General features: G+C 70.2%; 56 protein-coding genes (2 of these 56 running past the window's edge). 6 read left to right on the top strand and 50 right to left on the bottom strand.

Annotated elements, in window-relative coordinates; translation table 11 throughout:
• From FLP10_RS12665 to FLP10_RS12640, 6 genes are all read right to left on the bottom strand, one after another.
• On the bottom strand, positions 1 to 491 hold the beginning of the coding sequence (locus tag FLP10_RS12665; protein ID WP_149161192.1) for a mannitol-1-phosphate 5-dehydrogenase. It extends 667 nt beyond the left edge of the window; only the first 491 of its 1158 coding nucleotides appear in the window; the start codon lies at positions 489 to 491; its stop codon lies off the left edge, out of view.
• The gene (locus FLP10_RS12660; RefSeq protein WP_149161191.1) at positions 491 to 928 is read right to left on the bottom strand and encodes a PTS mannitol transporter subunit IIA; all 438 of its coding nucleotides are present in this window, start codon (positions 926 to 928) and stop codon (positions 491 to 493) included. Before FLP10_RS12660 ends, FLP10_RS12665 begins: the two co-directional genes overlap by 1 nt.
• Positions 929 to 1029: 101 nt before the next feature.
• Positions 1030 to 2589, bottom strand: a complete 1560-nt coding sequence (locus tag FLP10_RS12655) for a PTS mannitol transporter subunit IIBC (RefSeq protein ID WP_149161190.1) — start codon at positions 2587 to 2589, stop codon at positions 1030 to 1032.
• 26 nt (positions 2590 to 2615) lie between these two features.
• Complete coding sequence (ptsP, locus tag FLP10_RS12650; RefSeq protein WP_149161189.1) at positions 2616 to 4298, bottom strand: phosphoenolpyruvate--protein phosphotransferase; 1683 nt, start codon at positions 4296 to 4298, stop codon at positions 2616 to 2618.
• Positions 4299 to 4337: 39 nt separating this feature from the next.
• A complete protein-coding gene (locus FLP10_RS12645) occupies positions 4338 to 4604 on the bottom strand; it encodes an HPr family phosphocarrier protein (protein WP_149161188.1) in 267 nt (88 codons plus the stop codon).
• Between the two features lie 85 nt (positions 4605 to 4689).
• Positions 4690 to 5001 carry a PTS sugar transporter subunit IIB gene (locus tag FLP10_RS12640; protein ID WP_149161187.1) on the bottom strand — a complete coding sequence of 104 codons (312 nt, stop codon included), beginning with the start codon at positions 4999 to 5001 and terminating at the stop codon, positions 4690 to 4692.
• Between the two features lie 171 nt (positions 5002 to 5172).
• On the opposite strand from FLP10_RS12640, the gene FLP10_RS12635 reads away from it, so the two are divergent.
• Positions 5173 to 7095, top strand: coding sequence for a BglG family transcription antiterminator (locus FLP10_RS12635; protein WP_149161186.1), 1923 nt, complete (start codon positions 5173 to 5175; stop codon positions 7093 to 7095).
• A 251-nt stretch (positions 7096 to 7346) separates the two neighbouring features.
• On the opposite strand, the gene map is transcribed toward FLP10_RS12635, so the two are convergent.
• From map to FLP10_RS12480, 31 genes are all read right to left on the bottom strand, one after another.
• Positions 7347 to 8174: a type I methionyl aminopeptidase gene (gene map, locus FLP10_RS12630; protein ID WP_149161185.1), complete on the bottom strand. Its 828-nt coding sequence runs from the start codon at positions 8172 to 8174 to the stop codon at positions 7347 to 7349.
• Between the two features lie 5 nt (positions 8175 to 8179).
• Positions 8180 to 8809 (bottom strand): adenylate kinase, encoded by a 630-nt coding sequence (locus FLP10_RS12625; protein WP_149161184.1) that lies wholly within the window; start codon positions 8807 to 8809, stop codon positions 8180 to 8182.
• Positions 8806 to 10128, bottom strand: coding sequence for a preprotein translocase subunit SecY (gene secY / locus FLP10_RS12620; RefSeq protein WP_149161183.1), 1323 nt, complete (start codon positions 10126 to 10128; stop codon positions 8806 to 8808). Before secY ends, FLP10_RS12625 begins: the two co-directional genes overlap by 4 nt.
• 115 nt (positions 10129 to 10243) lie before the next feature.
• Positions 10244 to 10912, bottom strand: a complete 669-nt coding sequence (rplO, locus tag FLP10_RS12615; RefSeq protein WP_149161182.1) for a 50S ribosomal protein L15 — start codon at positions 10910 to 10912, stop codon at positions 10244 to 10246.
• A complete protein-coding gene (gene rpmD / locus FLP10_RS12610) occupies positions 10912 to 11097 on the bottom strand; it encodes a 50S ribosomal protein L30 (protein WP_149161181.1) in 186 nt (61 codons plus the stop codon). Before rpmD ends, rplO begins: the two co-directional genes overlap by 1 nt.
• Entirely contained in the window at positions 11097 to 11792 is a 696-nt protein-coding gene (rpsE, locus tag FLP10_RS12605; RefSeq protein ID WP_210418400.1) for a 30S ribosomal protein S5, read from the bottom strand. Before rpsE ends, rpmD begins: the two co-directional genes overlap by 1 nt.
• The gene (gene rplR, locus FLP10_RS12600; RefSeq protein WP_149161179.1) at positions 11789 to 12148 is read right to left on the bottom strand and encodes a 50S ribosomal protein L18; all 360 of its coding nucleotides are present in this window, start codon (positions 12146 to 12148) and stop codon (positions 11789 to 11791) included. Before rplR ends, rpsE begins: the two co-directional genes overlap by 4 nt.
• A 2-nt stretch (positions 12149 to 12150) precedes the next feature.
• Complete coding sequence (gene rplF / locus FLP10_RS12595) at positions 12151 to 12687, bottom strand: 50S ribosomal protein L6 (RefSeq protein ID WP_149161178.1); 537 nt, start codon at positions 12685 to 12687, stop codon at positions 12151 to 12153.
• Positions 12688 to 12691: 4 nt separating this feature from the next.
• The gene (rpsH, locus tag FLP10_RS12590; protein ID WP_149161177.1) at positions 12692 to 13090 is read right to left on the bottom strand and encodes a 30S ribosomal protein S8; all 399 of its coding nucleotides are present in this window, start codon (positions 13088 to 13090) and stop codon (positions 12692 to 12694) included.
• A gap of 128 nt (positions 13091 to 13218) precedes the next feature.
• Entirely contained in the window at positions 13219 to 13806 is a 588-nt protein-coding gene (gene rplE, locus FLP10_RS12585) for a 50S ribosomal protein L5 (RefSeq protein WP_149161176.1), read from the bottom strand.
• On the bottom strand, positions 13806 to 14165 hold the full coding sequence (gene rplX / locus FLP10_RS12580) for a 50S ribosomal protein L24 (RefSeq protein ID WP_149161175.1): 360 nt from the start codon (positions 14163 to 14165) through the stop codon (positions 13806 to 13808). Before rplX ends, rplE begins: the two co-directional genes overlap by 1 nt.
• A gap of 2 nt (positions 14166 to 14167) precedes the next feature.
• Positions 14168 to 14536, bottom strand: a complete 369-nt coding sequence (gene rplN, locus FLP10_RS12575; RefSeq protein ID WP_149161174.1) for a 50S ribosomal protein L14 — start codon at positions 14534 to 14536, stop codon at positions 14168 to 14170.
• Positions 14537 to 14567: 31 nt separating this feature from the next.
• The gene (gene rpsQ / locus FLP10_RS12570; protein ID WP_149161173.1) at positions 14568 to 14873 is read right to left on the bottom strand and encodes a 30S ribosomal protein S17; all 306 of its coding nucleotides are present in this window, start codon (positions 14871 to 14873) and stop codon (positions 14568 to 14570) included.
• A gap of 2 nt (positions 14874 to 14875) precedes the next feature.
• Complete coding sequence (gene rpmC / locus FLP10_RS17850; protein ID WP_149161172.1) at positions 14876 to 15202, bottom strand: 50S ribosomal protein L29; 327 nt, start codon at positions 15200 to 15202, stop codon at positions 14876 to 14878.
• Positions 15202 to 15621, bottom strand: a complete 420-nt coding sequence (rplP, locus tag FLP10_RS12560) for a 50S ribosomal protein L16 (protein WP_149161171.1) — start codon at positions 15619 to 15621, stop codon at positions 15202 to 15204. Before rplP ends, rpmC begins: the two co-directional genes overlap by 1 nt.
• Positions 15622 to 15623: 2 nt before the next feature.
• The gene (rpsC, locus tag FLP10_RS12555) at positions 15624 to 16376 is read right to left on the bottom strand and encodes a 30S ribosomal protein S3 (protein WP_149161170.1); all 753 of its coding nucleotides are present in this window, start codon (positions 16374 to 16376) and stop codon (positions 15624 to 15626) included.
• On the bottom strand, positions 16376 to 16741 hold the full coding sequence (rplV, locus tag FLP10_RS12550) for a 50S ribosomal protein L22 (RefSeq protein WP_149161169.1): 366 nt from the start codon (positions 16739 to 16741) through the stop codon (positions 16376 to 16378). The genes rpsC and rplV overlap by 1 nt, the downstream gene beginning before the upstream one ends.
• Before the next feature lie 25 nt (positions 16742 to 16766).
• Positions 16767 to 17048 carry a 30S ribosomal protein S19 gene (rpsS, locus tag FLP10_RS12545; protein WP_149161168.1) on the bottom strand — a complete coding sequence of 94 codons (282 nt, stop codon included), beginning with the start codon at positions 17046 to 17048 and terminating at the stop codon, positions 16767 to 16769.
• A gap of 12 nt (positions 17049 to 17060) precedes the next feature.
• A complete protein-coding gene (gene rplB / locus FLP10_RS12540; protein ID WP_149161167.1) occupies positions 17061 to 17900 on the bottom strand; it encodes a 50S ribosomal protein L2 in 840 nt (279 codons plus the stop codon).
• 15 nt (positions 17901 to 17915) lie between these two features.
• Complete coding sequence (gene rplW / locus FLP10_RS12535) at positions 17916 to 18221, bottom strand: 50S ribosomal protein L23 (protein ID WP_149161166.1); 306 nt, start codon at positions 18219 to 18221, stop codon at positions 17916 to 17918.
• On the bottom strand, positions 18218 to 18892 hold the full coding sequence (gene rplD, locus FLP10_RS12530; RefSeq protein ID WP_149161165.1) for a 50S ribosomal protein L4: 675 nt from the start codon (positions 18890 to 18892) through the stop codon (positions 18218 to 18220). The genes rplW and rplD overlap by 4 nt, the downstream gene beginning before the upstream one ends.
• A 3-nt stretch (positions 18893 to 18895) precedes the next feature.
• Positions 18896 to 19552, bottom strand: a complete 657-nt coding sequence (gene rplC / locus FLP10_RS12525) for a 50S ribosomal protein L3 (RefSeq protein WP_149161164.1) — start codon at positions 19550 to 19552, stop codon at positions 18896 to 18898.
• Between the two features lie 8 nt (positions 19553 to 19560).
• The gene (rpsJ, locus tag FLP10_RS12520; RefSeq protein WP_017201594.1) at positions 19561 to 19869 is read right to left on the bottom strand and encodes a 30S ribosomal protein S10; all 309 of its coding nucleotides are present in this window, start codon (positions 19867 to 19869) and stop codon (positions 19561 to 19563) included.
• A 484-nt stretch (positions 19870 to 20353) separates the two neighbouring features.
• Positions 20354 to 26032 (bottom strand): prealbumin-like fold domain-containing protein, encoded by a 5679-nt coding sequence (locus FLP10_RS12515; protein ID WP_149161163.1) that lies wholly within the window; start codon positions 26030 to 26032, stop codon positions 20354 to 20356.
• 139 nt (positions 26033 to 26171) lie between these two features.
• Entirely contained in the window at positions 26172 to 29795 is a 3624-nt protein-coding gene (locus tag FLP10_RS12510) for a beta strand repeat-containing protein (RefSeq protein ID WP_168209194.1), read from the bottom strand.
• A 217-nt stretch (positions 29796 to 30012) separates the two neighbouring features.
• A complete protein-coding gene (gene tuf / locus FLP10_RS12505; protein WP_149161161.1) occupies positions 30013 to 31206 on the bottom strand; it encodes an elongation factor Tu in 1194 nt (397 codons plus the stop codon).
• A gap of 130 nt (positions 31207 to 31336) precedes the next feature.
• Positions 31337 to 33451 (bottom strand): elongation factor G, encoded by a 2115-nt coding sequence (gene fusA / locus FLP10_RS12500; RefSeq protein WP_149161160.1) that lies wholly within the window; start codon positions 33449 to 33451, stop codon positions 31337 to 31339.
• Positions 33452 to 33538: 87 nt separating this feature from the next.
• Positions 33539 to 34009 carry a 30S ribosomal protein S7 gene (rpsG, locus tag FLP10_RS12495; protein ID WP_149161159.1) on the bottom strand — a complete coding sequence of 157 codons (471 nt, stop codon included), beginning with the start codon at positions 34007 to 34009 and terminating at the stop codon, positions 33539 to 33541.
• Positions 34009 to 34383 carry a 30S ribosomal protein S12 gene (gene rpsL, locus FLP10_RS12490; RefSeq protein ID WP_056734914.1) on the bottom strand — a complete coding sequence of 125 codons (375 nt, stop codon included), beginning with the start codon at positions 34381 to 34383 and terminating at the stop codon, positions 34009 to 34011. Before rpsL ends, rpsG begins: the two co-directional genes overlap by 1 nt.
• Positions 34384 to 34714: 331 nt before the next feature.
• Complete coding sequence (locus FLP10_RS12485) at positions 34715 to 35377, bottom strand: spermidine/putrescine ABC transporter substrate-binding protein (RefSeq protein ID WP_149161158.1); 663 nt, start codon at positions 35375 to 35377, stop codon at positions 34715 to 34717.
• A gap of 10 nt (positions 35378 to 35387) precedes the next feature.
• Entirely contained in the window at positions 35388 to 35867 is a 480-nt protein-coding gene (locus tag FLP10_RS12480) for a DUF6121 family protein (protein WP_149161157.1), read from the bottom strand.
• 111 nt (positions 35868 to 35978) lie between these two features.
• On the opposite strand from FLP10_RS12480, the gene FLP10_RS12475 reads away from it, so the two are divergent.
• A complete protein-coding gene (locus tag FLP10_RS12475) occupies positions 35979 to 36701 on the top strand; it encodes a hypothetical protein (protein ID WP_149161156.1) in 723 nt (240 codons plus the stop codon).
• A gap of 71 nt (positions 36702 to 36772) precedes the next feature.
• Positions 36773 to 37372: a hypothetical protein gene (locus FLP10_RS12470; protein WP_149161155.1), complete on the top strand. Its 600-nt coding sequence runs from the start codon at positions 36773 to 36775 to the stop codon at positions 37370 to 37372.
• A 7-nt stretch (positions 37373 to 37379) separates the two neighbouring features.
• Here FLP10_RS12470 and FLP10_RS12465 read toward each other — a convergent pair whose 3' ends face one another.
• The 3 genes from FLP10_RS12465 to FLP10_RS12455 form a co-directional block, all read right to left on the bottom strand.
• Positions 37380 to 37727, bottom strand: coding sequence for a hypothetical protein (locus FLP10_RS12465; RefSeq protein ID WP_149161154.1), 348 nt, complete (start codon positions 37725 to 37727; stop codon positions 37380 to 37382).
• The gene (locus tag FLP10_RS12460; RefSeq protein ID WP_149161153.1) at positions 37724 to 38629 is read right to left on the bottom strand and encodes a T6SS immunity protein Tdi1 domain-containing protein; all 906 of its coding nucleotides are present in this window, start codon (positions 38627 to 38629) and stop codon (positions 37724 to 37726) included. The genes FLP10_RS12465 and FLP10_RS12460 overlap by 4 nt, the downstream gene beginning before the upstream one ends.
• Positions 38630 to 38773: 144 nt before the next feature.
• The gene (locus FLP10_RS12455; RefSeq protein WP_149161152.1) at positions 38774 to 39136 is read right to left on the bottom strand and encodes a hypothetical protein; all 363 of its coding nucleotides are present in this window, start codon (positions 39134 to 39136) and stop codon (positions 38774 to 38776) included.
• 188 nt (positions 39137 to 39324) lie between these two features.
• Between FLP10_RS12455 and FLP10_RS12450 the strand changes: the two genes are divergently transcribed.
• Complete coding sequence (locus FLP10_RS12450; protein WP_168209193.1) at positions 39325 to 39945, top strand: TNT domain-containing protein; 621 nt, start codon at positions 39325 to 39327, stop codon at positions 39943 to 39945.
• Positions 39946 to 40026: 81 nt separating this feature from the next.
• On the opposite strand, the gene FLP10_RS12445 is transcribed toward FLP10_RS12450, so the two are convergent.
• The 9 genes from FLP10_RS12445 to FLP10_RS12405 all read right to left on the bottom strand — a co-directional run bounded on the left by FLP10_RS12445 (position 40027) and on the right by FLP10_RS12405 (position 54452).
• Complete coding sequence (locus FLP10_RS12445) at positions 40027 to 40449, bottom strand: hypothetical protein (RefSeq protein WP_149161150.1); 423 nt, start codon at positions 40447 to 40449, stop codon at positions 40027 to 40029.
• On the bottom strand, positions 40442 to 40729 hold the full coding sequence (locus FLP10_RS12440; RefSeq protein ID WP_149161149.1) for a hypothetical protein: 288 nt from the start codon (positions 40727 to 40729) through the stop codon (positions 40442 to 40444). Before FLP10_RS12440 ends, FLP10_RS12445 begins: the two co-directional genes overlap by 8 nt.
• Before the next feature lie 4 nt (positions 40730 to 40733).
• Positions 40734 to 46715 carry a polymorphic toxin type 15 domain-containing protein gene (locus FLP10_RS17845; RefSeq protein ID WP_149161148.1) on the bottom strand — a complete coding sequence of 1994 codons (5982 nt, stop codon included), beginning with the start codon at positions 46713 to 46715 and terminating at the stop codon, positions 40734 to 40736.
• 10 nt (positions 46716 to 46725) lie between these two features.
• Positions 46726 to 47034 (bottom strand): hypothetical protein, encoded by a 309-nt coding sequence (locus tag FLP10_RS12430; RefSeq protein ID WP_149161147.1) that lies wholly within the window; start codon positions 47032 to 47034, stop codon positions 46726 to 46728.
• Positions 47027 to 47668 (bottom strand): WXG100 family type VII secretion target, encoded by a 642-nt coding sequence (locus tag FLP10_RS12425; RefSeq protein ID WP_149161146.1) that lies wholly within the window; start codon positions 47666 to 47668, stop codon positions 47027 to 47029. The genes FLP10_RS12430 and FLP10_RS12425 overlap by 8 nt, the downstream gene beginning before the upstream one ends.
• Positions 47669 to 47756: 88 nt before the next feature.
• Complete coding sequence (locus FLP10_RS12420) at positions 47757 to 48050, bottom strand: WXG100 family type VII secretion target (RefSeq protein ID WP_149161145.1); 294 nt, start codon at positions 48048 to 48050, stop codon at positions 47757 to 47759.
• A 134-nt stretch (positions 48051 to 48184) separates the two neighbouring features.
• Positions 48185 to 48817, bottom strand: a complete 633-nt coding sequence (locus FLP10_RS12415) for an FHA domain-containing protein (protein ID WP_149161144.1) — start codon at positions 48815 to 48817, stop codon at positions 48185 to 48187.
• Positions 48818 to 48868: 51 nt separating this feature from the next.
• Entirely contained in the window at positions 48869 to 53224 is a 4356-nt protein-coding gene (locus tag FLP10_RS12410) for a type VII secretion EssC family protein (RefSeq protein ID WP_149161143.1), read from the bottom strand.
• Positions 53225 to 53294: 70 nt separating this feature from the next.
• A complete protein-coding gene (locus tag FLP10_RS12405) occupies positions 53295 to 54452 on the bottom strand; it encodes a hypothetical protein (RefSeq protein ID WP_149161142.1) in 1158 nt (385 codons plus the stop codon).
• A 68-nt stretch (positions 54453 to 54520) separates the two neighbouring features.
• Here FLP10_RS12405 and FLP10_RS12400 point away from each other — a divergent pair, with 68 nt between their 5' ends.
• Both FLP10_RS12400 and FLP10_RS12395 read left to right on the top strand, forming a co-directional pair.
• Positions 54521 to 55078, top strand: coding sequence for a hypothetical protein (locus FLP10_RS12400; protein ID WP_149161141.1), 558 nt, complete (start codon positions 54521 to 54523; stop codon positions 55076 to 55078).
• Positions 55075 to 55833 carry a hypothetical protein gene (locus FLP10_RS12395; RefSeq protein ID WP_149161140.1) on the top strand — a complete coding sequence of 253 codons (759 nt, stop codon included), beginning with the start codon at positions 55075 to 55077 and terminating at the stop codon, positions 55831 to 55833. Before FLP10_RS12400 ends, FLP10_RS12395 begins: the two co-directional genes overlap by 4 nt.
• Positions 55834 to 55921: 88 nt before the next feature.
• Here FLP10_RS12395 and FLP10_RS12390 read toward each other — a convergent pair whose 3' ends face one another.
• A protein-coding gene (locus FLP10_RS12390; RefSeq protein WP_149161139.1) for a hypothetical protein crosses the window boundary here: on the bottom strand, positions 55922 to 56078 show its final stretch. 941 nt of this gene lie beyond the right edge of the window; only the last 157 of its 1098 coding nucleotides appear in the window; its start codon lies off the right edge, out of view; it ends in the stop codon at positions 55922 to 55924.

Genomic DNA, 56078 nt, shown 5'->3' with positions numbered 1-56078 from the left:
TGCCCCGGCACGATGCGGTCGACGGCCGTGTTCGCGAACACCGCGCGGTGCGCGAGGGTCGGCCACTCCTCGGGGTCGGTCAGTGCGGCGATCTCGTCGCGCAGCACGTCGGTCGCGTTGATCGCGTTCTCGCACGCCATGACGACGAGCGGCGGCAGTTGGTCGGTGCGCGCGCGCAGTGCCGCGAGCAGGTGCGGCGCGATGAACCGCAGCACGCGCGGGCCGACCGCGGTGGTCGCCACGTCGGCGGTGGTGAGCTCGGCGACCAGGCCCGAGGCATCCGTCGCACTGTCGATCGCGCGGAACCGGTCGACGACCCGGTCGCGGCCGCCCGGCCCGACCTCGTGCACGACGTATCGGTCGGCCGCCTGCAGCCGACCGATCAGCGCCGCGTCGACGTCGGCGAACACGACCTCGTACCCCGCGTCGTGCAACAGCAGCCCGACGAAGCCGCGGCCGATGTTGCCGGCGCCGAAGTGCACGGCCTTCATCAGCCGTTGACCTCCGACAGCAACGCGACGAGTTCATCGGCCGAGGCGGCGTCGAGCAGCTTCGCCACCTCGTCGTCGTCCGAGAAGATGATCGCGATGCGCGACAGGATCTCGAGGTGCTCGTCGCCGACGCCCGCGATGCCGACCACGAACCGCACCGGCTCGCCGCCCCAGTCGATGGGCTCGTCGTAGCGCACGAACGACAGCGCCGAGCGCACGATGGCGTCCTTCGCCTCGTTCGTGCCGTGCGGGATGGCCAGGCCGTTGCCCATGAACGTCGAGACGGTCTGCTCGCGTTCGAGCATCGCGTCGACGTAGTCGGGGCGCACCGCGCCCGCCTCGAGGAGGATGCGGCCCGCCTCGCGGATCGCAGCCGTACGGTCGGAGGCTCGTGCGACGATGCGCACGTCCCCCGGCGCCAGGATCGCCTCGGTCATGTCAGGTCCTTTCGTGAGCGGTGGTGCGGTCGAACGGGTGGTGGGATGCCCCGGGCGCTCCCCCTGCGCCCGAGGCATCCGGTCGGTGCGGGCCGAACAGGTCAGTGATCTCCTTCCGACCTGAGCAGGTCGACGACCTCGTCGTACTTCGGCGAATTCATGAAGTTGTCGACCGACATGTGCAGCGCGTCGGGGGTCTTCTGACGCGCCCGGTCGGTGAGCTGGTTCTGCGTGATCACCAGGTCGGCCGAGTCATCCAGATTCGCGATCGCCTTGTTGACGACCGTGACGCCCTCGATCCCCGCCTTCGAGATCTTGTTCCGCAGCACGCTCGCACCCATCGCCGACGACCCCATGCCCGCGTCGCATGCGAACACGATGTGCTCGATGCGCTTGCCCTCGAGCGTGGCCGCGGCGACGAGGCCCGCGTTCTCGACGTCCTCCATGCCCTCGGCGCGCAGGCCCTCGAGGTAGTCGGACTCCTTGCCCTTGGCGGCCTCGGTGCGCGAGATCGCGGCGCCGAAGGTATCGCTGCCCGCGGCGGCCGCCGCGAGGTCGCGTTTGCGCGACGCCCTCAGGATCACCGCGGCGATCACGAACGTGACCGCCGCCGACAGGATCACCGACAGGATCACCGCCACATACGAACCCGCAGCCGTCTGCGCGATCACCGCGATGATGCTGCCTGGCGCGGCCGGCGCTCGAAGCGCGCCGCCGAGCAGCATGTTCGTGGTGACGCCCGTCATGCCGCCGGCGATGAGCGCGAGGATCAGCACCGGCTTCATCAGCGCGTACGGGAAGTACACCTCGTGGATGCCGCCGAAGAACTGGATGATCGCCGCGCCGGGGGCCGAGGCACGCGCCGCGCCGATCCCGAACAGCGTGAACGCGAGCAGCAGCCCCACACCAGGACCGGGGTTCGCCTCGAGCAGGAACAGGATCGACTGGCCGCTGTCGGCGGCCTCCTGCGTGCCGAGTGGGGTGAGCACGCCGTGGTTGATGGCGTTGTTCAGGAAGAACACCTTCGCCGGCTCGATGATGATGCTCGTCAGCGGCAGCAGGTTCGTCTCGATGAGCCAGTTCACCGCGTTGCCGAGCACGGTCATGATGCCGTTGACGAGCCAGGCGATGGGGTAGAACCCGACGATCGCCATGACGAAGCCCCAGATGCCCGCCGAGAACATGTTCACGAGCATCTCGAAGCCGGCCCTGATCTTGCCGTCCCACAGCTTGTCGAGCCACTTCATCGTGTACGCCGCGAGCGGGGCCATGATCATCGCGCCGATGAACATGTGCACGTAGCCGAGCGGGTCCTCGCCCTCGGGCAGCGTCGCGTTGAACTGGTCGACGAGGTGATCGGAGCCGACGATGGCGCCCATCACCGCGATCGCTGCCACAACGCCGCCGCGCACCTGGTAGACCAGGTGCCCACCGGTGTACGCGATCAGGATCGGCAGCAGGTAGTGGATCATCGGGCCGACGAGCGTGGCCAGGTCGGCGTTGGGTGTCCACCCGACGGGAATGAAGAACGCCGTGATGATGCCCCACGCGATGAGCGCGGGGATGTTCGGCATGATCATGCCGCTGAGGAAGGTGCCGAACCGCTGGACGGCGACGCGGGCTCCCCCGGGCCGCTTCGCCGTGTCGGACGTCGTTGTCATGGCAGGTGCCTCTCGTTCGGGACGGGTCAGGGTGCGGGTTCGCGCACCCCGACGATGGCGGCGGCGGCCTCGGCGGCCGCCTGCTTGGCCTCGGCCGCTCCCTCAGCGGCCAGGGCCGCCCCGGCGATCGCGCGTGCGTCGTCGAGGCCGTACCGCGCGAGGGAGGCGCGGACGTCTGCGAGTGCCGATGGGGACATCGACAGCGTGGTGGCGCCGAGTCCCACGAGCACGACGGCGAGCAGCGGGTCGGCGGCGGCTTCGCCGCAGATGCCGACGGGCTTGCCGAGCGCGCTGCCCGCGGCGCCGACTTCGGCGATGAGCTTCAGCACGGCCGGATGCCACGGGCTCTGCAGGTTGGCGACGGTGCCGAGCAGCCGGTCGGCCGCCATCGTGTACTGGGTGAGGTCGTTGGTGCCGATGGAGGCGAAGTCGCAGGCTTCGAGCACCCGGTCGGCGATGAGCGCGGCCGACGGGGTCTCGACCATGACGCCGGCCACCGCGATGCCGAGCTCTCGTGCGAGGGCGGTGAAGTAGCGGGTCTCCTCGACGGTCGCGATCATCGGCGCCATGACCCAGACCTCGGCGTCGGTCGCGGCATCCGCAGCGGCGAGGGCGGTGAGCTGCTCGCGCAGGATGACCTCGGAACTGCGCAAGGCTCGGATGCCTCGCAGCCCGAGCGCGGGATTCTCCTCGTCGGTCGTGTTCAGGAACGACAGCGGCTTGTCGGCGCCGGCATCGAGCACGCGCACCACGACCTTCTTGCCGGCGAAGGCGGTGAGCAGCCGGGTGTACTGCGCCTGCTGCTCGGTGACGCTCGGCGCCCGGTCGGCGTCGAGGAACAGGAACTCGGTGCGGAACAGCCCGACCCCCTCCGCGCCGAGGCGCAACGCCTCGGCGGCGCCGTCGGCCGAGCCGAGGTTGGCGAGCAGTGGCACCGCGGTGCCGTCGGCGAGCGCGCCGGCTGTGACGGGCGCGGCGGCGACGCGCTCGCGCTCGGCGATGCGCTCACGCGCCTCGGCGGCCTGCACGGCGGTGGGGTCGGCGACGACGACGTCGCGTTCGGCGTCGACGATCACGGAGTCGCCGTCGGCGAGTTCGGATGCCCCGGCAGCCCCCACGACCGCGACGATCGACTTCTCGCGCGCGAGGATCGCGGTGTGCGAGGTCGGGCCGCCGTCGATCGTGACGAGCCCGAGGACCTGGTCGAGGTCGAGCGTCGCGGTGTCGGCGGGCGCGAGGTCGCGGGCGACGAGCACGAACGGATGCCCCGGATTCGGCACGCCGGGCGCGGGCACCTTCAGCAGGTCGGCGACCACCCGCTGCGATACGTCGTCGAGGTCGGCCGCACGCTCGCCCAGATATCCCCCCATGCCCGCGAGCAGCTCGCGGAACGAGGCGAACGCCTCGAACACGGCGCGCTCGGCGGTCTTGCCCTGGGCGAGCCGCTGGACGATCTCGTCGGCGAGCGCCGGATCGTTCGCCATCAGCGCCTGCGCCTCGAGCACGTCCTTCGCCTGGCCGCCGGCCAGCCCGCCGCGACGCTGCAGCTCGGCTGCGACGACCGACAGCGAGGCGCGGGCGCGCTCCTCCTCCCGGGCCGGGTCGAGGTGGCTCGGGCGGTCGACGGGCTCGGGCAGTCGCTCTGCCATCCTCACGACCGTGCCGAGCGCGACCCCCTGGCCGATGCCGGTCCCTGCGATCTCCTTCACGCTGCCCTCCCCCTCGAGTCGACGGGAAGCGGACGCAGCTCAGCCGTCGTGGTCGGTGCTGAGCAGGTTGACGAGCGAGTCGAGCACCGCCTGCTCGTCTCCGCCGTCGACCGTGAGCGTGACCTCGTCGCCGTGGTCGATGCCCTGTGCGATGACGGAGAGGATGCTCGCCGCGTTGACGGGCGACTTGCCCGCCTTGGCGATGGTGACACTCGCCCCCGATGCGACGACGGCTTCGGTGAAGAGCTTGGCCGGCCTGGCGTGCAGGCCGTGGGTCGAGCCGATCCGAACTGTGCGCTCTGCCATGATTCCGGTTCCCGTCGCTGGTGTCCGTTCCCTCGTTCACCATATCCGTCGGCGGCGCCGCGGCACAGGGTGGCGCACCCGCGGGTCACGACCCGGCTCCGGCTGTGGTGGCGAGGGCGAGGTCGAGGGCGATCGTGCCGTCGTCGACGGCGGCGCCGTCAGGCAGGATCGCGAGCGCGACGGATGCCTCGTCGGCGACCCGGCGCAGCTCGTCGAGCCGCTCGGCGAGATGGGCGCCGACGAGCAGCACGTCGCCGTCGGCGAGCACTTCCGCCAGGTGCGCCTCGCTCGTGGCCCGGGCATCGACGTCGAGCCCGCGCGCGGCGGCGAGCCGCCGGACGCGCAGCGCGACGAACGTGCTCGACGCACCGGCGCCGCAGACCACGATGATGCGCATCGTCCGCCTCCTTCGCCGGGCAGGTCGCCGTCGTCCTCGGGGCGGCGGGTGCCGCTCCGATTCCGATCCTGCGCCTGCGCGCGGCCCCGCGCCATCCCGATCCGCTTCCGGCCCCCCGGAAATCCCGCCGGATCCGCCGCGCTCCGCCGCGCACGATGGAAGACTGGCGTGGTGCCCGAGGGATGGCGGCGACTCGTCGATGAGCTCGCGCGCTCCGACGACTGGACGACGGCAGCGGAGCTCGCGGCACGGCTCGACGTGACCTCGCGCAGCATCCGATCGTGGGCGGCGCAGGCGAATGGGGCAGGCCCGCGGGTGGTGCGCTCGGGCCCCGACGGCTACCGGCTCGACCATGCCGCGCTCGCCGAGCGCGCCGCAGCCGAGGCTGAGCGTGCCGACGAGCGCCCGGCCGACCGCCCCGAAGGGCGCGTCGCGCAGCTGGTGCGCCGGCTCGTCGACGCCGACCACAGCCTCGACGTGTACGAGATCGCCGCGGCCATGCACGTCAGCGACTCCACCCTCGAGTCCGACCTCTCGCGGGTGCGTGCCAGGGTGCGCGGCACCGGGCTCTCGCTCGAGCGCCGGGGTTCGACCGTACGCCTCACCGGCCCCGAGTCGGCGAGCCGTCGACTGCTCGGGGCGCTGCTGCGTGAGGAGTCCGCTCGCGGCCGCGCCGGTATCGCGGCCCTTCGCCGCCGCTTCCCCGAGCTGCCCGGATTCCGTGAGGCGCTGGTAGCCGAGCTCGACCGGGCCGGGTACGCGCCCAACGAGTACGCCCTCGACGACGTGCTCCTGCACGTCGTGATCGCGGTCGACCGCATCACGCGCGACCGCACCCTCGAAGCAGAACCGGTCGAGCCGGTGTCGGCGGCGCCCTCGGCCGCCGACGGCGCCCGTGATCCCGCACCCGATCCGGTCGAGGAGCTGCTCGGCCGTCTCGTCGACGACCGCCTCGGCGTGCGGCTCCCGGCATCCGACCGCGCGCACCTCGCCCGGCTGCTGCGTACCCGGGCGGCCACCCGACGCGTCGACGGTGCCCCGGCGTCCGACGAGCGGCCCGCCTCGCCGCGCTCCGCCCTCGTGCGCGGCATCGTCGCACGCGCGGCTTCCGAATACCTCGTCGAACTCGAAGGCGACGACTTCATCGAACGCCTCGCCCTGCACATCGACCACCTCGCCGAACGCTCGGCCGAGGAGTCGTTCTCGCGCAACCCGCTCACGGCCCAGATCAAGACCGCCTACCCGCTCATCTACGAGCTCGGCGTGTACGTGGCATCCGAACTGCGGCGCACCGAGGGCATCCGCGTGAACGACGACGAGATCGCCTACCTCGCCATGCACCTCGGCGCGCGTCTCGACCGTCGCCGCGCCGAACGCGACGAGGTGCGCGTGCGCATCGACGCGCCCGCCTACCACGACCTGCGCGAGACGCTCGCGAAGCGGGTTCGGGCCGCGGCCGGCGAGGGAGTGCTGCTGACGGATGGCTCGCCCGCCGACCTGGTGGTCGCGGTCGTGCCGCCGGTGGATGCCTCGGAGCGCGTCGTGCTCGTCGGCCCTCTGCCGACCGAGGACGACCTCGAACGCGTGCGCGCCGAGATCGTGCGGATGCGCCGTGCGCGCCGCACGGCGCGGCTCGCGGCCCGGCTCTCCGAGACGATCGAGCCCGGCTTCTTCGTGCGCGGTATGCGCGGGCTCGACCGCGAAGACGTGATCCGGCTGCTCGGCGATCGGCTCATCGACGCCGGAGTGGTCGACCGTGCGTACGTCGACGGCGCCGTCGAGCGCGAGCGCATGTCGTCGACCGCGTTCGCCGACCACCTCGCCGTCCCGCACGCGATGACGATGACCGCCACGCGCACGGGCATCGCCATCGCCGTCGATGACGTACCGGTCGACTGGGCCGGGTCACCGGTGCATGTCGTGGCCCTCATCGCGTTCAGCGACAGTGGGCGCGCCGAGTTCCAGGAGGTGTTCGACCAGTTCGTCGAGACGTTCTCGGAGCGGCAGAACGTGCTGCGGCTCGTGAAGGGGGCCACCGACTATCCGGGCCTCGTCGCCGAGCTCACCCGACTCATGGACGCGCTGCCCCGGTAGCGGCTCCCCCACATTCCCTGCGCCGGCCCTGCCCTTGTACCCCCTGCCCCCTGCTGCACCCCCTTGACCCCTGCACCCCCTTGACCCCTGCACCCCTGCACCCCTGCACCCCTGCACCCCTGCACCCCCTCTCGGGAACACATTCGAGGATTCGGAACACGTTCCTGCTGGAACGTCCTCCGAATCCTCGAATGTGTTCCCGTGGGAGGGGTCGAGGCGGGCGAGCCGCACCGCGGCGGGTGGCGCGAGGGCTACGGGATCGGCACCGGCACGATGCCGAACGGCGCGAGACCTGCCGCTCCGCCGTCCTCGGCGGTGAGCACCCACACGCCGTCGGCGTGCACCGCGACGGTGTGCTCGACATGCGCCGCGTCGGCGCCGTCGGCGGTCGCAACCGTCCAGTCGTCGTCGTGCACGAACGTGTCGATACCGCCCGCGACGATCATCGGCTCGATGGCGACGACGAGTCCGGGCTGCACCGCCGGGCCGCGCCGTTCGACCCGGTAGTTGAAGACCGGCGGTTCCTCGTGCATCTGACGCCCGACGCCGTGGCCGACGTAGTCGGTGAGGATGCCGTACTCGCCCTCTGCGCGCACGTACTCCTCGATCGCCGCGCCGACCTGGTTGAGGTGCTTCGCCCGTGCGAGCTCGGCGATGCCGACCCACAGCGACTGCTCGGTGACCCGGGCGAGCTCACGTCGCGCCGCGACCACGTCGGGCCGGTCGGGGTCGTCGAGCACGACCGTGAATGCGGCGTCGCCGTTCCATCCGTCGACCTCGGCGCCGCCGTCGATCGAGACGATGTCGCCCGGCCGGAACGGCCGCTCACCGGGGATACCGTGCACCACCGCGTCGTCGACCGACACGCACAGCGTGTGCCGGTAGCCGGGGACGAGCTTGAAGTTCGACTGGCCGCCGAGCGCGACGATCGCCCGCTCGGCTGCCGCGTCCAGCTCGAGCGGTGTCGCTCCGGTGCGCAGACCGTCGCGCGCCGCGGCCAGGGCGGCCGCCGTCGCACGGCCCGCCGGCTGCATGGCACGCAGCTGCGCCGGGGATTTGTAGATGGACTTGCGGAACACGCCGATCAGGCGCTCGCGACCGCGTCGCCCGGGTGCGTCGCGACGAGGCCGCGCACGGCCAGCGCTGCGAAGATCCGGTCGGTCACCTCGTCGAGCGTGCCGACGCCGTCGATGCGATCGACGATGCCGCGCTGGCGGTACACGTCGAGGATCGGCGCGGTCTCGCGCTCGTAGATCGCGAGCCGGTTCGCGATCACCTCTTCGGTGTCGTCGGTGCGGCCCTGCTCGATCGCGCGCTGGCTGATGCGGGCGATCGACTCGTCGCGCGGGACATCCAGTTCGATGACCGCGTCGAGCCCCTCGCCGCGACCTGTGAGGAACGCATCGAGGTCGGCGACCTGGCCCTGGTTGCGGGGGTACCCGTCGAGCAGGAACCCCTCGGCCGCATCGGCCTGCGACAGCCGGTCGCGGACGAGTTCGCTGGTGAGCTCGTCGGGCACCAGATCGCCGGCCTCGATGATCGACTGCACCCGCTTGCCGAGCTCGGTGCCGCCTGAGATGTTCGCCCGGAAGATGTCGCCGGTCGACACCTGCGGAACGCCGAACGCCCGCGCCACGAGTACGCCCTGCGTGCCCTTGCCGGAGCCCTGGGGCCCGACGATCAGGAACCGAGCCGAACGCGTGGATGGGGTCATCGCAGAAGTCCTTCGTAGTGTCGCTGCTGGAGCTGGGCGTCGATCTGCTTCACCGTCTCGAGGCCGACACCCACGATGATGAGGATCGACGCGCCGCCGAAGGGGAAGTTCTGGTTCGCTCCGAAGGCCGCGAATGCGATGAGCGGCAACAGGGCGATGAGACCGAGGTAGAGCGAGCCCGGGAACGTGATGCGGGTGAGCACGTAGTCGAGGTATTCGGCGGTGGGCCGACCCGCACGGATGCCCGGGATGAACCCGCCGTACTTCTTCATGTTCTCGGCGACCTCGTCGGGGTTGAACGTGATCGCGACGTAGAAGTACGTGAACCCGACGATGAGCAGGAAGTACAGCAGCATGTAGAGCGGGTGGTCGCCCTTGGTCAGGTAGTTCTGGATCCAGATCACCCAGGGCTGAGGCTCCTGGCCCGCCGTCGGCTGGTTGAACTGCGCGATGAGCGCCGGCAGGTACAGCAGCGACGAGGCGAAGATGACGGGCACCACGCCTGCCATGTTGACCTTGATCGGGATGTAGGTGTTGTTGCCGCCGTAGGTGCGCCTGCCGACCATGCGCTTGGCGTACTGCACCGGAATGCGACGCTGCGACTGCTCGACGAAGACGACCGCGACGACGACCGCGAGGCCGATCACCAACACGAGGGCGAAGACGTCCCAGCCGCGCGACTGGCCGATTCCCCAGAGCGAGCCGGGGAAGGTCGCGGCGATCGAGGTGAAGATGAGCAGCGACATGCCGTTGCCGATGCCGCGCTCGGTGATGAGCTCACCCATCCACATGATGAGGCCGGTGCCCGCGGTCATCGTGATGACCATCAGGAGGATCGCGTACCACGCGTCATTCGTGATGAGCTGCGAGCACTCGGGAGCCGAAGCGCCGCTGAACAGCGCGCCCGAGCGGGCGACCGTGATGAGCGTCGTCGACTGCAGCACGCCGAGCGCGATGGTGAGGTAGCGCGTGTACTGCGTGAGCCGCGCCTGACCGGCCTGGCCCTCCTTGTACAGCGTCTCGAAGTGGGGGATGACCACGCGCAGCAGCTGCACGATGATCGACGCCGTGATGTACGGCATGATGCCGAGCGCGAAGACGGACAGCTGCAGCAGCGCGCCACCCGAGAACACGTTCACGAGCTCGTAGAGTCCTGAGGCTCCCTGCGTCGACGCGAGACACGCCTGGACGTTCGTGAAGTCCACGAATGGAGCGGGAATGAACGAGCCGAGCCGGAACAGGGCGACGATGCCCAGCGTGAAGCCGATCTTGCGTCGAAGATCGGGGGTGCGGAAGATGCGCCCGATGGCGTTGAACACTCGTCCTCCTGTAGCTCCGTCGTGGAGTCAGTCTTGATGCGGCTCGAGCCTGTCGAGACCCCCGTGAATCATACGCGAGGTCCCGACAGGCTCGAACTCGATGGTGCTTCTGGTCTTACTGGACCGTGCCGCCGGCGGCGACGATCTTCTGCTCGGCCGAGCCGGAGACCTTGTCCACGGTCACGTTGAGCTTGACCTGGATGTCTCCGTTGCCGAGCACCTTGACGCGCTCATTCTTGCGGACAGCACCCTTGGCCACCAGGTCGGCGATGGTGACGTCGCCGCCCTTCGGGTAGAGCTCCGCGAGCTTGTCGAGGTTCACGACCTGGTACTCGACGCGGAACGGGTTCTTGAAGCCGCGCAGCTTCGGCGCACGCATGTGGTACGGAAGCTGGCCGCCCTCGAAGCCGGGGCGCACCGTGTTGCGGGCCTTCGTGCCCTTGGTGCCGCGACCGGCGGTCTTGCCCTTCGAACCCTCACCGCGACCGACGCGGGTCTTGTCCTTCTTGGCACCCGGGGCCGGACGCAGGTGGTGCACCTTCAGCACGGGCTCGCGCTTCTCAGCGACATCCGCGGCCTTGGCCGGAGACTTCTTCGCCGGAGCCTTCTTCGCCGGAGCCTTCTCAGCCGCGGCCTCGTCGGCCTTGGCCGCAGCGGCCTTCGCCGGCGCCTTCTTCGCAGGAGCCTTCTCGGCCGGGGCCTTGTCGGCGGCGGCCTTGGCCGGCGCCTTCTTAGCCGGAGCCTTCTTCGGGGTCTCCTCGGCGACGTTCTTCTCGTCAGCCATCAGTCGATCTCCTCAACCTTCACGAGGTGCGCGACGGTACGGACGTAACCGCGCACCTGGGGGGTGTCCTCGCGAACGACGCTCTGGCCGATCTTCTTCAGACCGAGGCTGCGCAGCGTGTCGCGCTGGTACTGCTTCTCGCTGACCTTCGACTTGATCTGGGTCACCTTGAGCTGCTTGGCCATCAGGCACCTGCCTTCGCTGCTGCGGCCGCCTCGGCCGCCTGGGCCTCGGCACGCAGGATGCGGGCCGGCGCGACCGCGTCGTAGTCGAGACCACGACGGGCGGCGACGGCACGCGGCTCCTCGAGCTGCTTCAGCGCCTCGACGGTGGCGTGCACGATGTTGATGGTGTTCGACGAACCGAGCGACTTGCTCAGCACATCGTGGATGCCGGCGCACTCGAGCACGGCACGCACCGGACCACCGGCGATGACACCGGTACCGGGCGCGGCCGGGCGCAGGAGCACGACACCGGCGGCCGCCTCACCCTGGACGGGGTGGGGGACGGTCGAACCGACGCGCGGGACGCGGAAGAAGTTCTTCTTCGCCTCCTCGACGCCCTTCGAGATCGCGGTCGGCACCTCGCGGGCCTTGCCGTAGCCGACGCCGACCATGCCGTTGCCGTCGCCCACGACGACCAGCGCCGTGAAGCTGAAGCGGCGACCGCCCTTGACGACCTTCGACACGCGGTTGATGGTCACCACGCGCTCGAGGAACTGGCTCTTGTCGGCGTCACGGGCACCGCGGTCGCGGCCCTGGCCGCGGTCGCGGCCGCCACGACGACCCTCGCGCTCGTTGCGCTGCGGCTCGCTGGATGCGGCCGTCTCGACGGGTGCCTCTGAGGTGGTCACCTCGGTCTCCTTCGTGTTCTCGCTCACAGCTCCAGCCCTGCCTCTCGCGCACCTTCGGCGATCGCAGCGACCCGGCCGGCGTACTTGTTTCCGCCGCGGTCGAACACGACCGCGTCGACGCCGGCCTGCTTGGCGCGCTCGGCGACCAGCTCACCGACCTTCTTGGCCTTAGCGGTCTTGTCGCCCTCGAACACGCGGAGGTCTGCCTCCATGGTCGAAGCGGATGCCACGGTGTGGCCCTTGCTGTCGTCGACGACCTGCACGAAGACGTGGCGGGCCGAGCGGGTCACGACGAGACGCGGGCGCACCTCGGTGCCGACGATCTTCTTGCGAAGTCGAGTGTGGCGGCGCGAGCGCGCAGCCGTCTTGCTCTTCACAGCCATGATTACTTACCTGACTTTCCGGCCTTGCGACGCACGACCTCGCCGGCGTAACGGATGCCCTTGCCCTTGTAGGGCTCGGGCTTCTTGATCTTGCGGATGTTCGCAGCGGTCTCGCCGACGGCCTGCTTCGAGATGCCCGAGACCGTGATCTTGTTGTTGCCCTCGACGGTCAGCGTGATGCCGGCCGGGGGCTCGACGGTCACGGGGTGCGAGAAGCCGAGTGCGAACTCGACCGATGAGCCCTTCTGCGCGACACGGTAGCCCGTGCCCACGATCTCGAGGCCCTTCGAGTAGCCCTGCGTGACACCGATGATGTCGTTCGCGATGAGCGTGCGGGTGAGGCCGTGCAGCGAACGCGAGGCGCGCTCGTCGTCGGGACGGGTGACGATGACCTGGTTGTCCTCGAGCTTGACCTCGATGGGGCTGGCGACGTTGAGCGAGAGTTCGCCCTTCGGGCCCTTCACGGTGACGGCGGAGCCGTCGACCTTGACGTCGACACCGGCGGGGATGTCGATGGGGAGTCGTCCGATTCGTGACATGGAACTACCACACGTAGGCGAGGACTTCCCCACCCACGCCCTTCTTCTCGGCCTGGCGGTCGGTGAGCAGACCGCTGGAAGTGGACAGGATCGCGACGCCGAGGCCGCCGAGCACCTTGGGCAGCTCGGTCGACTTCGCGTACACCCGGAGACCGGGCTTCGAGACGCGCTTGATGCCCGCGATCGAACGCTCGCGGTTCGGGCCGAACTTGAGGTTCAGCGTCAGCGTCTTGCCGACGCGCGCATCGGTGATCTCGAAGTCGGCGATGTAGCCCTCGGCCTTCAGGATCTCGGCGATGCGCCCCTTGAGCTTCGAGTGCGGCATCGACACGGTGTCGTGGTGCGCGGAATTGGCGTTGCGCAGACGGGTCAGCATGTCAGCGACCGGATCGGTCATCGTCATGACGTTCGTTTCCTTAACGTTCACCAGGTTTCAGGACCCGTTGCACGGGGACTGACCTGTGGTGGTGGTTGCCGGCGGGTGCCGGGAACCGGGTGGATGCCGCGGACTCTCGCCCGCGGCATCCGGGTTCAGTTGGCGGACTCGCTCGACTTGAACGGGAAGCCGAGCGCCTTCAGCAGCGCACGACCCTCGTCGTCGGTCTTGGCGGTGGTCACCACGGTGATGTCCATGCCGCGGACGCGGTCGATCTTGTCCTGGTTGATCTCGTGGAACACGCTCTGCTCCGTGAGACCGAAGGTGTAGTTGCCGTTGCCGTCGAACTGCTGGTCCGAGAGGCCGCGGAAGTCGCGGATGCGCGGCAGCGCGAGCGACAGGAGGCGGTCGAGGAACTCCCACATCCGGTCGCCGCGCAGCGTCACGTGGGCGCCGATCGGCTGGCCCTCGCGCAGCTTGAACTGGGCGATCGACTTGCGAGCCTTGGTGACCTGCGGCTTCTGGCCGGTGATCTGGGTGAGGTCGGCGATCGCGCCGTCGATGACCTTGCCATCGCGCGCGGCCTCGCCGACGCCCATGTTCACGACGATCTTCACCAGACCCGGCACCTGGTGCACGTTCGAGAACCCGAACTGCTCGGTGAGGTTCGCGACGATCTCGCCACGGTACTTCTGCTTCAGGCGGGGCTGGATTTTGCCAGCCTCCACGGCAGTGTCGGTCATCAGAGGTCCTTACCTGACTTCTTGGCGTAACGAACGCGGACCGTCTTCTCGACGCCGTCCTTCGTCACGGTTTCGTTGCGGAAGCCGACGCGGGTCGGCTTCTTGGTCTCGGGGTCGACGATCGCGACGTTCGAGACGTGGATCGGGGCCTCGTGGGTCTCGATGCCGCCCGTCTTCGAGCCGCGCTGGGTCTGACCGACGCGCACGTGCTTGGTGACGTAGTTCACGCCCTGCACGACCACGCGCTCCTGGTCGACCAGCACCTCGATGACCTTGCCCTGCTTGCCGCGGTCTCCGCCGCGGGCCTGGCTCTTACCCGAGATGACCTGGACCAGGTCGCCCTTCTTGATGTTCGCCATGGTTACAGCACCTCCGGCGCCAGCGAGATGATCTTCATGAACTTCTTGTCGCGAAGCTCCCGGCCGACCGGCCCGAAGATGCGGGTGCCGCGGGGGTCACCGTCGTTCTTGAGGATCACCGCGGCGTTCTCGTCGAACTTGATGTAGGAGCCGTCGGGACGACGGGTCTCCTTCACGGTGCGGACGATGACGGCCTTGACCACATCGCCCTTCTTCACGTTGCCGCCCGGGATCGCGTCCTTGACGGTCGCGACGATGACGTCGCCCAGGCCGGCGTAGCGGCGGCTCGAGCCACCGAGCACGCGGATGGTCAGGAGTTCCTTCGCACCGGTGTTGTCGGCGACCTTGACTCGTGATTCCTGCTGAAGCACTTCAGTCTCCTTCTCAGAAGCAGGCCGAGGCCTACTTCGCCTTCTCGAGGATCTCGACCAGGCGCCAGCGCTTGGTGGCGCTGAGCGGACGGGTCTCCGAGATGACGACCAGGTCGCCGATGCCGGCGGTGTTGAGCTCGTCGTGCGCCTTCACCTTGGAGGTGCGGCGGATGACCTTGCCGTACAGGGGGTGCTTCACGCGGTCCTCGACCTCGACGACGATGGTCTTCTCCATCTTGTCGCTGACGACGTAGCCGCGGCGCACCTTGCGGTAGCCACGAGCCTCGGGGGCCTCGACGGCGACCTCGGCTGCAGCAGCCTTCTTGGTCTCAGCCATGTTCAGGCCTCCTTCGTCTCTGCGGCCTCGGCCGGGGCGTCAGCCTCGGTCTTGGCAGCCTTCTTCGTCTTCTTCTCGGCCTTCGCGGGCACCTCGACCGGAGCCGGGGTGGCGCGGATGCCGAGCTCGCGCTCACGGATGACCGTGTAGATGCGAGCGATGTCCTTCTTCACGGCGCGGAGGCGCCCGTGGCTCTCGAGCTGACCGGTGGCGGCCTGGAAGCGCAGGTTGAACAGCTCTTCCTTGGCCTTCTTCAGCTCGTCGACGAGACGCTCGTCCTCGAAGGTGTCGAGCTCGATCGACTCGAGCCCCTTGGTTCCGACGGCCATTATGCGTCGCCCTCCTCGCGCTTGATGATGCGTGCCTTGAGGGGCAGCTTGTGGATGGCACGGGTCATGGCCTCACGAGCGAGTTCCTCGGAGACGCCGGAGACCTCGAAGAGGACTCGACCCGGCTTGACGTTGGCGACCCACCACTCGGGCGAACCCTTACCGGAACCCATGCGGGTCTCGGCGGGCTTCTTCGTGAGCGGACGGTCAGGGTAGATGTTGATCCACACCTTGCCGCCACGCTTGATGTGACGGGTCATCGCGATACGAGCGGACTCGATCTGACGGTTCGTCACGTACGCGGGCGTGAGGGCCTGGATACCGAACTCGCCGAAGGAGACCTTCGTGCCGCCGGTGGCCTGGCCGCTCCGGCCGGGGTGGTGCTGCTTGCGGTACTTGACTCGACGGGGAATCAACATGGTTACGCCTCAACTCCTGCGGTCGCCGGCTCGGCCTTGGGGGCGCGGTCGCGGCGGGGACGGTCGCTGCGGTCGCGCGACGGCTTCTGAGCCGCCTGCTCGCGCGCGAGCTCCTTGTTCGTGATGTCGCCCTTGTAGATCCAGACCTTCACGCCGATGCGGCCGAAGGTGGTCTTGGCCTCGTAGAAGCCGTAGTCGATGTTCGCGCGCAGCGTGTGCAGCGGCACACGACCCTCGCGGTAGAACTCCGACCGGCTCATCTCGGCGCCGCCGAGACGGCCCGACACCTGGATCCGGACGCCCTTGGCGCCGGCGCGCTGCGCACCCTGCAGGCCCTTGCGCATCGCGCGGCGGAACGCCACACGAGCCGAGAGCTGCTCGGCGATGCCCTGCGCGACGAGCTGGGCGTCGGCCTCGGGGTTCTTCACCTCGAGGATGTTGAGCTGGATCTGCTTGCTGGTGAGCTTCTCGAGGTCGGCGCGGATGCGCTCGGCCTCGGCGCCGCGGCGGCCGATCACGATGCCGGGACGCGCCGTGTGGATGTCCACGCGGACGCGGTCGCGGGTGCGCTCGATCTCGATGCGGCTGACACCGGCGCGGTCGAGCGACGTCTGCAGCATCTTGCGGATGCGCACGTCCTCGGCCAGGTAGTCGGCGTAGCGCTGACCGGGCTTCGTCGAGTCTGAGAACCACCGCGACACGTGGTCGGTGGTGATGCCGAGACGGAAGCCGTACGGGTTGACCTTCTGACCCATTACTTCGTACCCTCCTCGGGCGTGGCGAGGACCACGGTGATGTGGCTCGTGCGCTTGTTGATGCGGAATGCACGACCCTGCGCACGCGGCTGGAATCGCTTGAGGGTGGTGCCCTCATCGACGAATGCGCGCTTGATGTAGAGGTCCTGCTCGTCCAGGTAGGTGTTCGAGGCATCGGCCTTGACGCGAGCGTTCGCGATGGCCGAGGCGACGAGCTTGTACACCGGCTCGCTCGCACCCTGGGGTGCGAACTTCAGGATGGCCAGGGCCTCCTGAGCCTGCTTGCCGCGGATCAGGTCGACGACGCGGCGAGCCTTCATGGGGGTGACGCGGATGTGTCGCACGCGGGCGATCGACTCCACCATTTCTTCCTCCTTCACACCACCGCGGTCAGCGGCGGCGGCCCTTCTTGTCGTCCTTCACGTGACCACGGAAGGTGCGGGTGGGCGCGAACTCGCCGAGCTTGTGACCCACCATGGTCTCGGTGACGAACACCGGGATGTGCTTGCGGCCGTCGTGCACGGCGATCGTGTGACCCAGCATGGCCGGGATGATCATCGAGCGACGCGACCAGGTCTTGATGACGTTCTTCGTACCGGCTTCGTTCTGACCGACGACCTTGCGAAGCAGGTGCTCGTCGACGAAGGGGCCCTTCTTGAGACTGCGAGGCATCTTCTCTTACTCCTACTTGCGCTTCTTGCCGACGGTGCGACGACGGACGATGAGCTTGTCGCTTTCCTTGTTGGGGCGACGCGTGCGACCCTCGGGCTGACCCCACGGGCTGACCGGGTGACGACCACCGGAGGTCTTGCCCTCACCACCACCGTGCGGGTGGTCGATCGGGTTCATCGCGACACCGCGCACGGTCGGGCGAACGCCCTTCCAGCGCTTGCGGCCGGCCTTGCCCCAGTTGATGTTCGACTGCTCGGCGTTGCCGACCTCGCCGACGGTCGCGCGGCAGCGCGCGTCGACGTTGCGGATCTCGCCCGACGGCAGGCGGAGCTGCGCGTAGGGGCCGTCCTTCGCGACGAGGCGCACCGAGGCGCCGGCCGAGCGGGCCATCTTCGCGCCGCCGCCGGGGCGGAGCTCGATGGCGTGGATGACGGTACCGGTCGGGATGTTGCGCAGCGGCAGGTTGTTGCCCGGCTTGATGTCGGCGTTGGGGCCCGACTCGACCAGGTCGCCCTGCGACAGCTTGTTCGGCGCCAGGATGTAGCGCTTGGTGCCGTCCACGAAGTGCAGCAGCGCGATGCGCGCGGTGCGGTTCGGGTCGTACTCGATGTGCGCGACCTTGGCGGGCACGCCGTCCTTGTCGTTGCGACGGAAGTCGATGACGCGGTACTGGCGCTTGTGGCCACCACCGATGTGACGGGTGGTGATGCGACCCTGGTTGTTGCGGCCACCGGTCTTCGACAGGGGCTTCAGCAGCGACTTCTCGGGGGTCGATCGGGTGATCTCAGCGAAGTCGGCAACCGAGGAACCGCGACGACCCGGGGTCGTGGGCTTGTACTTGCGAATAGCCATGTTTCTCTATGCTCCTCAGCCGACAGCAGTGAAGATGTCGATGGAACCGGACTTGAGGGTGACGATCGCGCGCTTGGTGTCCTTGCGCTTGCCGGTCCCGAAGCGGGTGCGGCGGGTCTTGCCCTGACGGTTCAGGGTGTTGACCGAGGCGACCTCGACCTTGAAGATCTTCTCGATGGCGAGCTTGATCTCGGTCTTGTTCGAACGGGGGTCCACGACGAACGTGTACTTGCCCTCGTCGATCAGGCCGTAGCTCTTCTCGGAGACGACGGGCGCGATGATGATGTCGCGCGGGTCCTTGTTGTGCGCGGCGGTGCTCATGCGGAGACCTCTTCCTTCACTGCGCCAGTGGACTTCGGGGCCTTCGCGGCGATGAACACCTCGAGGGCCGCCTTGCTGAAGACGATGTCGTCGGACACGACCACGTCGTAGGCGTTGAGCTGGTCGACCAGCAGGACGTGCGCAGCCTGGATGTTGCGGACGGCGCGGTGCGAGAGCTCCTCGTCGCGCGACAGCACCACGAGGTAGCGCTTGGCCGGGGCGACCTGCGCGAGCAGGGCGACGGCGTCCTTGGTCTTCGGGGTCTCACCCTGGAAGAACGCCTCGACCGCGTGGATGCGGCCGGCGCGGGCGCGGTCGCTCAGCGTGCCGAGCAGTGCCGCGGCGATCATCTTCTTGGGGGTCCGCTGCGAGTAGTCGCGCGGCTGCGGGCCGTGGACGATGCCACCGCCGGTGTGCTCAGGAGCGCGGATCGAGCCCTGGCGCGAACGGCCGGTGCCCTTCTGCTTGAAGGGCTTGCGGCCCGCGCCCGAGACCTCGCCGCGGTTCTTCGTCTTGTGGGTGCCCTGGCGCGCCGCGGCGAGCTGGGCGGTGACGACCTGGTGGATCAGCGGGACGTTGGTCTGCACGTCGAAGATCTCGGCGGGCAGCTCGATCGTGCCGGACTTCTTGCCGGTCGCGTCGAGGACGTCGATGGTGTTGGCGGTAGCCATGGACTACGCCCCCTTCACAGCGTTGCGGACGAACACGAGACGGCCGCGCGCACCGGGGACGGCGCCCTTGACGAGCAGCAGGCCCTTCTCGGCGTCGACCGCGTGCACGCGGAGGTTGAGGACGGTGACGCGCTCGCCACCCATGCGGCCGGCCATGCGCATGCCCTTGAACACGCGGCTGGGCGTCGACGACGCACCGATCGAGCCGGGCTTGCGGTGGTTGCGGTGCGAACCGTGCGAAGCGGAGACGCCCTTGAAGTTGTGGCGCTTCATGACACCGGCGAAGCCCTTGCCCTTCGAGGTGCCGACGACGTCGACCAGCTGGCCGGCCTCGAAGGTGCCTTCGACGGTGAGCTCCTGGCCGCGCTCGTAGTTCGCGGCGTCAGCGGTGCGGACCTCGGCGAGGTGACGGCGCGGGGTGACGCCCGCCTCGCGGAAGTGGCCCTGCAGCGGCTGGGTGACCTTGCGCGGGTCGATCGCACCGGCGGCGATCTGGACGGCGGTGTAGCCGTCCTTCTCGGGGGTGCGGATCTGGGTGACCACGTTGGGAGCGATCTCGATGACGGTGACGGGAACGAGCTTGTTGTTCTCGTCCCAGACCTGGGTCATGCCGAGCTTGGTGCCGAGCAGACCCTTCACGTTCTTGGTAGCGGTGGACATCAGGTACCTCAGAGCTTGATCTCGATGTTGACGTCGGCCGGGAGGTCGAGGCGCATCAGCGAGTCGACGGCCTTCGGCGTCGGGTCCACGATGTCGATGAGGCGCTTGTGGGTGCGCATCTCGAAGTGCTCGCGGCTGTCCTTGTACTTGTGGGGCGAACGGATAACGCACACCACGTTCTTCTCGGTCGGAAGCGGCACGGGGCCGACGACCGTGGCGCCCGCGCGGGTCACCGTGTCGACGATCTTGCGCGCCGAGGTGTCGATGACCTCGTGGTCATACGACTTCAGTCGAATGCGGATCTTCTGTCCCGCCATCTCGGACTCTCTCTCTGTCAAGGCGTCTTACCCCTTCCGAGGGCATCGGACGCCGGGTGTCCCAAATACAAATGCAGCGCACTTCTGGTGGAGCACCACTGTTCTCATGTCAACGGCCGTTGATCGAGCCTGTCGAAGGCACCCCGCTGCTCTGCATGAGCACAGCCGCGATGGCCTCGACACGCTCGACCTTCGAGCCCCGACCCCCGCGCCCGGGCGTGTCGCCCGCGCCGAACGCACGAGTTTCCCCGTGCATTCCAAGAGTCGGTTGTCGGTTCTGCTGCCTGCGGCCTAACCTGACCCTCGGCTCGGCGAATCCGCCGCGAGGTGGTTATGCACTGCCTGGCAGTGATCCGTCGCGCACGCAACACGGCACGCGCAACGGAATGTTGAACTCATCAAGTTTGCCATAGGCCCGTCATTGCTGCAACCCGGGCGTGTCGCGCCGGCGTGTCTCACAGACAGATCGCAGGATGCCTCGGGCTCACGCCGTGTGACGGCGTCGCCCGCCGACCAGGCGAACCCCTATCCCGGCCGCCACGAGCAGGGTTGCAAGCGCGAGCCATCCGGCGATGTCCGCGCCGGTGACCGGAACCTGCGGGCGCGGCGGCGGAACCTGCGTGCGCGGCCGCGTCGCGCATTCGACGGTCTCCATTGCGGGGTAGGGCAGGGTGGCCGAGACCGACGGATTCACCCGGACTTCGACGACCGCTCCGTCGGCCACCGAGAAGAACGGTGCGGAAGCGTCCTTCACCCAGGTGCCGTCCGCCTGCTTTCGCCAACCCGGCCATCCGATCCCGGTGCCGCTCGCGTCGAGCGTCGTGCCGGGCCAGAGAGACTCGCCGGTGATCGGGGTGCCGCTCGTCCAGCCCGCGGGCACCGCGACCTGGTCGACCCGCACCGCGCCGTCCGCGAGGATCGCATCCGGATCCGAAGCCGGGATGGACGGGTCGCGGTTCTCGTAGGCGGCGGCCGGCCACCAGATGAGCACGACCGTCGGGGATTCGCCCACCTCCGACGGCGTGACCGTCCAGGCGGCGTAGGCGGCGTCGGCACGACAGAACGCCGACAGGGTCTGCGCCACGCTCGCGACGGGCACCTCGTCGTCATCGCACGCGAGCGGATCGGGCGTGCCGACGCACGCCGTGTTCACGAGCGGGTCGATCGGCACGGATGAGTCCGGCTGCGCGATCTCGCCGACGCTCGCGACGTAACTGAACTCGTACTCCCCCGGCGGCAGCGCGCCGAGCGTGTAGGTCGCGGTGAATCGGGTCGGCGTCGAGCCCGAGACATCCCAGCCGTCGGGAGCGACGATGCTCGCCGGATCGAGCGCGAGCCCCGTCGGAAGATCGTCGGTGACGACGACGTCGGGCACCGCCGCCCCGGTGTTCGACACGGTCACGCGGTACGTGACCGGCTCGCCCGAGCCCGACTCGACCGCGCCATCCGGAAGCTCATCGTGGGTCTTGTCGACCGCGAGCGCGACCGCGGTGTTCACGATCTCGCAGGACGCGGCGGCGCCGTCCTCGAGGACGAGCGTGTCGCCCTCGAGCTGGCCGCCCACGCAACTCCACGCCCCCGGGAGGTACCCGGTCTGTTCCGACTCCTCGCTCAGCACGTAGGAGCCGGGCAGCACCGCGACCTGCTCGACACCGTCATCGCCGTTGCCGCGGACGGTGCCCTGGGCCGGGATCCCCTGCGGAGTCGCGACCAGCTCCCAATCCGCGGGCGTTCCGGTCTTGCCGGTGTCGCCGTTCTCGACGATCTTGCGCAGCGTCAGCTGCGAGACCGCGATGTCGGCGCACGCGGCGACCGGATACTCGACGCCGTTATGGGTCATCGACGCGCCGTTGAAGAGCCCTCCCCCGTCGGGGCGGCAGGTGCGCTCGTCGAGGGGGAAGTTCGAGCCGTCGATCCTCACGCGAACCGTGATCGTGTAGGTGTGCACGGTCTCCGAGCTCGTCGGCGCGCCCACGATCGGCACCCCCGTCGCGAGTTCGGTGCCCGCCGTGCCGTCCCACGCCGAGGTGTCGACGCCGGCGTCGTTCGTCGCGCTCGCCGAGAGGACCTCCATGCCGGCCGGGAGGTCGAGCACGTCCACGAGATCGTACGTGAGGTTCTGCACGGTCGGGTTCGTCACCGTCAGCGAGTACGTGACGACCCAGGTGTCCCCGCTCTCAGGGACCGCGGAGGCGACGGTCTTGGCCACCAGCGGCAGCGCGGTGTTGTCGACCGCGCAGGCGATCACGCCGCCGGGGATGGCGACGAAGCCGGCCGGATCGATGGCGGCCGCGGTGCCGCTGGGAGGCCGCTGCGTGCAGCGCAGGGGGCTGGAGACCCAGCCCTCGACCGGCTGCTCGACGAGGCTGTAGGTCTGCCCGGCTGTGAGCGGCGGCAGCGCTGCGGCACCGACCTGACCGGTCGTCGCGATAGTGATCGGCTCGAACGCCTGGGTCGGCGGCACGGTGTCGAGCAGGAAGGTGAAGGTGCCGTCGCGGCCGAGCGCGGTCTTCGTGATGGTCCCGGTGGCCGGATTCGCGGCATCGTTCGCGGTGCACACCAGACTGCCGCCGGGGCCGACCATGAAGTCGAGCCGGTTCACCGTCGTCACCGTGCCGTCCGCCGCGGTGAGCTCGCACGTGAAGTCGGTCAGCGTCCAGCCACCGGGCACCGTCTCGGTGAGCGAGTAGCGCTGGCCGAGGGCGACGGGCAACGGCTGCGAGCCGGACCCGCCGGACGTGGTCACGCTCACGAGCGTCGGATTGCCGCTCGGCAGCGGCTGGAGCGTGAAGTTGAAGCTGCGATCGGGTCCGGCGACGTTCTTCACGATCGTGCCGGCCGGCGGCAGGGCGCGGTCGGTGTAGAAGCACGTCACGGCACCGGCCGGAGGCAGTTCGATCGTGACGCTGCCCTCGGCGACGTTCGGCGTCCAGATCTCGTTCTCGCCCGCACCGCAGTCGATGTCGCCGTCGTCCAGACTCCAACCCGGCGGCAGGTTCTCGTCGATCACGTACGTTCCCGGCAGCAACTCCGAGAAACTGCGCGAGGTGTCCTGCGACGGCGCGCCTCGGAGGACGAACGCGATCGGATCCGCCTCCCCGTCGTCGAAGGTGAACGGAAAGTCGACACCCCCGAAGTTGAACGGATCGGTGAGCTTGATGATCTGGATCGTCCCGACCGCCGCGTTCGTGAAGAAGCACTGCACGGTGTCGCCCGCGACGAGGGGGAACGTCGCGGTGCGGTCGGTGGTGTCGAACAGCACGTCCTCGCCCTGGATGTTGCAGGACAGCGCCGTGAGCACCGAATCGGGAGCCGTCACCTCCTCGACCGAATAGTTGCCGGGTGCGACGTTCTCGAAGACCTCGTCGGTCAGGGTGCCGTCGCCCGGCGCCTGGATCGTGAAGCTCCCGCCGCCTGACCAGTTGCCCGAGAACGTGTACGGCCGCGGCGTAGCATCCGGAAACCCGACCGCCTCCTTCGTGATGATGATGTTCGCCGGGAGGTCGTCGTTCGTGAACCGGCACTGGATGTTGGCCAGGCGCGCCGGGACGAAGCGCACGAGCGGAACGAACTGGCCCGTGTTGTCGGTGCATTCGATCGCGGTGCTCTCGTAGCCCGCGACGTCGGTCTCCTGCAGCTCGTACTCGATCTCCGGCCGCACCCAGGAGAGCGCGCCCGCCTCGCTGCCCGTCACCTCGATCGGAACGACACCCGGCGGGAGCGGAAGGGGTCCGACCGGCACCGCCCGCAGGGTGAAGGCATCGGGACCGACCGTGCCGAAGTTGTCATTGTTCACGATCTTGCTGAGCGTCAACGCCGCAGTCAGATTGTCGAGCGAGCAGTCCAGGTCCAGGCCGATGCCGATACTGACGTCCCCATCGGAGCCGTCGGTCGTGGGCGTCGTGGACCCGTCGGCGTGGACGAACTCGCAGTCCCACGACCCGATCGCTCCGGGGGTGACATCCTGGCTCTGATAGCCGTTCGGGATGTACCTCGGGTCCCCGCCCGATTCGGACAGCAGGTACTCCACCCCGGGGGTCACCTCACCGCTGACGCCGGTCGAGCCGCTGAACCCTGGGATCGGGTTCGGTGGTAGCGGGTTCTCAGGGTCCTCGGGTCCGAGTACCGCGTGCAGGGTCCAGCCGGCCGGATCACCCGGGCCGTTGCGGATGCCCTTGTGCAGCGTCAGCCGTGACGTGCACTCGTAGTTGTTCACGATCTCGTAGACGTTGCTGCCGACCACGAGCGGCACGGGTTCCGACCCGTCGAAGGGCGCCGTCGGGCCGCCCTGTCTGCCGAGCGTCGCGCCGGTGAACTCGCACCTCGGCAGTGTGGTGTCACGGGTCTCCGCGACGATGGGGTTCTGCGTGGTGGCCAAGCCGCTGGTCACGGCGCCCCACGCGGTGGGCGCGCCGTTCACGGCGAGCGCGGCACTGAGGCCGCTCGGCTGATTCGTCTCGGCGATGCGCGCACCGCCGTTGATGGTCCAGAACTTGTTGACGATCAGCGCGGCCGAGGTCTCGGGCGCCTGGTTGTAGACCGTGCAGGTGATCTGGTCGAGCTTGTTCACGTCGAGCGAGAACCCGGTTCCCGTCGCGGCGTTCGTCACGGTCACCGGGGCGCCGTCCAGCGTCGTGCACGTCGCGTTCCGCCCGCCCACCGGGATGAGCGAGTAACCGGGTTTGTCGCCGATCCGCTCGGCCGCGGTGAACCGTGCGACGTCGACGCCCTCGGCGTAGTCGATCGCGAAGTTCACGCCGCCCGTCTCGCCATCGGTGATCGCGCTCGGCTGGTTGAGCGTGCCGCCGACGGCCGAGGCGTCGAAGGTCCATCCGCCCGCGGTCGGCGCGTCCGCGATCGTACCGCCCGGCCTCACGACCCGCTTGATGATGCTCACCGATCCCGGGCATTCCGCGCGCGCGAGCGCGCGCATGATCTGACCCGCCGTGCCGTAGTCGGGCGTGGCGATGTAGTCGAATCCGGTCGTCGGATACGGCGTCGGGCCCGAGATCGAGGCCAGGTTGCGCCGGGCGTTCGCGGAGGCGAGCGCATCGCCGACACCGACGGCGATGATGCGCTGACCCACCGTGCCGGTCGAGTTCGTGCCCGCCTTGATGCGGTTGGCCGAGAAGATGCCGTTCTCGATCTCCTTGAAGCGCGTCGTGCTGCCGGGGCCGACCGCACCGGGTTCGGATCTGGTCGGGTTCCCGTCGGTGAGCACGATGACGATGTCGAATCCGTTGCCGACCTGGGCGAGCCCGCGGTCCCAGTTCGTCGCCTGGTTGGTGAGGGCGGGGTACCCGTTGATCTTCGCGATCACCGTGTTCGCGCCCGCCTGGGTGGACACGGGCGTCAGCGGCATGTTCTCGCCCGCCTGGCGGGGCGCGTTGGTCCCGAAGGTGAACAACGCCACGGATGAGGGCGTGCCGACCAGCGCCTGCACGGTCTGGGTCGCGGCGCTCTTCAGCTCGGGAAGCGACGGATTGACCGATGCCGAGAGGTCGATGACCACGGCGATGTTCACACCGCATTTGGCCAGGGGCGCTGGGTTCGTGCGCGACACCTGCCAGACTCCGCCCGAGGAGCGCGCGATCGAGGACGTGGCCTCGGTCGTCAGGGTCATGAAGGCGGCATCCGGCTGATCACCGCCGGGCGTCCGGCCGGTGTAGGCGCTGCCGCTGTCGTACGTCGCCCCAGCGCGCAGCCTCGGCGTCGGGAACGTGTAGTCGGTCTGCGTCGCGCCGGTGGTGCCGGTGCCGAACGAGGGGTTCGCGAAGTAGCCGGCCGGTGATCCCGTCTGCCGCACCCACAGGGAGGTGTACTCGGCGACACCGCCGGGACCGATCGGCACCGTGAAGGTGCACACACCCGCGCTATTCGATTCGCACGTCGCCCATGGCTGAGCGATCAGCGGCCCGCCCTGGGTGTTCGAGAGCGCCAGGGTGACCCCGGCCAGCGGCGATTCACCGGTGCCGTTCGCGAGCCGGTCGGAGCCTACGAAGACGCGCAGGGTCGCGTCGTTCGGTCCGAAGAGGACCGGAGGATCGAGCACCGGCGGGTCGCTCACCGGGTCAGGCGGGTCCGCGGCGGCAGGCGGTGCCGCCGGATCGCCCGCGACCGACCCGACGACCGCGAACCCGCCGATCAGCGCGAGAACGGTCACCAGGACCAGTGATCGGGCGCGGCCGCGCGAGCGCAGGCCGACCCGTGCCCTCCGGATCTGCGTTCCTGTCACTCGCCGCTCCCCCCGAACGACACCATCTTCCGAAGACTAGCCCGCCACTTGAGGATCTGTCAGCACATCAAGGCCTCGAGATTGGACGGGTCCGCCGCCGACTCGTCCGTCGATGCCCGCTGAGGAGCAGGGTTCCGGCTCCAAGCACCGCCAGAGCGAGCCAAGTCGCACCACCCGTCTCCACCCCGGTGGCGGCGACGCCTGTGCTGCCTGCGACGCCTGCGCCGCCCGGGACGCCTGTGCCGCCCGGGACCGTCCCGCCGTTGGTCGGCGCCGCGCAGGGCTCGGAGGCGAGGTCGGGCTGCGGGAACCGGAACGCATCGGATGGATTGATGCGCGCCTCGACCGTCGGCAGCACGTCGAGGTGGTCGTGGAAGTACATCGGGATGCCGACGGTGCCGGTGATCTCCTGTCCCGGCGCCCAGTCGGACGGCACCGCCACGTCATCGACACCGAACGCACCGTCGGCCAGCAGCGCCTCGGTGTCGGCCGGGTCGATCGTGGTGTCGCGCGCGAGGTAGGTCTCGTCGCTCCACCAGATCAGGGCGATCGGCCCGGCGGGCGCCTGGATGTAGCCGGTCAACAGGATGCGGTAGTCGAAGTATCCGCCGGTCGGCGTGCAGTGCGGGATGCCGCTCACCTCGATGGCGGGCTCCCCGTCGCACAGCTGGGGGTACAGCACCTGCGTCGCAGCCACCGGGTGGATGTACGCCCCGCCGCCGTCGTACCCGGTCAGCGTCTCGCGCGGCCCGCACTCGGAACCCCAGTCGTTGGCATCCCGGGCATCGACAGCCACGACGCCGTCGATCAGCTCGTTCGTCGCGTCGGCGTCTTCGCCCTGCTCGGCGTTGGCGACCGTCACGATCGCGGTGGAGTCGGTCGGGAAGGCGTTGCCCGAGACCTCGACGGTGTCGCGCAGCGTGCGCTCGGCGCTCGGATTCGGCGGCGCCAGCGGGGTGCCGAGATCGACGGTGCTCACCGACCCGACACCGACGAACGGCCCGTCCCCCGTGAACACGTTGTCGACCACGCTGATGCCCGAGCTCGACGCCGACTGCGTGTCGAGGTTGAACCAGGTCGTCGTCACGAAGATCGCCGCCTGCGGCGTTGCCGGCGGGACGGCAGGGTCGGCGCCGGGCGCCGTGAAGTCGATGCGATTGCCCTCGACGGTCACGTCGTGCGCCGGCTGCGCGGTGATGACGTGACTCGTTGCGCCGCTCACGGAGTTGTTCCGGAACGTGACGTCGAACGCGCCGAGCGGCAGGTGGATCCCCACCGGAGTGGTGGCGAACGTGCTGTCCTCGATCAGGATGTCGCTGCTCACGATCCGCTGGTCGGGAGGCGTCGCCGTGGGGTTCATCGTGAAGTTCGCGATGCCGCCCAGATTGTCGTGCACGAACGCGTCGCGGATCACGACCCCGGTCGCGCCCTCCGCGTAGGCGAGCGCCCAGCAGGTCATCCCCGAGAACTCGAGGTGTTCGGCCACGACGCGGGTGGTCATGTCGAGGTAGAGCCCCTGACTCGCGCCTGCACCGGCCACCTCGCTCACCGCCAGCCCGTTCGTGTAATAGAACCGCACGACGCTGTTCTGGCCCGAGGGGCAGACCGTCTGGGAGCCGCCCGTGCTCGTATAGGAGACCCGCTCGACGGTGACGTTCTCGTTCTCGTGGCCGAACACCCCGTCGCCGCTCCCCGTGATGACGCTGTCGCGGAGCACCGCGCCGTCGGTCTGGCCGAAGTACACGCCGACCACGACGTCGGTGATCGTCGCATTCGTGATCGTGGGGCCGGCCAGTCGGTCCGCGGGGAACCCTGCGACCCGCGTCGAGAAGATGCCGTTGGTGAGCGCGTCGACGACGACGCGGTCGATGGTCGCACCGTTCGAGCGCGCCGTCGTGATGCCGGTGTTCGTGGGCGCCGTTCCCGGGCCGGTGACGGTCACGTCCTGCACGACCGGTTGGGACGCACCGCCGAGGTTGACCCCGAACCCCGAGGTGCCGGGCGCGATCGTGACCTCGCTGTCCTCAACACGAATGCCGGCCGACGTGTTGGCGACGGGAACGACCACACCGCTGCGCACCCCTTCGGCCCGGAGCCCGGTCACGGTCGCCGACCCCGTCGGCGATGCGTTGGTCGAGATCTCGACGGCGATCGTCGTGATCGCCCCGGCGGCATTCGTCCGACCCCGCACGGTGACGTCGGTGACGACCGCGTCCACGGTCGATCCGATGCTGATCCCGGTGACGAATCCGTCGAACTCGCTGCCGGTGATCACGAGGGGTGCGGCGTTGTTCGCTGCCGCGACCAGCACCGCGCTGCGGAAGCCCTGCACGGTCGCGCCCACGATGGTGACGGCGCTCGCATTGGCCACGTTGATGCCGAGGATCCCGGCGTTGGTCGTCGGGTCGCCGAGGCGGGTGATCTCCACGTCGGAGATCGACGCCCCCGTCGTCGCGCCGAGCGAGATGCCGAGCGTCGCCGCCTCGATCACGACCCCGCTCACCTGCGCACCCTGACCGGCGTTCGTCGCCGTCGTGACGACACCGTTCGTGACCCCGGTGAGCGTGGTGTCGGCGATCGTCGCTCCGCTCGAGTTCAGCAGAGTGATGCCGTTCACCGCACCGGTGATCGTCGTGCCGATGATCGACGCCCCAGTCGTCGCACCGAGCGAGATCCCGAGCGTCGCTGCCTCGATCACGGCACCGGCGACCTGCGCCCCGGGGCTCGCGTTCGCCGCCGTGGTGATGATGCCGTTCGTCGCGCCCGTGATCGATGCGCCGGTGACGTTCGCGCCGCTCGAGGTTGCGAGGTTCGCGCCCGTGGCGATCCCGAGCGTCGTGAGCCCGGCGACCGTCGCACCGACGGTCGCGTTGAGGTTCACGGCGGTTCCGCCCGTGCGCGGCGTCACCGGGTCGTTGGCGACCTGCAGCCCGGTGATCGTCGGCGGGCTGGTCGATGTCACGTTCACCGTGATCTGGCTGTTGGCGGTCGGGGTGAGGACGATGTTCGGCGTGAACGTCAGCGCGTCACCGGTGAAGTTCAACCGCGCGAAGAAGAGCTGCGTCTGCTGCGCGGCATCGATCGTCACCGGCTGGGAGCGGGCGAACGCCGCCGTCGTGAAGCGGAACGCGGTGCCCGGCGTGTTGTCGATGTGGATGGTGGAACCGGCGGGCGCCTGTGCGAGCGCGGTCAGGAACGTGACGCGCGTCCCCGGGTCGGTCTCGCCGTACCATGCGATCGCGAGCGAATCGGCCAGCACGGCGTCGTCGAAGCCGACGAGCGCCTCCGGGGCGATCGCCGCCGCAACAACCGCAGCGGGAGCCGCCGACGCGGCGATGGGCTCGGCAGGTGCGACCGGCTCGGCCGTCTCCGCCGCGATCGGCGGTTGGAACGCGACAGGAGGTGCGGATGCCTCGGGCACCGGATCATCGGATTCCTCGGGCACGGGATCATCGGATTCCTCGGGCACGGGATCGTCGGATGCCTCGGGCACCGGTGCATCGGATACCTCGGGCGCGGGCTCTTCAGATGCCTCGGGTGCCGGCTCTTCTGCCGGATCGGCGGCACCTCCCGGCTCCGCCAGCGCCTGCGTCGCAGCCGGCGCACCGTCGTGATCGGTGCCGTCGGCCGCGCTGGCCGCGGTGGTCGGCGCGACCAGGAGCGCGAGCGCGAGGACTCCGACGGCCGTCACGCGGGTCGACGTCGAGCCTCCCGGCGAGCGTTGCTTCGAGTCATCCGAGCACGTCCGCTGTCGTGCAAGCATCGATACCCCCCAGTTCGACGTCGCGTTCGACTTTACCGATCCCGTGCGGCAATGTCACGGAACGGAGGCTCGCCACCTGATCCGGGTACGACGAGAGGGGCCGGGCCCGAAGGCCCGACCCCTCTCAGGATCGGTGTAGGCGAACCTACTTGACGATCTTGGTGACCGTACCGGCACCGACCGTGCGACCACCCTCACGGATGGCGTAGCCGAGGCCCTCCTCCATAGCGATCGGCTGGATCAGCTCGACCGTCATGTCGGTGGTGTCGCCGGGCATGACCATCTCGGTGCCCTCGGGCAGCGTGATGACGCCGGTGACGTCCGTGGTGCGGAAGTAGAACTGCGGACGGTAGTTCGCGTAGAACGGGTTGTGGCGGCCGCCCTCGTCCTTCGAGAGGATGTACGCGGTGCCCTCGAACACGGTGTGCGGGGTGATCGAGCCCGGGGCCACGACGACCTGGCCGCGCTCGACGTCCTCACGCTTGGTGCCGCGCAGGAGGAGGCCGCAGTTCTCGCCGGCCCACGCCTCGTCGAGCTGCTTGTGGAACATCTCGATACCCGTGACCGTGGTCTTCTGCGTCGGGCGGATGCCGACGATCTCGACCTCGGAGTTGATCTTCAGCGTGCCGCGCTCGGCGCGACCCGTGACGACCGTGCCACGACCGGTGATGGTGAAGACGTCCTCGATGGGCATGAGGAACGGCTTGTCCTTGTCGCGCACCGGGTCGGGGATGGACTCGTCGACGGCCTCCATGAGGTCGAGGACCGACTGGGTCCACTTCTCGTCACCCTCGAGCGCCTTGAGGCCCGAAACGCGAACGACCGGAGCGTCGTCGCCGGGGAAGCCCTGCGACGAGAGCAGCTCGCGGACCTCGAGCTCGACGAGCTCGAGGATCTCCTCGTCGTCGACCATGTCGGCCTTGTTCAGCGCGACCAGCAGGTAGGGCACGCCGACCTGCTTGGCGAGCAGCACGTGCTCACGCGTCTGGGCCATCGGGCCGTCGGTCGCCGCGACCACGAGGATCGCGCCGTCCATCTGAGCCGCACCGGTGATCATGTTCTTGATGTAGTCGGCGTGACCCGGGGCGTCGACGTGCGCGTAGTGGCGCTTCGGCGTCTCGTACTCGACGTGCGAGATGTTGATCGTGATGCCGCGCTGGCGCTCCTCGGGAGCCGAGTCGATCGACGCGAAGTCGCGCTGCACGTTGGTCGCCGACGGGTACTTGTCGGCCAGGACCTTGGAGATCGCCGCGGTGAGCGTGGTCTTGCCGTGGTCGACGTGACCGATCGTTCCGATGTTGACGTGCGGCTTGGTCCGCTCGAACTTGGCCTTAGCCACTGTGGGTCCTCCTCAGGACTACATGCAACCTCGCCGGGCGCCGGATTGCGCTCGGTGGGCTACGGGGTGTGTGTTATATGTTACGCGACCCGGTCGGGCTGCGCTCCCAGGCAGAATTCCCTGAAGGAACTCACTCGCCCTTGTTCTTCTGGACGATCTCGTCGGCCACAGCCTTCGGGACCTCCGCATAGCTCTCGAACTCCATCGAGTACACGGCGCGGCCCGAGGTCTTCGACCGCAGGTCGCCGATGTATCCGAACATCTCCGAGAGCGGGACGTGCGCACGCACGACCTTCACACCGGCGGCGTCCTCCATGGACTGGATCTGGCCGCGGCGCGAGTTCAGGTCGCCGATGACGTCGCCCATGTACTCCTCGGGAGTACGGACCTCGACGCTCATCAGCGGTTCGAGCAGAACGGGGCCGGCCTTGCGAGCGGCCTCCTTGAAGCCCATCGAGCCGGCGATCTTGAACGCCATCTCGGACGAGTCGACGTCGTGCGCCGCACCGTCCGTGAGGGTCGCCTTGACGCCGACCATCGGGTAGCCCGCGAGGATGCCGTACTGCATGGCGTCCTGGAAGCCGGCGTCGACCGACGGGATGTACTCGCGCGGGACGCGGCCACCGGTGACGGCGTTGACGAACTCGTAGTTCTTGTCGCCCTCGACCTCGAGCGGCTCCAGCTTGAACTGGATCTTCGCGAACTGGCCCGAACCACCCGTCTGCTTCTTGTGGGTGTAGTCGTGGCGCTCGACCGTCTTCTTGATGGTCTCGCGGTACGCGACCTGGGGCTTGCCGACGTTCGCCTCGACCTTGAACTCCCGCTTCATGCGGTCGACGAGGATGTCGAGGTGCAGTTCGCCCATGCCCTTGATGACCGTCTGGCCGGTCTCGGGGTTGAGCTCGGTGCGGAACGTCGGGTCTTCCTCGGCGAGCTTCTGGATCGCGGTGCCCAGCTTCTCTTGGTCGGCCTTGGTCTTCGGCTCGATGGCGACCTCGATGACCGGCTCGGGGAAGGTCATCGACTCGAGCACGACCTGGTTGTCGGGGTCGCACAGCGTGTCGCCCGTGGTCGTGTCCTTCAGGCCGATGACGGCGTAGATGTTGCCCGCCGTCACCGAGTCGACCGGGTTCTCCTTGTTGGCGTGCATCTGGAAGATCTTCCCGATGCGCTCCTTCTTGCCCTTCGTCGAGTTGACGATCTGGGCACCCGAGTCGAGGTGGCCCGAGTACACGCGCACGTAGGTGAGGCGACCGAAGAACGGGTGCACGGCGACCTTGAACGCGAGCGCCGCGAACGGGTCGTTGGCGTCGGGGTGACGCTCGATGATCTCGTCCTCGTTGCGCGGGTTGCGACCCTCGATGGCCGGCACGTCGAGCGGCGACGGCAGGTAGTCGATGACCGCGTCGAGCATCGGCTGCACGCCGCGGTTCTTGAACGCGGAACCGCACAGCACCGGGTAGATCTCGGAGTTGACGACCATCTTGCGGATGGCGCCCTTGATCTCGGCGATCGTGAGCTCCTCGCCGCCGAAGTACTTCTCGAGCAGCGCGTCGTCGGTCTCGGCGACGGTCTCGAGCAGCACCTGACGGTACTCCTGCGCCTTCTCGACGAGGTCGGCGGGGATGTCCTGGACCTCGTACTTGGCGCCCATGGTCACGTCGCCCTTGGCATCGCCCGGCCACACCAGCGCGCGCATCTCGATCAGGTCGACGACGCCGATGAAGTCGTTCTCTGCGCCGATCGGCAGCTGCAGCACGAGCGGCTTGGCACCGAGACGGCTGACGATGGTGTCGACGGTGAAGTAGAAGTCGGCGCCCAGCTTGTCCATCTTGTTGACGAAGCAGATGCGGGGCACGTTGTACTTGTCGGCCTGACGCCACACGGTCTCGGACTGGGGCTCGACGCCCTCCTTGCCGTCGAAGACGGCGACCGCGCCGTCGAGCACGCGCAGCGAACGCTCCACCTCGACGGTGAAGTCGACGTGGCCGGGCGTGTCGATGATGTTGATCTGGTTCTTGTTCCAGAAGCAGGTCACGGCGGCAGACGTGATCGTGATGCCGCGCTCCTTCTCCTGCTCCATCCAGTCGGTCGTCGAGGCGCCGTCGTGCGTCTCGCCGAGCTTGTGGTTGACGCCCGTGTAGAACAGGATGCGCTCGGTGGTGGTGGTCTTGCCGGCATCGATGTGGGCCATGATGCCGATGTTGCGGACCTTGCTCAGGTCGGTGAGCACGTCTTGTGCCACGGGGTTCCTCCGGGATGGTTCAGGAACGAAAGCGGGTGGGGGTGAGCGGATGCCACGTGCTGGGCTCGTGGCATCCGCTCTGCCCGACTACCAGCGGTAGTGGGCGAAGGCGCGGTTCGACTCGGCCATCTTGTGCGTGTCTTCGCGGCGCTTGACCGCGGCACCCAGGCCGTTCGACGCGTCGAGGATCTCGTTGGTGAGACGCTCGGTCATGGTCTTCTCGCGGCGAGCCTTGGCGTAGCTGGTGAGCCAGCGCAGCGCCAGGGTGTTCGCACGGTGCGGCTTGACCTCGACGGGGACCTGGTAGGTCGAGCCGCCGACGCGGCGCGACCGCACCTCGAGGGTGGGGCGCACGTTGTCGAGGGCCTTCTTCAGGACCACGACGGCGTCCTGGCCGGACTTGGTCGCCACGTTCTCGAGCGCCTCGTAGACGATGCGCTGGGCGAGGTCCTTCTTGCCGTCGATGAGGATCTTGTTGACGAGCTGGCTGACGACCGGCGAGCCGTACACCGGATCGGCGACGACGGGGCGCTTCGGAGCGGGACCCTTGCGAGGCATTACTTCTTCTCCATCTTCGCGCCGTAGCGGCTACGAGCCTGCTTGCGGTTCTTGACGGCCTGCGTGTCGAGCGCACCGCGGATGATCTTGTACCGGACACCGGGAAGGTCCTTCACACGACCGCCGCGCACGAGCACCATCGAGTGCTCCTGCAGGTTGTGGCCCTCGCCCGGGATGTAGGCGGTGACCTCGGTGCCGTTCGAGAGCTTCACACGGGCGACCTTGCGGAGCGCCGAGTTCGGCTTCTTCGGGGTGGTGGTGTACACACGCGTGCACACGCCGCGCTGCTGGGGGTTGGCCTTCAGGGCGGGCGCCTTGGTCTTGGTGACCTTGGGCGTGCGGCCCTTGCGGACCAACTGCTGAATAGTTGGCACTGCATCTCCTTGTTGTGCTGCACGGTGACAGCGATGATGGGTTTCACATCACGACCCACCGACGCTGCGGATCCGCAGCGCCTTCGGTGGTGGGTATGCCGTGGGGGCCCGTTCCGACGATGGCGCCGGAAGCCCTGTGTGCGCCTCTGAGAGCCTGCGGCCGGCACCCGGTCTCCCGGGCGCATGACGCAGGCGCGCGACAACGCGCACACTCGATCAATGGTAATGCGACGTAACGCGGCGGTCAAATGGCGGCGGATGCTTCGCAGCCGATGTTCGCCGAGGGCGCAGCGTCCACTCAGCTCGGGGCCGGTTCAGCTCGGGGGCGGGCTCAACTCGGCGGGGCACCGCCGGGCCAGGTCGGCGCGTCGAGCTCTCGGTCGAGGTCGGCGAGCAACTCGGCGACCTGCGGCTCGACGAGCCGCTCGACCGCGTTCGAGATGCGGTAGCGGTGCTGGCCGAGCTCGACGCAGATGCGGCGGCCGAGTTGCTTGGCGAACTCATCCGCGAGCCGCACCTCTTCGCGCAGCGCCTCCTTCTCTTCGGGCGTGAACGGGCGCGGCGCCGGCTCGGCGGCCTCGGCGGCGGTCGCGGCCTCGAGCCCCGTCAGGGTGAACAGGAACGGCTGGTCGGGTGCGGGCTCGGGGTCGAGGTCGAGGCCACGGAACTCGGGATCGAGCCCCTCGCCTGCGCGGTACGGGCGGCGCGCCTTGCGCTCCTCCGCAAGCCGGATCTCGCGGTGCAACATCGGCAGGTTGCGGGCGGTGTAGTCGTCGACGGCGTCGTCGATGACGCCCTTCATGCGCATCGAGAAGGCGTGCTGCACGGGGTGCGGCACGTCGACGTCGAGCCCGGCGGCAGCGAGGATCGGCGACCCGAAGCACTTCTGGCAGAGCCGGACGCGGGCTCGGTGCGTGCCCGGGCGCCACCGCGGCAGCCAGCGCAGCCAGCTGTCGACCTCGTGGCTCACGCGCGCCTCGATGGACCCCTCCACGCGGTTCACCCTACTCGGCTCCGTCGCGCTCCCACGGCCAGCGCGGACGATCCATTCCGGCGGCGCGCCCGCGAGCGACGAGCACGGCGAAGGACGCCGCGACCGCGGCGATCACCGGAACCAGCACACCGAACCATCCGATGCCGAAGGCGAACCCGAAGACGACGCTCGCCGCAACCGACCCCGTCGTCGACAGCGCGTGCCCCGCGATCGCGACCACCACGAGCGCCGCCCACGCCGCGAGCGCCGCCAACAGCACCGTTCCGCCGAGCCGTTCGGGCCGGCGGAGCCGGAACCCGAGCACGACGAGCACGGCGGCCACCGATGCGCCGATGGAAAGCGGCCCGACGAGTACGCCGACGGCGGGATCGCCGACGACCTCGGCGTCCGTGGCGAGGCTGACGAGCCCGAACGCGCACACCACGAGCGCGAGGTCGAGCGCGGCGGCGAAGCCGGCGACGACCCACGCGTCGTTCCTCGAGGCGGGCATGCTTCGAGGGTACGCGCCCGATCCGGGCGCCGGCCCGGGCCGGATCGGTCACCGCGCACGCGACCGGTTATGCTGCCCGAGGCGCCGCAGGCGCCCGGAACGCAGGGGATCATGTCGAGCATCGGATACGAGGCGCACGTCGACCGCGCCAAGGTCGCGCGGGCGAAGCGCTGGAACACGGGGATCCTCCTCGTCAGCGCGCTGTTCACCGCAGGGCTCGTCGTCGGCACCGTCGTGATGTTCGTCGATGACGCCTGGCCGATCGGCATCGTCGCCGGACTCGGCGCGCTCGCGGCGCTGCTGTCGGTCATCGCCGCAGTGCAGCGGGGCCGCGCGCAGCGGCTGCTCGTCGCCGCTGACGGCGACCTCGCGATCGCCGTGTCGGACGCCGGCGTTCGCATGGCCGGCGCACCCCTCATCCCCTGGAGCGAGATCGTCTTCGTCGGCGTGCTCGACGACCGCGGACGGTCGGCGCGGATGGCGCGCCTGCCGCTGTCGGGCGTGCTCGCCTCGGCCGCGCTCAAGGCGGGCGGCGGCACCCTGCTCTGCGAACTCGGCGTACGCGACGGCGCCGCGCTCAAGCAGGCCTTCGGCGCCGCACCCGGAGCCGAGCGCGTCAGCCTCTGGGACCCGTTCGACGGCACGCGCCGCGGGCTGATCCCGATGCTGCTCGACGCGGTGCTCGACGACGGCACCGCCCAGCAGTCGGCGCACGTGCTCATGGACGCGGCGTCGCGCCGCGGCATCCCGACCGCCCGCTTCACCGGGATCATGGACTACTTCAACTGGAAGAACCCCATGCTCGACCACAAGTGGCCGACGCCGACGACCTGACGACCCGACCCGCCGACCTGGATGGACCGCCCCGAATGAAGCTCGACCCCTCGGAACTCCCCTTCGCCTCCATGCCCGAGGAGCTGCGCCGGGTGCGCTCGCAGGCGAAGACGATCGCGTCGACCCTGCTGCTGGCCGCGGGTGCGGTCGGCCTCGTCCTCGCGATCGTGAACTACGACTGGCTGCTCGCCGACGCCGCGTCCTGGGAAGGCCGACGCTCGGCCGGTCGCGGGCTCGTCGCGCCCGGAGCGGTGCTCTTCTGCGCCTTCGTCGCCTTCTACGGCGGATACCTGCTCGTGACCTCGTCGCACAGCTGGGAGCGCGTGGCGACCGGCACCCGGCTGCGCAAGCTCACCGCGCAGCAGCTCCGCCTCGCACCGCATGACGCGACCGTGGTGCTCGAGCGATTCCGCAGCGGCGACCCCCGTCTGTACCTGCCGTTGCCCGTCGGCAAGGGCTCGGTCGCGTGCGGCCTGTGGATCGCGAAAGCCGACGGCGTGGCGTACGGCACGGTCAGCGCCAGGGTCGGCAAGGACTGGCAGCCGCTGCCGATCGCGGTGCTGCGCGAGAACGCGTTCGTCGCCCTGCGCGAGGTGCCGCTCGACGGGTTCAAGAACCCGGCGACGCCGGCCGCGGTCAAGGGATTCCTCGACCCGTTCCTGCGCGACTGAGCGGCACTCAGCCCTCGCCGTCGGGCGACCAGCCGGGGAACCCTGCGCAGCCGACCGTGAGGCGGATGAAGCCGTCGGTCTTGTCGGTGAGGATCGCGTAGGACGCGCCCGCGTCGCCGCGGTCGACCGCCTCCTGCATGCGGTCGAGGTTGCGCAGCGCGATCGGCAGCCACTGCGTGAAGGCCCCGTCGGGCAGGCCGCTGGGGTCTTCGGCGAGGATGCCGCGCACCGCGCCGATCGCACGGGTGAGTTCGGGCAGGTCTTGCGGCCGGTACGCGGCCGAGAGGCTGACCGCGACGAGCTCCGTCACGGGCGCCTGCAGGCGCGCGCAGCGCTCGGCCAGCGTGTCGGTCATCGGGTGCCGCCGTTCAGCTCGAACTTCTCGCGCGGCGTGCGCACACCGTCGCGGAACGCGCCGAGCCCGGCCTCGTAGTCGACCGCGGAGCCCACGAACAGCACGCTCTCATCGGGCGCGACGTAGATCTTGCCGCCACCGCGGGCCGCGTGCACGAGGCACACGCCGAGCCCGTCGGGCAGCTCGATCACGTTCAGGGACGGGTTCTGGGTCAGCTTCGCGAACAACTCGCGGCCGACCTGCACCAACCGGACGACATCGACGGGCGCCGTGCTCGCCGCCGAGGCGCCTGCACCGGCCTGGCCGGCCGCGCCGGAGGCATCCGCCTGGTCGCTGTCGAACGCGATCGTGCGCCGCACCTGCGGAACCCCCGCGAGCCGCACGATCAGCGCGAGGTGCTCCCAGAGGCCGCCGAGCTGCAGATGGTCGGCGGTGTTCGGGCCGCCGAGCGCGAGCAGCGGTACGAAGCCGAAGCACTCTTCGAAGCCCGGCACGCCGTCGCGATCGCGCGCGGCCGGATACGGCTCCCACTCCCAAGCCGACTGGCGCTGGGCAGGGTCTTCGATGCGGGCGACCAGCTCGTCGAAGCTCAGCCCCTCGATGACGTCGATCGCACCCCAGCGCGCCTTGACCACCAGGAACAGCCCGTTGACGTGGGCGATCAGGTCGCCGAGTGCGGTGGTGAACAGCACTGTCGCGCCCTCGGGGAACCCCAGCACGCCGTCGAGCATCTCGGCCGCGCGCGCCGGGTCGACGAGCCGGAAGAAGCCGTCGGCGCCGACGACGCCCGCGCCGTAGCGGCGCCACGTCTCGGCGACCTCGGCGGGCACCTGGCCCGCGTACCGCGCGATCGTCTCGTCGGAGATCGGCGCGACCGGGTCGAAGTTGCGGAACGAAGTCATGCGGCGTCTTCCTCGGGTCGGGGAACGGGTGCGCGCTCGCGCGCGCAGTGGGCGCCAGGCGCCCCGGGAAGTCTACCGATCGCCCACCCGCCCGGAATGGGGAGGGCTGCCCATGTGGAATCTCCGCCCGAGGCGCGGCCGAGCTCAGGCGAGCGGCGGCGCGTCGGCCCCGGCGACCAGGAACGGCTCGACGAGAGCGGCGTATGCCTCGGGGGGGATCCGCTCGCGGAGCACGATGCCGTGCGCGGCGGACAGCGTGTCGGATACCGCCGACGACAGGACGCCAGGGCCGGCGGCCGAGAGCGCCTCGTGCAGCGGCTCGAGGGTGGTGCGCACGCGGCGGTCGAGCGCGCTGAAGTCGGCCGCCGACAGCTTCGCCGACTTGCGCGCGGCGGATCGCGCCTTGGCACCGACGCGACGCGCCTCGTCGGACACCGTCGCGAACTGCTCGGGCGTGAACGCCGAGACCGATTCGAGGAAGCGGTCGAGCTCGACCGATGCCGCCATGTGAGACCCCTCGCGTGTTCCCGGGCCTGAGGCCCCGTCCGTGTGCGTGCCGTGCCATCCTCGCATGCAGGCACCGCGCGCGCCGCGAACGCTCTCGACGCACACGGCCGACGTTCGCCGCGGCAGCTCATCCACAACGGGCAGTGCTCCCCATCCGGCCGCGCAGCACAGCCCGATACGCTGTGACCATGTTCGCTGACACCCGACGACAGCTCGACGCCCGCGGCTTCTCCCCCAACGAGGTCCTGCTTCCCGGCGACGACGTGCTGCCGATGGAGGGCGCACTCAAGGTCCGCGCCGACGAGAGCGGGTTCGCGCTCGTCACCGTCGACTACGGGCAGGCGTTCCCCCTGGCCACGGCGGCGACGGCCGAAGAGGCTGTTGGGGTGCTGCTCGAGTACGTCGACCGCGAGCTTCCCGCGCCGCGCACGGCGACCGCCCCCGAGCTGCAAGAGCTGGCGACCGCCGCCGGCCCGCACTACGACGAACTCGCCGGGCGCCTCGGCGGCGGCTCGCTGCTCATCTCGCTGCCGGCGGGGCTCGTGCTCGATCGCATCGGCGCGCTCGACGGGGTCTACCTGTTTCCGGCCGGCACGCCGGTCGAGCGTCGATCGCTTCCGCCGACCGCGCTTCGCGGCGGAGCCCGCCTGCACCGGTTCACGACGGCGGGCGACATCCTGGTGCGCGCCGAGCTCGTCGCAGCCTGGTTCGGCCAGCCCGGCGGCGGTCTTCGCTTCCGACTCGCCGAGGACTTCCGCGGGATCCGCGACCTCGTCGTCACCGGCGCACTGCAGCGCCTCGCAGACTGACCCAGTTCCGCGGCTGTCTCGCCGCGCGCACCCGGGCTCGCGGCCGGTCTCAGCCGGCACCGTCGTTCGGCCGAGTCCCCGTCAGCGGTTGCGGCCCTCGATGGCGAATGCGATGAGCCCTCTGCGGGCTCCGATGCCGTCTGGGACGGTGAGCCGCCATCCGTTGTCGGGGCCGACGAGCGTCAGCGTTCCTGGATCGGATTCGATCTCGAAGCCCGGCGGCAGAATGTCGCCTCGATGAACCAGATGAACGGACGAGCGAAGCTCGAACCGGAGATAGTCGAAGATCAACTCCAGGTCGTCCGTGCGACACACTTCTCGCTCCGCCGATGAGCGCGATTGCACACCCAGCACGAAGTCCGCGCCTCGCGCCCGAACCACGTTCGCCACCTCCATGTCGCTGATGGCATACAACGCACCCGGCTCGTCGAATCGCACGCAGCGCGCTGCGGCGAGCGCGGCCACCAGCCGAGGGTCGGCCGCGAGCTCTTCGACGTCAGGCATCGGGTGCGTCGACGCGGGTCATCCCTGCGATCTTGTCGAAGTTCGGCGTGAAGTACTCGCGACGCACCTCGCCGGTGCGCTTGTCGATGAAGATCGCGAGGTTGTCCATGCGGTTGAACTCGAGCCTGCCGTCGACGATGTACTCACGGGCGCCCCAGTACGGCAGGTAGTCATCGGCGTCCTCCCACCACTCGGACCCGATGTACAGCTGGCCCGAGAGTGCCGGCGGGTGCTCGGCGAAGTACTGCTCGAGCCGCCGCCGCGCCTCTTGGATCGTCACCACGTCACGCCTCCAGATCGCCGGCCGTGTTGCTCAGCCATTCTCGCACCGCTCCGAGCGGGGGGTGCAGCTCGGGGCGAAGCTCGAGGATGCGCGTCAAGACGCTGATGCGCACCGGCGGCACGGGCGGCGGCACGGATGCCTCGAACCTGCGCGCTCCCTCTTCGAGACGCCAGTTCTGATCCTCGAAGATCTGCACCCAGCTGGCGGCCGCCTGCGCCTGTGCGGCGGTCGTCTGCGGATCGTGCAGGACGGCCAGCAGCTCGCCGATCAACTCGTCGTTGCGAGCACGCCACCGGGCGTTCGCTGCGATCTCGCGGTCGATCATCTCGCGGGGCCGGTCGGCCATGTCGTTGTTGCGACGCCACTGATCGATCAGCGACCGCTCGTGCGCGGTGTCGGGCCGCGCAGTCTTGAGCAGCTCAGCGGTCGGAACGAGATCGTCGACGCGCATCACCTCGATGTCGCCGTGCTTGCGGTCGTTGAAGTGCATGAGGTCGAGGTACTTGGACGCGTCGGTGAGCGCGACCTGACCGTCGTAGAGCCGCACGCCGTCGGCCTCCTTCACCACGGTGAAGATGTGCGCGCCACCCTGATGCCACACACCCGAGATGTATCCGCGCCCGCCGACGGGCCACGATGCGGTGACGCTGTCGAGGGCTTCTCGCGCCGTGGCACCGTGGCTGCCGAGCTGCGTGAACTGGCGTCGCGTGCCGTCGGTCTGGACCCAGTCCGACGCGATCGACGGCAGGTGCCGACCCTCGAACGAGATCTCGTAGTCACCGGTGGCCAGGTTGTACTGGACGCTCTGCACGGTCGGGCTCGCGATGACGTCGTACCCGCGGAAGCGGAGTTCGAGCGCGTTCACGACGTAGTGGCAGTTGTTGCTGTATCGGCCGTCGGCGAAGGTTCCCGATTCGACATCGAAGCCCGCGTTCACGCGTTCAATGGATTCCGTGCGGAGTTCGGGGGTGTCGATGTGGGGCGCCCCGGCCTCGTCGAGCTCGGGGTGGTGCATCGTGTCGGGCACTGTTTCGGCGGTGGTGGAGGCGTCGGGCGACGACGCGTCGGGGGTCGAGGCGTCGGGGGTTGACGCGTCGGGAGTCGAGGCGTCGGGCGTCGACGCGTCGGGAGTCGAGGCGTCGGGCGTCGACGCGTCGGGCGATCCGTCCGGGGCGGCAGCGCCACTCGTTCGCGGTGTCGTCGAGTCAGGCGTCGTCGAATCGGGCCGCGTGAGGTCGGACGTGCCATGTGCAACGGCTCCGGTGGCCGCAGACATGCGCGGCGCGGCCGTGGAAGGAGCCGACGAGCTGTTGATGATGCCGGCCGGGCTCCGGGTCTCGACCGAGAGGACGCCGTCGCGAAGCAGGTCGCTGACAGGCACCGCGTTTCCACCGGCGTCGAGCACACGGACCTGGAGGCCGCCGCCGTCGCGCCCGAACGCGGGGGCGATCTCGGAGACCTCGAGCCGCGACCCGGCGGGCAACCGCTCGACCCGGAAGGTGCTGTAGGCATCCCGCAGGTTGCTCGGCGGCAGCGATCGCGCCTCGAACGGCGTGTCGGGGAACGACAGGAAGTCGCCGCCGTCGCCACCCATGCGGTCGAGCCCGTCGCCGTAGTCGGCGATGAACGCGTCCACGTCGTGGTACTCGACGAACGTGCCGAGGTTCGCGCCATGGTTGCCCGGGTAGATCGGCCGACCGTTCGACGTGGTGTAGCGCGACTCCCAGTCTGTACGAGACAGCTGGTTGCCGTTGGAGTCATAGCCGTACTCGGCGGACGGGTCGGTGAGCAGGTGCGCGATCTCGGGCCGGACGTTCGCCGCGCCGGGATGCGTGTATGCGCTGCCGAGCTGACCGCTCTGGCCGGTGGGCCGGACGTCGCCGTAGTTCGGGTCGACCGGGCTCTGGCCGAGGTGGTCGGGCGTGCGCTGCCACCCAGGCCCGTTGTCGGCACCCGAGAGCACCGGGTCGCCGAGTTCGGGGTTCCAGGCGTTCGTGACCGGGGTGCCGGCGCCGACCGCGTGACCGGCGCGCGAACCGGTGGGGGCGGCCGTTCCGGCCGGTGATCCGACAGACGTCGGGGTCGTCGACGACGCGGGAAGCACGTTCTCGGCGCGGAGTTCGACGTTCACCCGGACGTGGGCGCGCAGGTCGGCGTCGATGTCGAAGGTGGCATCGCGCAGGCCGTCGCGGAGGTCCATCACGCGGTAGCGCCACTGGTTGCCGAGCGAACTGTTCACGCCGAAGTCGCCTTCGGCGTCGAACCGGTCGGCGCGACCGCCGGCCACCTGGTCGGGCCCGTGCAGCACGGCCTTGCCGTTCATCGGGACGCCGCCGTCGACGAGCGCCTGGTTCGCCGCCGCCTGCTCGGACTTCGCGACCCGGCCGTGCTGGTCGTAGAAGTCCATGTTGTGCTGGAGTTCGGCCATCGTGAGCTGGTTCAGCCCCTGCTGCTGCAGGTCGACCTGGCGCTGGAACTCGGCCCAGTCGTGCTTCGGGTTCGACATCTCGAAGGCGTCGACCTCGATCGATTCCTTGAGCGAGTACGAACCGTCTTCGTTGCGCACGATCGGCGAGTCGGGCTGCGCCGCGAGCGTGTCGAGGCGCACACGCGTCTCGGGCGTGAGCTCGGGAATCTGATACCCGTTGAAGGTGGTGCCGCCGCCCTGCGATCCGTCGGATGCGTGATTGGGGGCGACCGTCGCCTGGCTGGCCCAGGTCGACGAGGCAGCGCGCGCGTCGGCGGTCGCCGCCGCGGTCTTCGGCGCGCCGTTCGCGTCAGGGCTCGTGCCAGCGGGCGTCGAACCCCCGGGGTTCGCGCCGTCGGGCTTCGAGCCCGCCTCGGGCTTGACGAACGGCTTGGACCCGTCGGGGTTGGTGACGTGCTCGGGGCGGATCGAGGCGTCCCAGTTCGTCGCCGTCGGCTCGTGCGGCGGGAACGGCGTGCGAGTGCCCGTCTGCGCGTCGAGCGCCCACACGGTCGTGCCGTCGAAGTACGCGTTGAACCAGTGGCCGTCGCCCACCGAGCGGTCGACGCCGATCACGGCATGCGCGCCGGCACCCTGCGCCCGCAGCGACGCGTCGATCTGCGCCGGCGTCAGGGACGTCTGCGGCAGGCCCGTGCGCGCCTCCATCTCGGGGATCTCGAGCGTGCCGGTCGAGGCCTCGGACGTCGCGTTGCCGTTCAGGAAGTCGAACAGGTTCGACGAGGTGTTGCCGCAGTTCGTCGCGTACCCGTTCACCGGGTCGGACGGGTCGTAGTGCGGGTTGATCTCGCCGAGGGCCTGGTCGATCTCGGCGAGCGTGCGCTCGGACACCGCGGAGTGCTGCGATCCCTCGTTGCCAGCGGCATCGGACTTCGAGTCGGCGGCCGTCGAGTCGGCGCCCGTCGAGTCGGCACCGTGCGTGGGGGCACCGTGCGGGTCCGCGCCCTGCGAGGGGGTGCCGTTCGCGTCGGGCGATCCGGCCTCGGGCGTGCCGGCCGAGCCGTGCGAGGCCGGCGATGCGGGGCTGGAACCGTTGCCGGAGCCGCCGTTTCCGGTCGGCGCCGCCTTGCCGGGAGCAGCCGGCGCGGCCGGGGCGTGAGCCGTCGCCCCGCCGAACAGCGAGGCCGCAGCGGCGGGCTTGGCGAGTGCGGCCACGCCGGCCGCGGCCGCCGCTGCGCCGCCGCCGACGGCGGCGACGTGCTCGGGTGCGATCGCGTCGCCGTTCGAGGTCGCCTCGCCCGCCGCGGTCGTCGCCTCGGCGTCGGGGCCGGATGCCTCGGAGGCCGGTGCGTCGGCGTGCGCGGCGACGTCGGCGTGCGCCGCGATATCGGCGTGCGTGGGAACGTCGGCATGCGCCGCAGCCGCAGCCGGGTGCGCAGCAGCATCGCCATACGCCGCGGCATCGGCGTGCGCGGAAGCGTCGGCGTGCGCGGCGACGTCAGCGTGCGCCGCGATATCGGCGTGCGTGGGAACGTCGGCATGCGCCGCAGCCGCAGCCGGGTGCGCAGCAGCATCGCCATGCGCAGCAGCATCGCCATGCGCCGCAGGATCGGCGTGGGGCGCGGCATCGGCGTGAGGCGCAGCATCAGCGTGTGAGCCGGGCGCCGTGGCGTCGACTGCCGCGGACGTCGCATGTGCCGCGGGGGACGCGTCAGGCGTCGAGTGCGACGCGACATCGGGCGTCCCGCCATTCGAAGCCGCATCAGGGACACCGTGCGACGCGACATCCGGCGTCCCGCCATGCGACGCGACATCCGGCGTACCGCCATGCGACGCGACATCGGGCGTACCCCCATGCGAAGCCACCTCGGGAGCGCCGTGCGACGCCACATCGGGCGTGCCGCCGTTCGAGACCGAGCCGGCATCGGGGGTCGACACGCTGACATCGACACTCGCGGCCGCGGGGGTGCCGCTGCTGCCGCCCGAGGCCGAACCGGCCGCGGGCGAGTCGATGTCGACGTGCACGCCGCCACCGCCCTGCGCAGCGCTGGCACCGCCGCTCGACGAGACGGCCGCGGGGATGCTCGATGCATCAGCGTGCGCGTTCGCACCGCCGCCGCCCTGACCCGACGAGCCCGAACCTGCGCCAGCGCCCGCAGGAGTGGGCGCCTCGACCGACGGGTTCACCGTCGTGGTGCCGCCGGGCGTGCCGGGACCGGACGACGAGCCGTTGCCGTGGCTCGGCAGCACCGCCTTCACGCCGTGACCGGCTGCGGTGAGGCCGCCCCCCAGCAATGCGCCGAACGCCATGCTGGAGATCGGGTTGAACTCCTGGCCCGTCATACCGGACTCGGCGAGGGCGCCGGCGAAGCCGTCGGCTGCACCGCCGACGCTCTCGCCGAAGATCTCGCGAAGCACGTTCGGGTTGCCGTGGCCGCCGGTGCCGCCGAGCACCCTCGAGATGGGCGCGGCGATGGCGCCGCCGGCGAACGCCGACACGAAGGCGACGCCGACGTCTTGCGGCGTGTAGTCCTTCTCGTTCGCGCGCACCTTGTTGACGACGCCCGCCGCGAACGCGCTCGCGAGGCCGGCCTGGACGCCCTCCTTCGCCATGCGCAGCGCCCCGCGCACCAGAACACCCGAGATGCCGCGCAGGCCCGCGAGGAACGTCTTCAACCGCATGATGAGCTGGGCGATGTTCTGGCACCAGCGCAACACCGTCGACGCGGCCTTGGCCGCGGTGGCCAAAGCGCCGATACCGGCGGTCAGGACGCTGAGCACGCCGCCGATGGCCAGGTCGGCGGCGAGCTCGATGGCCATCTGCCGGAGGAACCAGCCCAGCTCTTCACGCGTCTTGCGGAGCTGGGTGCGGAAGTCGGAGATCCACTGCTTCATCGCGTCAGCGCTGTCAGCGAGCTTGTCGATGCTCTCGGCCAGCCCTTGACGGCAGCTCAGCATCGAAGACTTGTGCGCCGGCGGCAGCGTCGCCGCGCTGACGTTCGTCATGCTGCCGGCGATGCGCGTGTGCGCACTGTGCAGGCTGTTGCCGAACGCACCCCAGGCGTCAGCCGCCTGCTGCAGCTGGCCCTCGTCACCCGTGGGGATGACGACGCCGAGCTGGTGCAGACCCCACTCGAGGAACTCCTGGAACTCGCCCAGCGGACCGGGCCAGCCGGGGCCGAGCGCGCTCGGCACCCGGGTCGTCGACTGGTCGAACGTCGGGGTCGATTCGGCCGGCTTCGCCGACGACGCGTCGAGACCAGCGCCCGGCTTCTGCGCGGCGTCGTAGGCTCGCGCCGTGTTCGACAGTGCGGAGTCGAGCAGGCGCAGGCCGTTCGTGACCGAGCGCACCGCGTCGATCGTCGGACCGGCGACGGCGTCGTAGCCGTCGCCGCCCTCGCAGAACTCTTCAGCCGAGTCGTCGTCGCCGGCCATGCCACCGAGGCCCGAGAGCCGCGACGTCAACGTCGAGATCGCGCTGTCGACGCTCTGTGCGATTCCGTAGATGTGATCGCCGTCTTGAACGAGACGAGCGGGGTCGAGTTTCACCTGCGCCATGAGTCAGCCCTTAGCCGAGGTTCGCTTCGATCTTGGCCCACGTGGAGTCGAGATCTTCGATGGTCTTGGAGTATGAGTCGTAGGAGACCTGCACCTGGTCGTGCAGGCTCTCGGCGACGTCCTGGAGCGCCGCCGCACCGACCGCCCACGCGGCGAAAGAGCCGAGGAAGGCCTGCATCGCGGGGCCCTGCCACTCTGCGGGGAGCATGTACGCGAACCCGCCGGCGCCCTCTTTCAGCGCCGAGCAGTAGTTCACGAGCTCGTTCATCGTCTGCGCGAGCTGGCGCAGATCGTTCGTGTCGGCCTGCTGCTCAGACATCCTTCGCGCCCTTCTCGATGTGCGCCGACTGCTCGGCCGCGACGAACCCGGTCAGCTGACCGCCCTGAATTCCCGAGTCGGGGTTCTGCGAGGCGATGTAGGGGCCGGTGCCGATCGAGTCGTCGTCGCCGTCGCCGTCGGTGTCGCCCCTGCCTCCCCCGGTCGCCTGGCCCGTGCCGGGCCGATAGCCGATCGCGCCGCCGCCGAACTGCTCGACCTCGTCGTCGCCCGCGTAGTCGCGACCGAAGAACTCGGCCATGTCTTCGGCGCGCTCTTCGCCCGCCGCGACACGTCGACCGAGACCGCCCGTGTTGCCCCGCACCGCCATGACGGACTGGCTGCCCTGCTGGAAGCCCTTGCCGATGCCGGACTCGGTCGCCGTGTAGGTGGTGTCGGCGGCCATGAGCCCGTGCTGCAGCTGGGTCAACGCCAGCCGAACCTGCGCGGCGAGCGTCTGGAATGCCGCCCAGTTCTCGCCGAACTTGTCGGCGTCCTCGCCGACCCACGTCACGTCGACGGCGCGGGAGACCGCGCTGTCGACCTGGGCCAGGTTCGAGTCGAACGTCGCCACGACGGTGCCGATCAGCGATGCGACCTCGCTCAGCCGATCTGCGCGAACTCTGAAGGTGACCATGTCGGCCCTCTCGCTCGATGCCAGTCAGGACGGGTGCCGGCGGCTCGACGCCGTCGGCACCCGGTGGAACCCGGTGGAACCGGAAGGATCAGCCGTTGAAGGTGCCGGCGATCGCGTTCTCGTTGTCTTCGTACGAGAGCGCCGCCTGGTTGAGCAGGTCGCTGATGCCCTGCAGCGACTCCTTGAGCTGGAGACCGGCCTGGTCCCACTGGGAGTACAGCTCGTTGAAGCTCTGCGACGCCGCGCCCGACCAGTCGCCCGAGACGAGGCCCTCGACGAGTGACTTGAGGTTGGAAAGCTGGGATTCGATCGACTGCGAGCCGCTGGAGAGCTGGCCCGCGACGCCGGCGAGCGAGTCGGATGTGACGCGGATGTCCGCCATGGTGGTTCCTCCGTAAGGGATCGTGACCTGTGCGCCTCACCCGGAGTACGTGCTCCGATCCGGGCGCCGAGTTCACGTTAGCCGCAAACGACCCGGAACACCGATGGGGAGTACTCCCCGTGTGGACAACCCGGTCAGGCCGGTCGCAGCTCGAAGCTGAGGTCGCCCAGCCAGATGCGGTCGCCGACGAGGGCCCGCACGCGGGTGCCGGCCGCTTCGAGGGGTGTCATGAGACCGGCGCGCTCGAGACGCGAGCCGTTCGCGGAACCGGCGTCGCCGACGAGCACGACGCCATCGGCGACCTCGAGGAACAGGTGCACCCGCGAGACCGAGCGCGTGTCGTCGTGCACCTCGACCGCGCGGGCGCCCATCGCGAGCGCCGTGTCGGTGGGCTTCCGGCCGATCACCGCGCTGCCGGTGACCACGATGCGCTGCCCGGTCGAGAATGCGAGCTCGACTCGCTCGACGGGCGCGGGCTGCGCCGGCGCGGGCGCCGCCTGCACCACCGGGTCGGCGCCGGCCTGCTGCCACGGCAGGGAGCGCGGCAGAGGGATCGGCTCGACGGCGGGACGGGCGGGCGCTGCGGCCGCGGCGGTCGGCGCAGGCTGGCCGACGTGCGGGGCGGCCGCGGGCGGCTGGCCGAACTGCGGCGGGGCCGGCGGACGCTGGGGCTCGTTCGCCTGAGGGATGAGCTGACCGCACTGCACGCAGTACATGCTGTTCGGCTGCAACGTCGCGTCGCAGTACACGCAGTGGGCAGATGCCACGATGCTCCCTTCGGTTCGGGCGGGCGCCCGGGTCAGTCTACGGAGTGCGGTTCACTGTCGGATGTCGGGGACGCGCACCGGCAGCCAGCCGGCGGGAGTCGTGAACACCGCCGCGCCCGGCGTACCGCGGCCGAGCATGAACTTCGGGATCGGCGAGCCGACCGCCTGCGTGCCCATGATCGACGACTCGGGGCGCAACACGAGCGCACGCCGCGACCGCTTGGCCTCGACGACGGGGCCGCCGAACAGGCCGGACAGCGACTCCGAGTCGGCCGACACCAGGAAGGTCGCCCGGTGCTTGATGCCCGTGAGCGCGTGCTCGATCGGCGCGTTCTTGAACACCTCGGCGTCGTCGACGACGATCGTCACCTGCTCGCCGAGGCCGTCGAGCGCCGCCTCGAGCTCGGGCGGCGTGGTCGCCGCCGAGGCGATCACCGCGATGCCGTGACCGGCCGCAACCTCGGTGAGCACCGACTCGCGGGTGGCGACGACCAGCATCGGCACCTTGCGCCACGCCAGCTGGTGGGTGATCGCCGCGAGCGCCGACGATCGGCCCGACTTGCGCCCGCCGGTGACGAGCAGCCCGCCCTCGGCGGGCCAGTCGACGGTGAACCGCGACAGCAGGTCGCCGCCGACGGCGACGACGGGGCCGTCGGCGGGACCCGAGTCGCCGAGGGGCAGGTCGTATGCCGCGGTCAGGGCGAAGTGGCCGGGCAGCGGGTCGACGCGGAACGGTTGCGGCAGTTCGGCGAGCTGTGGGAACTGGTCGAAGTGGTCGCGCACCTGCTCGACGATGCGGCGGAAAGCGGCCGTCTGCACCTCGCCTGCGGTGTCGCGCGCGAGCACCGCGAGCTGCGCCTCGGTTCCGGCGGCGCCGAACAGCGCGCGGCCGGGCGGCAGGTCGAGCGGGATCTCACGGGCCATGATGCTGAACGCGCGGTAGTCGTTGATGTCGCGCAGCGGCAGGATGTACTGCTCGTCGATGAACGACGACACCTTGTCGCCCGAGATCGCCCGGTCGCCGGTGAGCAGCACGCGCACGCCGACGGCGGGACCCTCGCGCAGCAGCCGCATGAACTGCTCGCGGAAGGTGACGAGCTGGTCGGGGTTCATCGTCGAGAGCATCCGCTCCCAGCCGTCGACCACGACGATCGCATAGGGCAGGCGAGTTGCCTCGGTCGCACTCTGGCGCTGCTCGATGATGTGGCCGACGCCGGCCGCCGACAGCACCGCCTGACGGCGCCCGAGGTCTTCGAGCAGGCGCTGCATGAGCCTGGGCAGGCGGTCGGCGTCGAGCTGGGTCACGACCGCGCCGGTGTGCGGGGCGTCGACGAGCGGCAGCAGCGCACCGTTGCCGAAATCGGCGACGTAGAGGTGCAGATCGGCGGGTGAGTACTGCTGCACGATCTGCGCGAGCAGGGTGCGCAGGGCCGTGGTGCGGCCCGACATCGAGCCGCCGGCGAACAGCACGTGCGAGCCGTCCTCGACGCCCCACGTGAGACTGCGCTGCGACTGCTCGCCCGGCACGTCCTCCAGGCCGAGCACGACATGCCCGTCGGGGATCGGCTGGTCCTGGAACTTCTCGAGCGGCAGCGTCGTCGGCAGCGGCATGAGCCACGGCGACGGGTTCTTCGGGATGCCGAGCTGCTGCGTGGCCGCCGTGACGAGGTTGACGAGCGCGCGCAGGTCGGTGTCGTCGTGGTCGGTGTTCTGCGCCTGCGCGGCGGCGGCGGGGTAGCGCGCCGGGTAGCCGAGGCGTTCCCACGCGAGGCGCGCCTTGCGCGGCAGCACCTTCACCGCGCGCTGGATGCCGGGCCGGATACCCGCCACGCGCGCGGTCTGGAAGGCGACCGGCGCCGCGCCAGGGCCGGTGCGCACGTACCCGCGGCCGGGGGTCGACGGGCTGATGAACGCGGCCTCGGCGGAGCCGAGGATGTCGTTCGAATCGCTGCGGTCGGTCACGCGCAGCGCGACGCGCAGGTTGATGTTCGACTGCATCTCGGGGGTCACGACGCCGGCGGGCCGCTGGGTCGCCAGCACGAGGTTCACTCCGAGCGAGCGGCCGACGCGCGCGATGCGCACGAGCCCGTCGATGAACTCGGGCAGCTCGGTCTTGAGCTCGGCGAACTCGTCGATGACGATCATCAGCCTCGCGAGCCCGCGCCGTGCCGAGGCATCCGCGTCTTTGGCCCACGCCGCATCGACGTCCTTCGCGTTCAGATCGCGCAGCACCTTCTCGCGGCGCTTCAGCTCGGCGTCGAGCGAGGCGAGCGCGCGCTCGGTCTCGCGGGCATCGAGGTTGGTGACCATGCCGACCGTGTGCGGCAGGCGCTCGCAGTCGGCGAACGCCGACCCACCCTTGTAGTCGACGAGCACGAAGTTCAGCGCGTCGGGCCGGTTCGCCATCGCGAGCGACACCACGAGCGCCTGCAGGAACTCCGACTTGCCCGAACCGGTGGTTCCGGCGACGAGCGCGTGCGGACCGTCGCGCGAGATGTCGATCGCGAACTCGCCCTCGCCGGTCGCACCGACCACCACGAAGGTGTTGCGTGCCTGCGACTGCCAGCGGCGCACGATGGGCTCGGGGTCGTCGAGGTCGATCTTCAGCAGTTCGGCGTAGCGCACCGCCGTCGGCAGCATCGCGTCGTCGCCGACGCCGCTGTTGTGCCGGATCGAGCAGAGGCTGCGGGCGATCTGCTCGCAACGCGGCACGCTCAACCCGTCGAGGAGCACCATCGGATGGTAGTCGTCGCCGGTCTCGACGCGGGCGACGGCGGGGTCGAACGCGTCGATCGCGACCACGCTGCGCGCCTCTTCGGGCAGGCGCGACCGGTCGGCGTCGAGGGCGATGACGTGGATGCCGTGTGCGGTTCCGTGCTCGAGCAGGGGCACCATGCCGGGCAGCATGCGGTACTCGCGAGCGCCGTCGACCACGACGACGATGTCGTTGGGCACCTCCCCGCCGCGCTGGCCGGCGCTGCGCATGCGCTGTTCGAGCTCGACGGTGAGTTCGCGCAGGCGCTCGCGACGCGAATCGTCGGTGTTGCCGATCGCTGCCGGCAGCAACGAGCCGCCCGCGGGGCCGCCGGGCTGGGCATGCGGCAGCCACTGCACCCACGACCAGGCCGAGTCGGCGTCGTCGGGGCAGATCACCACGAGCTCGGCGTCGCGCGGCGAGCGCAGGGTCGCGTACCCGGCGACCGTGGCGCGTGCGACGCTGCGCACCGCGTCGGCCGGCCCGGCGATGCCGAGCACGCCCTTGCGCAGGTCGGGAGCGATCGGGGCAGGGGCGATGCCGACCCGGCGCGGCTGCGCCCGGTCTTTGCCGCCGCCTTCGAACCGGGCGTCGAGCTCGATCTCGCCGACCCCCACGCGCATGGCCAGCGCGTCGGCGTCGGTACGGCGGCGCTCCCACAGGCGAGCGAGCGGGCGGGTGGCGATATCGCCCACGACGACGGGGTCGGGCAACCGGTACCACGCCTCGATGCGCTGACGGCGGGCGAGCTCGGCGATGCGGTCGCCGGCGTTGTGCACATCGTCGATCCAGTCCTGCTCGGTCTTCAGACCCTTCTTCTTCGCGAGCCGGCGCTGGGTGAGGAACGAGCCGATCACCATGATCGGGCTGGCCGCCGCCATGATGAGCATGATCGCGCGGTTGAACAGCACGGCCATCGTGACGCCGAGCACGATCGGCATGATCGCCGACAGCCACGGCATCGGCGACGAGTCGTTGTCTTCGGGCTTGTCGCCCGGCAGCGACACCACGGGCTGCACCGCGGCGGCGCGAATGCGCGAGGGCCGGTTGAATCCGCGGTCGCCGAGCGAGTCGACGGTCAGGTCGGCGTCGGACACCGGCGCGACGCCGAGCCGCAGCACGCTCGAGCCGACTTGCACGAGATCAGCGGGCGCCACAACGGCCTGCCCCTCGACGTGTTCGCCGTTGACCCAGACGTCGGCGCCCGGGGCCGGCACGATCACGGCCGTCAGCGGCGTCGGCCGGCCATCGACGCCCGGCGCGCCATCGGCGACCGTGATGGCGGCGTGCAGCTCGAGCAGGGCGGGATCGGCGATCACGAGCGATGCGGATGCCCCGCTGCCGACGTGCACCGAAGCGCCGCGAGCGACCGGCAGCGCATCGCCGGCGAACGGGCCGCCCACGATCTCGAGGCGCAGGGTGCCGGCGCCCAGCTCGACGGCCGGTGCGGCCGTCGGCGGCACGGTCACGCCCGAGCGCACGCCCGCCTCGGCGAGGCTGGCCTCGGGGCGGGGGTCGTTCGTGAGCGCCTGGGCGGGCACCCCGAGCGACTCGGCGACCTCCCCGACGGTGGTCGCCTCGTCGACGTCCAGCATCCAGGTGCCGGCCGTCTCGCCGCCGGCTCGGTCGTCGATGGTGAGTCTCAGGCTCATGCGTGCTGCCTCTCTGGGAACGTCGTCGCGGCCCCGAGCGTCGCGGCTCGGAGCGTGTGGTCATGGAAGGTCATCGGGCGCCCACCCGGTCGAGGGTCGCGACGAACGGCGTGAACACGCCGGCGACGCTGCCGTCGTGTTCGGCGGGCTCGGGCGGGATCACGGCGAGCGCGATGCGGGCGGTGTCGGCGTCGTCGCCCGCATCGCCGCCGATGACGGCCGGTGCCATCGGCACCGGACCGGCCTCGGGCAGCCCCGCGCCGGCGGGCACGAGCGTCACCGAGCCGCCGGCCTGTTCGCCGCCGGCGGCGAACCGGAACGAGAACTGGTCGATCGCGCCCGACCCCGAATACGTCGCGACGCCGTCGGCACCGCAGGCGACCTGGCCGTACAGGCCGCCGCCGCACGCCACGAGCACGAGGTCGTCGCCGGCGATCGAGGTCACGAGCTCGCCCAGGTCGACGGTCGCGGTGCCGCCGTCGAGCGGAGCGAACACGTCGAGCGCGACGACGGGCGGCGACGCCGGCCGGTACACGCCCGCATACACGGCTGCCTCGGCCGACCACGTGCCGTAATCGTCGGCGACGCGCAGGTGCACCTCGACCGGCCCCGCGAATCCGGCCGCCGCACGGAACACGATGTGCGTGGGCGTCGCCCAGGCGCTGCCCGCCTCGGCCGGCTCGACGCCCACCGTCTCGATCGCGCCGCCCTCGGCGCAGGCCGTGCAGGTGAGCCCGAGGTCGCTGATGGGCACCCGCAGCAGTGACCCGGCCGCCACGGGCTGCGCGGCCTGCGAGGGGCGCAGCACCGGGGCATCCGGCGCCGCGAGCGAAACCTGGTACTCGACCGTCATACTCAACTCGCCATTGGTGAACGGCACGGCAAGGCGCGTGACGCCGGCGTCGGGGTCGTAGTCGGGTGCAGCGAGGTCGATCGCCTCCTCGGTGCAGCCGACCACGAGCGGGTTCGCCACGCCGCTGCAGTCGGCGATGCGCCACGGCGCTGCCGGAGTGATCTGCTCGGTGCCGCGATACGGGATGGCGATCGCCGTCGGCGCCGCGGGCGCCGGAGCATCCGCCGGCTCCTCGGCCGCGAAGGCGAGGCCGCCCGACGAGCCGAGCGCGCTCGACGCGGCGAGCGCGAGCAGCACCGCGACCAGCGCCGCGCCATGCCGGATCAGCCGCCCCACCATGCTCCTCTCGAGGGCGCCCGAGACCCGCGCGGACACCGATATAGCATGGTACGCGGTCGGCTGCCCGACCCTGCATCCCTGCATCCACCCCCGGAGGACGAGCGATGGTCGACCGCATCATGCCGTCGGCGCCTGCCCAGCGCGGTGTCATCGGCCACGGCCCAGGCCAGCCCGCGCTCGGCGCCCGCGCCGGGTCGCGTTCACTCGGCGGCGGCGCGGCGGTGCTGCCCGAGCTCGCCGAGGCACCCGCCCGCGAACGGCGCTGGTGGAAGCATCCGGCCTTCATCGTGTCGATGATCCTCACCGTTCTCGCGCTCGGCGCGGCGCTCGCGTGGTGGATCGTCTCCATGGTCACCGACACGTCGGTTCGGGTCGACGGCCTCTCGATCTCGATCGAGGGCGGCAACGTGCACCTCGACTGGAGCGGGCCCGACGCCGAGTACGCCCTGTTCGCGGTCGCCGCCGACGGCACCGCGACCGACCTCACCCAGCTCGTCGTGGCCAGCACCGAGGCGTGGGTGCCGTCGGCCGCCGGGCTCTACGACGACGCGACCTGCTTCGTGGTGCGGCCCGCGCAGGTCTCGGGCGCGGTGACGCTCGACGCAGCGACCCTGCAGTCGCAGGGCGGCGCAGGCACGTGCGTGGCCGACGCGGGCGCGTGATGCGACGCGGCCGCTTCCCCGGCGCGCTCGCGGCGGTCGCGTTGGCGGCCCTGCTGAGCGGATGCTCCGGCGCGCAGCCTGCGCCCATCCCGCCGGCCGGGGTCGACCTCAAGGGCTTCGACGGCGCGAGCGGCAACGGACTCTGGCTGGGTTCGAGCGACGCGATCCGCGCCGAGCTGCTCGGCGCGGTGCGAGATGCCGGCCCCGTGCACGTCACCGGTGCCATGACCGAACTGGTCACGCCCGACGAGCCGACCGAGGACGCATACCGCGGGCGCACGCTCTCGATCGACTACCGGGGTCGCGCCGGCGCGTTCGACGCCCGGGTCCGCGCCGGCGACCAGCAGGTGCGCGTCGTGGCATCCGATGGCGAGGCCCGCATCCGGGGCGACGCCGACTGGGCCGCGGCCACCGGCGCCCCCGAGACGGCCGACGCGGTGGTGTGCACCGTCGGGGCCGGCCCGCTGCTCGAGCGACTCGCACCCCTGCTCGCCCCCGCCGACCTGGTCGCCGCCCTGCTCGACGGGCAATCGCTCAGTGTCGCAGAGCCCGCGGGCGACGGCGACACGTTGCAAGTGGTCGTCGGCACCGAGGATGCGGCGCTCGGGGTGCTCGTCGTCGAGCGGTTCGGCGCGCCGCTGCCCCGTACGTTCACCGCCGCCGACGGCAGCGGTGACGGCTCGTTCGCATTCGAGGGCTGGGGCGAGTCGCCCGACCTGGAAGCGTCGCTGGCCGAGCTGCCCTGCTCGGGCTGACCAGCCGCTCGGCACGAGGAAGCGCTCGGGCTGCTACCGCGCGACCGCTACCGCTCGGGCTGCCGCCGACGGGCCGCAGCCGCTTCCACTACCCGACGGTCACCTTCGGCCCGGCAGCCAGCTCGCGGTCGTACGCCTCGAGCGCCTCGCGGTTGCGCTGGGTGATCGTACGGCCGCGCGCGGCGATCCATCCGCCGAACCAGACCGGGATCTCGCGCGCGATGACCGCCGCGGTGATCGCGAAC

It is taken from the genome of Agromyces intestinalis, assembly GCF_008365295.1.
GTDB classification, from domain to species: Bacteria; Actinomycetota; Actinomycetes; order Actinomycetales; family Microbacteriaceae; genus Agromyces; species Agromyces intestinalis.
This window is presented reverse-complemented; position numbering and strand designations above follow the sequence as displayed.

Excerpts from the sequence above, each read along its gene's own strand:
- FLP10_RS12660 (WP_149161191.1), bottom strand. The coding sequence starts at position 928 with ATGACCGAGGCGATCCTGGCGCCGGGGGACGTGCGCATCGTCGCACGA.
- FLP10_RS12655 (WP_149161190.1), bottom strand. The coding sequence starts at position 2,589 with ATGACAACGACGTCCGACACGGCGAAGCGGCCCGGGGGAGCCCGCGTC.
- FLP10_RS12645 (WP_149161188.1), bottom strand. The coding sequence starts at position 4,604 with ATGGCAGAGCGCACAGTTCGGATCGGCTCGACCCACGGCCTGCACGCC.
- FLP10_RS12640 (WP_149161187.1), bottom strand. The coding sequence starts at position 5,001 with ATGCGCATCATCGTGGTCTGCGGCGCCGGTGCGTCGAGCACGTTCGTC.
- FLP10_RS12625 (WP_149161184.1), bottom strand. The coding sequence starts at position 8,809 with ATGACCCCATCCACGCGTTCGGCTCGGTTCCTGATCGTCGGGCCCCAG.
- rplO (WP_149161182.1), bottom strand. The coding sequence starts at position 10,912 with ATGGCTGACGAGAAGAACGTCGCCGAGGAGACCCCGAAGAAGGCTCCG.
- rpmD (WP_149161181.1), bottom strand. The coding sequence starts at position 11,097 with ATGGCCAAGCAGCTCAAGGTGACCCAGATCAAGTCGAAGGTCAGCGAG.
- rplR (WP_149161179.1), bottom strand. The coding sequence starts at position 12,148 with ATGGCTGTGAAGAGCAAGACGGCTGCGCGCTCGCGCCGCCACACTCGA.
- rplF (WP_149161178.1), bottom strand. The coding sequence starts at position 12,687 with ATGTCACGAATCGGACGACTCCCCATCGACATCCCCGCCGGTGTCGAC.
- rpsH (WP_149161177.1), bottom strand. The coding sequence starts at position 13,090 with ATGACGATGACCGATCCGGTCGCTGACATGCTGACCCGTCTGCGCAAC.
- rplE (WP_149161176.1), bottom strand. The coding sequence starts at position 13,806 with ATGACCGACACTGCCGTGGAGGCTGGCAAAATCCAGCCCCGCCTGAAG.
- rplX (WP_149161175.1), bottom strand. The coding sequence starts at position 14,165 with ATGGCGAACATCAAGAAGGGCGACCTGGTCCAGGTCATCTCGGGTAAG.
- rpsQ (WP_149161173.1), bottom strand. The coding sequence starts at position 14,873 with ATGGCTGAGACCAAGAAGGCTGCTGCAGCCGAGGTCGCCGTCGAGGCC.
- rpmC (WP_149161172.1), bottom strand. The coding sequence starts at position 15,202 with ATGGCCGTCGGAACCAAGGGGCTCGAGTCGATCGAGCTCGACACCTTC.
- rplP (WP_149161171.1), bottom strand. The coding sequence starts at position 15,621 with ATGTTGATTCCCCGTCGAGTCAAGTACCGCAAGCAGCACCACCCCGGC.
- rpsC (WP_149161170.1), bottom strand. The coding sequence starts at position 16,376 with ATGGGTCAGAAGGTCAACCCGTACGGCTTCCGTCTCGGCATCACCACC.
- rplV (WP_149161169.1), bottom strand. The coding sequence starts at position 16,741 with ATGGTGGAGTCGATCGCCCGCGTGCGACACATCCGCGTCACCCCCATG.
- rpsS (WP_149161168.1), bottom strand. The coding sequence starts at position 17,048 with ATGCCTCGCAGTCTCAAGAAGGGCCCCTTCGTCGACGAGCACCTGCTT.
- rplB (WP_149161167.1), bottom strand. The coding sequence starts at position 17,900 with ATGGCTATTCGCAAGTACAAGCCCACGACCCCGGGTCGTCGCGGTTCC.
- rplW (WP_149161166.1), bottom strand. The coding sequence starts at position 18,221 with ATGAGCACCGCCGCGCACAACAAGGACCCGCGCGACATCATCATCGCG.
- rplD (WP_149161165.1), bottom strand. The coding sequence starts at position 18,892 with ATGGCTACCGCCAACACCATCGACGTCCTCGACGCGACCGGCAAGAAG.
- rplC (WP_149161164.1), bottom strand. The coding sequence starts at position 19,552 with ATGTCCACCGCTACCAAGAACGTGAAGGGTCTGCTCGGCACCAAGCTC.
- rpsJ (WP_017201594.1), bottom strand. The coding sequence starts at position 19,869 with ATGGCGGGACAGAAGATCCGCATTCGACTGAAGTCGTATGACCACGAG.
- rpsG (WP_149161159.1), bottom strand. The coding sequence starts at position 34,009 with ATGCCTCGCAAGGGTCCCGCTCCGAAGCGCCCCGTCGTCGCCGATCCG.
- FLP10_RS12480 (WP_149161157.1), bottom strand. The coding sequence starts at position 35,867 with ATGCCCGCCTCGAGGAACGACGCGTGGGTCGTCGCCGGCTTCGCCGCC.
- FLP10_RS12475 (WP_149161156.1), top strand. The coding sequence starts at position 35,979 with ATGTCGAGCATCGGATACGAGGCGCACGTCGACCGCGCCAAGGTCGCG.
- FLP10_RS12470 (WP_149161155.1), top strand. The coding sequence starts at position 36,773 with ATGCCCGAGGAGCTGCGCCGGGTGCGCTCGCAGGCGAAGACGATCGCG.
- FLP10_RS12465 (WP_149161154.1), bottom strand. The coding sequence starts at position 37,727 with ATGACCGACACGCTGGCCGAGCGCTGCGCGCGCCTGCAGGCGCCCGTG.
- FLP10_RS12460 (WP_149161153.1), bottom strand. The coding sequence starts at position 38,629 with ATGACTTCGTTCCGCAACTTCGACCCGGTCGCGCCGATCTCCGACGAG.
- FLP10_RS12455 (WP_149161152.1), bottom strand. The coding sequence starts at position 39,136 with ATGGCGGCATCGGTCGAGCTCGACCGCTTCCTCGAATCGGTCTCGGCG.
- FLP10_RS12450 (WP_168209193.1), top strand. The coding sequence starts at position 39,325 with ATGTTCGCTGACACCCGACGACAGCTCGACGCCCGCGGCTTCTCCCCC.
- FLP10_RS12445 (WP_149161150.1), bottom strand. The coding sequence starts at position 40,449 with ATGCCTGACGTCGAAGAGCTCGCGGCCGACCCTCGGCTGGTGGCCGCG.
- FLP10_RS17845 (WP_149161148.1), bottom strand. The coding sequence starts at position 46,715 with ATGGCGCAGGTGAAACTCGACCCCGCTCGTCTCGTTCAAGACGGCGAT.
- FLP10_RS12430 (WP_149161147.1), bottom strand. The coding sequence starts at position 47,034 with ATGTCTGAGCAGCAGGCCGACACGAACGATCTGCGCCAGCTCGCGCAG.
- FLP10_RS12425 (WP_149161146.1), bottom strand. The coding sequence starts at position 47,668 with ATGGTCACCTTCAGAGTTCGCGCAGATCGGCTGAGCGAGGTCGCATCG.
- FLP10_RS12420 (WP_149161145.1), bottom strand. The coding sequence starts at position 48,050 with ATGGCGGACATCCGCGTCACATCCGACTCGCTCGCCGGCGTCGCGGGC.
- FLP10_RS12410 (WP_149161143.1), bottom strand. The coding sequence starts at position 53,224 with ATGAGCCTGAGACTCACCATCGACGACCGAGCCGGCGGCGAGACGGCC.
- FLP10_RS12400 (WP_149161141.1), top strand. The coding sequence starts at position 54,521 with ATGGTCGACCGCATCATGCCGTCGGCGCCTGCCCAGCGCGGTGTCATC.